This is a genomic window from Streptomyces sp. NPDC030222, from assembly GCF_055573115.1.
The window spans coordinates 174,481-231,310 of the sequence record NZ_JBVICA010000002.1 but is presented as its reverse complement, the minus strand read 5'-3'; the positions used below and the strand labels follow the sequence as shown (position 1 = coordinate 231,310).

51 protein-coding genes, 1 tRNA gene and 4 pseudogenes (1 of these 56 cut by a window edge) are annotated in these 56,830 nt (G+C 69.7%); 38 read left to right on the top strand and 18 right to left on the bottom strand.

Translation table 11 applies throughout. The features are described from left to right. The 9 genes from hemA to ACZ4Z5_RS03580 form a co-directional block, all read left to right on the top strand. Window positions 1–674, top strand: the 3' portion of a protein-coding gene (gene hemA, locus ACZ4Z5_RS03620; protein ID WP_468256079.1) for a 5-aminolevulinate synthase. The gene continues 541 nt to the left of window position 1, outside the view; 674 of the gene's 1,215 nt are visible here — the last part of the coding sequence; its start codon lies off the left edge, out of view; it ends in the stop codon at window positions 672–674. A 30-nt stretch (window positions 675–704) separates the two neighbouring features. Further along, window positions 705–1,559: a TauD/TfdA dioxygenase family protein gene (locus ACZ4Z5_RS03615; protein ID WP_468256076.1), complete on the top strand. Its 855-nt coding sequence runs from the start codon at window positions 705–707 to the stop codon at window positions 1,557–1,559. Next, entirely contained in the window at window positions 1,547–2,506 is a 960-nt protein-coding gene (locus tag ACZ4Z5_RS03610; RefSeq protein WP_468256073.1) for a 3-oxoacyl-ACP synthase III family protein, read from the top strand. Before ACZ4Z5_RS03615 ends, ACZ4Z5_RS03610 begins: the two co-directional genes overlap by 13 nt. Further along, window positions 2,503–3,708, top strand: a complete 1,206-nt coding sequence (locus ACZ4Z5_RS03605) for an ATP-grasp domain-containing protein (RefSeq protein WP_468256069.1) — start codon at window positions 2,503–2,505, stop codon at window positions 3,706–3,708. Before ACZ4Z5_RS03610 ends, ACZ4Z5_RS03605 begins: the two co-directional genes overlap by 4 nt. Then, the gene (locus ACZ4Z5_RS03600; protein ID WP_468256066.1) at window positions 3,705–4,703 is read left to right on the top strand and encodes an NADP-dependent oxidoreductase; all 999 of its coding nucleotides are present in this window, start codon (window positions 3,705–3,707) and stop codon (window positions 4,701–4,703) included. The genes ACZ4Z5_RS03605 and ACZ4Z5_RS03600 overlap by 4 nt, the downstream gene beginning before the upstream one ends. Window positions 4,704–4,731: 28 nt before the next feature. Next, complete coding sequence (locus ACZ4Z5_RS03595) at window positions 4,732–5,283, top strand: hypothetical protein (protein ID WP_468256063.1); 552 nt, start codon at window positions 4,732–4,734, stop codon at window positions 5,281–5,283. Window positions 5,284–5,292: 9 nt separating this feature from the next. Continuing rightward, window positions 5,293–6,528, top strand: a complete 1,236-nt coding sequence (locus ACZ4Z5_RS03590; protein ID WP_468256060.1) for an aminotransferase-like domain-containing protein — start codon at window positions 5,293–5,295, stop codon at window positions 6,526–6,528. A gap of 198 nt (window positions 6,529–6,726) precedes the next feature. Beyond that, on the top strand, window positions 6,727–8,544 hold the full coding sequence (locus ACZ4Z5_RS03585) for a phenylacetate--CoA ligase family protein (protein ID WP_468256057.1): 1,818 nt from the start codon (window positions 6,727–6,729) through the stop codon (window positions 8,542–8,544). Further along, window positions 8,544–9,845 carry an MFS transporter gene (locus ACZ4Z5_RS03580; protein ID WP_468256054.1) on the top strand — a complete coding sequence of 434 codons (1,302 nt, stop codon included), beginning with the start codon at window positions 8,544–8,546 and terminating at the stop codon, window positions 9,843–9,845. The genes ACZ4Z5_RS03585 and ACZ4Z5_RS03580 overlap by 1 nt, the downstream gene beginning before the upstream one ends. A gap of 275 nt (window positions 9,846–10,120) precedes the next feature. Here ACZ4Z5_RS03580 and ACZ4Z5_RS03575 read toward each other — a convergent pair whose 3' ends face one another. Then, window positions 10,121–10,795 carry a DUF5324 family protein gene (locus tag ACZ4Z5_RS03575; protein ID WP_468256052.1) on the bottom strand — a complete coding sequence of 225 codons (675 nt, stop codon included), beginning with the start codon at window positions 10,793–10,795 and terminating at the stop codon, window positions 10,121–10,123. A 185-nt stretch (window positions 10,796–10,980) separates the two neighbouring features. Here ACZ4Z5_RS03575 and ACZ4Z5_RS03570 point away from each other — a divergent pair, with 185 nt between their 5' ends. Next, window positions 10,981–11,508, top strand: a complete 528-nt coding sequence (locus ACZ4Z5_RS03570) for a peptidylprolyl isomerase (RefSeq protein ID WP_468256049.1) — start codon at window positions 10,981–10,983, stop codon at window positions 11,506–11,508. Window positions 11,509–11,833: 325 nt separating this feature from the next. Further along, the gene (locus tag ACZ4Z5_RS03565) at window positions 11,834–12,742 is read left to right on the top strand and encodes a rhomboid family intramembrane serine protease (protein ID WP_468256046.1); all 909 of its coding nucleotides are present in this window, start codon (window positions 11,834–11,836) and stop codon (window positions 12,740–12,742) included. A 273-nt stretch (window positions 12,743–13,015) separates the two neighbouring features. Here the strand turns inward: ACZ4Z5_RS03565 and crgA are convergent, their stop codons facing one another. Beyond that, window positions 13,016–13,270, bottom strand: coding sequence for a cell division protein CrgA (gene crgA, locus ACZ4Z5_RS03560; RefSeq protein ID WP_468256043.1), 255 nt, complete (start codon window positions 13,268–13,270; stop codon window positions 13,016–13,018). Window positions 13,271–13,410: 140 nt separating this feature from the next. On the opposite strand from crgA, the gene ACZ4Z5_RS03555 reads away from it, so the two are divergent. From ACZ4Z5_RS03555 to ACZ4Z5_RS03530, 6 genes are all read left to right on the top strand, one after another. Then, window positions 13,411–14,178: a DUF881 domain-containing protein gene (locus ACZ4Z5_RS03555; protein ID WP_468256041.1), complete on the top strand. Its 768-nt coding sequence runs from the start codon at window positions 13,411–13,413 to the stop codon at window positions 14,176–14,178. Window positions 14,179–14,215: 37 nt separating this feature from the next. Next, entirely contained in the window at window positions 14,216–15,052 is an 837-nt protein-coding gene (locus ACZ4Z5_RS03550) for a class E sortase (protein ID WP_468256038.1), read from the top strand. A gap of 61 nt (window positions 15,053–15,113) precedes the next feature. Further along, a complete protein-coding gene (locus ACZ4Z5_RS03545; RefSeq protein ID WP_468256035.1) occupies window positions 15,114–15,290 on the top strand; it encodes a hypothetical protein in 177 nt (58 codons plus the stop codon). Then, window positions 15,287–15,925 carry an aminodeoxychorismate/anthranilate synthase component II gene (locus ACZ4Z5_RS03540; RefSeq protein WP_468256032.1) on the top strand — a complete coding sequence of 213 codons (639 nt, stop codon included), beginning with the start codon at window positions 15,287–15,289 and terminating at the stop codon, window positions 15,923–15,925. The genes ACZ4Z5_RS03545 and ACZ4Z5_RS03540 overlap by 4 nt, the downstream gene beginning before the upstream one ends. Further along, window positions 15,922–17,469, top strand: coding sequence for a class E sortase (locus tag ACZ4Z5_RS03535; protein ID WP_468256029.1), 1,548 nt, complete (start codon window positions 15,922–15,924; stop codon window positions 17,467–17,469). The genes ACZ4Z5_RS03540 and ACZ4Z5_RS03535 overlap by 4 nt, the downstream gene beginning before the upstream one ends. A gap of 16 nt (window positions 17,470–17,485) precedes the next feature. Then, window positions 17,486–18,163, top strand: coding sequence for a class E sortase (locus ACZ4Z5_RS03530; RefSeq protein WP_468256026.1), 678 nt, complete (start codon window positions 17,486–17,488; stop codon window positions 18,161–18,163). A 156-nt stretch (window positions 18,164–18,319) separates the two neighbouring features. On the opposite strand, the gene pknB is transcribed toward ACZ4Z5_RS03530, so the two are convergent. From pknB to ACZ4Z5_RS03500, 6 genes are all read right to left on the bottom strand, one after another. Further along, the gene (gene pknB, locus ACZ4Z5_RS03525) at window positions 18,320–20,302 is read right to left on the bottom strand and encodes a Stk1 family PASTA domain-containing Ser/Thr kinase (RefSeq protein ID WP_468256023.1); all 1,983 of its coding nucleotides are present in this window, start codon (window positions 20,300–20,302) and stop codon (window positions 18,320–18,322) included. Between the two features lie 168 nt (window positions 20,303–20,470). Beyond that, window positions 20,471–21,925, bottom strand: a complete 1,455-nt coding sequence (locus tag ACZ4Z5_RS03520; RefSeq protein ID WP_468256020.1) for a penicillin-binding transpeptidase domain-containing protein — start codon at window positions 21,923–21,925, stop codon at window positions 20,471–20,473. After that, window positions 21,922–23,322 carry an FtsW/RodA/SpoVE family cell cycle protein gene (locus ACZ4Z5_RS03515; protein ID WP_468256017.1) on the bottom strand — a complete coding sequence of 467 codons (1,401 nt, stop codon included), beginning with the start codon at window positions 23,320–23,322 and terminating at the stop codon, window positions 21,922–21,924. Before ACZ4Z5_RS03515 ends, ACZ4Z5_RS03520 begins: the two co-directional genes overlap by 4 nt. Before the next feature lie 27 nt (window positions 23,323–23,349). Continuing rightward, window positions 23,350–24,876: a PP2C family protein-serine/threonine phosphatase gene (locus ACZ4Z5_RS03510; protein WP_468256014.1), complete on the bottom strand. Its 1,527-nt coding sequence runs from the start codon at window positions 24,874–24,876 to the stop codon at window positions 23,350–23,352. A gap of 84 nt (window positions 24,877–24,960) precedes the next feature. After that, window positions 24,961–25,458 (bottom strand): FHA domain-containing protein FhaB/FipA, encoded by a 498-nt coding sequence (locus ACZ4Z5_RS03505; RefSeq protein WP_468256012.1) that lies wholly within the window; start codon window positions 25,456–25,458, stop codon window positions 24,961–24,963. A gap of 10 nt (window positions 25,459–25,468) precedes the next feature. After that, complete coding sequence (locus ACZ4Z5_RS03500; RefSeq protein WP_468256009.1) at window positions 25,469–26,263, bottom strand: FhaA domain-containing protein; 795 nt, start codon at window positions 26,261–26,263, stop codon at window positions 25,469–25,471. Between the two features lie 308 nt (window positions 26,264–26,571). On the opposite strand from ACZ4Z5_RS03500, the gene ACZ4Z5_RS03495 reads away from it, so the two are divergent. Then, window positions 26,572–26,658: transfer RNA gene (locus tag ACZ4Z5_RS03495), tRNA-Leu, on the top strand. A 211-nt stretch (window positions 26,659–26,869) separates the two neighbouring features. On the opposite strand, the gene ACZ4Z5_RS03490 is transcribed toward ACZ4Z5_RS03495, so the two are convergent. Together ACZ4Z5_RS03490 and ACZ4Z5_RS03485 are read right to left on the bottom strand one after the other, a co-directional pair. Continuing rightward, window positions 26,870–27,100, bottom strand: coding sequence for a hypothetical protein (locus ACZ4Z5_RS03490; protein ID WP_468256006.1), 231 nt, complete (start codon window positions 27,098–27,100; stop codon window positions 26,870–26,872). Window positions 27,101–27,107: 7 nt separating this feature from the next. Beyond that, window positions 27,108–27,500 (bottom strand): hypothetical protein, encoded by a 393-nt coding sequence (locus ACZ4Z5_RS03485; RefSeq protein WP_468256003.1) that lies wholly within the window; start codon window positions 27,498–27,500, stop codon window positions 27,108–27,110. A 536-nt stretch (window positions 27,501–28,036) separates the two neighbouring features. Here ACZ4Z5_RS03485 and ACZ4Z5_RS03480 point away from each other — a divergent pair. Then, window positions 28,037–28,243: pseudogene (locus ACZ4Z5_RS03480) on the top strand (NF041680 family putative transposase); the annotation flags it as partial. A gap of 265 nt (window positions 28,244–28,508) precedes the next feature. Here ACZ4Z5_RS03480 and ACZ4Z5_RS03475 read toward each other — a convergent pair. Continuing rightward, on the bottom strand, window positions 28,509–28,997 hold the full coding sequence (locus ACZ4Z5_RS03475; protein WP_468256609.1) for a transposase: 489 nt from the start codon (window positions 28,995–28,997) through the stop codon (window positions 28,509–28,511). Window positions 28,998–29,937: 940 nt separating this feature from the next. Between ACZ4Z5_RS03475 and ACZ4Z5_RS03470 the strand changes: the two genes are divergently transcribed. The 13 genes and pseudogenes from ACZ4Z5_RS03470 (at window position 29,938) to ACZ4Z5_RS03410 (ending at window position 44,314) form a co-directional block, all read left to right on the top strand. Beyond that, window positions 29,938–30,930: an ABC transporter ATP-binding protein gene (locus ACZ4Z5_RS03470; protein WP_468256000.1), complete on the top strand. Its 993-nt coding sequence runs from the start codon at window positions 29,938–29,940 to the stop codon at window positions 30,928–30,930. Then, window positions 30,927–31,967: an ABC transporter permease gene (locus ACZ4Z5_RS03465; protein ID WP_468255996.1), complete on the top strand. Its 1,041-nt coding sequence runs from the start codon at window positions 30,927–30,929 to the stop codon at window positions 31,965–31,967. Before ACZ4Z5_RS03470 ends, ACZ4Z5_RS03465 begins: the two co-directional genes overlap by 4 nt. Then, complete coding sequence (locus ACZ4Z5_RS03460; protein WP_468255993.1) at window positions 31,964–33,298, top strand: YcaO-like family protein; 1,335 nt, start codon at window positions 31,964–31,966, stop codon at window positions 33,296–33,298. The genes ACZ4Z5_RS03465 and ACZ4Z5_RS03460 overlap by 4 nt, the downstream gene beginning before the upstream one ends. A gap of 25 nt (window positions 33,299–33,323) precedes the next feature. After that, the gene (locus tag ACZ4Z5_RS03455) at window positions 33,324–34,052 is read left to right on the top strand and encodes a TOMM precursor leader peptide-binding protein (protein ID WP_468255990.1); all 729 of its coding nucleotides are present in this window, start codon (window positions 33,324–33,326) and stop codon (window positions 34,050–34,052) included. 9 nt (window positions 34,053–34,061) lie between these two features. Beyond that, on the top strand, window positions 34,062–35,738 hold the full coding sequence (locus ACZ4Z5_RS03450) for a nitroreductase family protein (RefSeq protein ID WP_468255987.1): 1,677 nt from the start codon (window positions 34,062–34,064) through the stop codon (window positions 35,736–35,738). 11 nt (window positions 35,739–35,749) lie between these two features. Further along, window positions 35,750–36,490, top strand: coding sequence for a nitroreductase family protein (locus ACZ4Z5_RS03445; protein ID WP_468255984.1), 741 nt, complete (start codon window positions 35,750–35,752; stop codon window positions 36,488–36,490). A 117-nt stretch (window positions 36,491–36,607) separates the two neighbouring features. After that, window positions 36,608–36,781, top strand: coding sequence for a thiocillin family RiPP (locus ACZ4Z5_RS03440; RefSeq protein WP_468255981.1), 174 nt, complete (start codon window positions 36,608–36,610; stop codon window positions 36,779–36,781). A gap of 38 nt (window positions 36,782–36,819) precedes the next feature. Then, window positions 36,820–36,996: a thiocillin family RiPP gene (locus tag ACZ4Z5_RS03435; protein ID WP_468255978.1), complete on the top strand. Its 177-nt coding sequence runs from the start codon at window positions 36,820–36,822 to the stop codon at window positions 36,994–36,996. A 61-nt stretch (window positions 36,997–37,057) separates the two neighbouring features. Then, window positions 37,058–37,237, top strand: coding sequence for a thiocillin family RiPP (locus tag ACZ4Z5_RS03430; RefSeq protein ID WP_461706388.1), 180 nt, complete (start codon window positions 37,058–37,060; stop codon window positions 37,235–37,237). Between the two features lie 105 nt (window positions 37,238–37,342). Continuing rightward, a complete protein-coding gene (locus ACZ4Z5_RS03425) occupies window positions 37,343–38,521 on the top strand; it encodes a PqqD family peptide modification chaperone (RefSeq protein ID WP_468255975.1) in 1,179 nt (392 codons plus the stop codon). Between the two features lie 89 nt (window positions 38,522–38,610). After that, window positions 38,611–41,100, top strand: a complete 2,490-nt coding sequence (locus ACZ4Z5_RS03420; protein ID WP_468255972.1) for a hypothetical protein — start codon at window positions 38,611–38,613, stop codon at window positions 41,098–41,100. Beyond that, window positions 41,097–41,966, top strand: a complete 870-nt coding sequence (locus ACZ4Z5_RS03415) for a lantibiotic dehydratase C-terminal domain-containing protein (protein WP_468255969.1) — start codon at window positions 41,097–41,099, stop codon at window positions 41,964–41,966. The genes ACZ4Z5_RS03420 and ACZ4Z5_RS03415 overlap by 4 nt, the downstream gene beginning before the upstream one ends. A 1,321-nt stretch (window positions 41,967–43,287) precedes the next feature. Beyond that, a pseudogene (locus ACZ4Z5_RS03410) lies at window positions 43,288–44,314 on the top strand (IS110 family RNA-guided transposase). Window positions 44,315–44,550: 236 nt separating this feature from the next. Here the strand turns inward: ACZ4Z5_RS03410 and ACZ4Z5_RS03405 are convergent. Continuing rightward, window positions 44,551–44,772 carry a hypothetical protein gene (locus ACZ4Z5_RS03405; protein ID WP_468255967.1) on the bottom strand — a complete coding sequence of 74 codons (222 nt, stop codon included), beginning with the start codon at window positions 44,770–44,772 and terminating at the stop codon, window positions 44,551–44,553. Window positions 44,773–45,168: 396 nt separating this feature from the next. Here ACZ4Z5_RS03405 and ACZ4Z5_RS03400 point away from each other — a divergent pair. Together ACZ4Z5_RS03400 and ACZ4Z5_RS03395 are read left to right on the top strand one after the other, a co-directional pair. Beyond that, window positions 45,169–45,734: pseudogene (locus tag ACZ4Z5_RS03400) on the top strand (IS256 family transposase); the annotation flags it as partial. A gap of 43 nt (window positions 45,735–45,777) precedes the next feature. Beyond that, window positions 45,778–46,994 (top strand): annotated as a pseudogene (locus ACZ4Z5_RS03395) (ISAzo13 family transposase); the annotation flags it as partial. A 700-nt stretch (window positions 46,995–47,694) separates the two neighbouring features. Here ACZ4Z5_RS03395 and ACZ4Z5_RS03390 read toward each other — a convergent pair. The 4 genes from ACZ4Z5_RS03390 to ACZ4Z5_RS03375 all read right to left on the bottom strand — a co-directional run bounded on the left by ACZ4Z5_RS03390 (window position 47,695) and on the right by ACZ4Z5_RS03375 (window position 50,118). Then, window positions 47,695–48,297: a DUF4396 domain-containing protein gene (locus ACZ4Z5_RS03390; protein WP_468255964.1), complete on the bottom strand. Its 603-nt coding sequence runs from the start codon at window positions 48,295–48,297 to the stop codon at window positions 47,695–47,697. 211 nt (window positions 48,298–48,508) lie between these two features. Continuing rightward, the gene (locus tag ACZ4Z5_RS03385) at window positions 48,509–49,135 is read right to left on the bottom strand and encodes a DUF305 domain-containing protein (protein ID WP_468255961.1); all 627 of its coding nucleotides are present in this window, start codon (window positions 49,133–49,135) and stop codon (window positions 48,509–48,511) included. A gap of 123 nt (window positions 49,136–49,258) precedes the next feature. Beyond that, on the bottom strand, window positions 49,259–49,675 hold the full coding sequence (locus ACZ4Z5_RS03380) for a DUF6153 family protein (RefSeq protein ID WP_468255959.1): 417 nt from the start codon (window positions 49,673–49,675) through the stop codon (window positions 49,259–49,261). Window positions 49,676–49,860: 185 nt separating this feature from the next. Beyond that, window positions 49,861–50,118, bottom strand: coding sequence for a hypothetical protein (locus ACZ4Z5_RS03375; protein WP_468255956.1), 258 nt, complete (start codon window positions 50,116–50,118; stop codon window positions 49,861–49,863). A gap of 54 nt (window positions 50,119–50,172) precedes the next feature. Here ACZ4Z5_RS03375 and ACZ4Z5_RS03370 point away from each other — a divergent pair, with 54 nt between their 5' ends. Then, entirely contained in the window at window positions 50,173–50,610 is a 438-nt protein-coding gene (locus ACZ4Z5_RS03370; RefSeq protein ID WP_468255953.1) for a hypothetical protein, read from the top strand. Here the strand turns inward: ACZ4Z5_RS03370 and ACZ4Z5_RS03365 are convergent. Next, a complete protein-coding gene (locus ACZ4Z5_RS03365; RefSeq protein WP_468255951.1) occupies window positions 50,549–52,414 on the bottom strand; it encodes a cytochrome P450 in 1,866 nt (621 codons plus the stop codon). The genes ACZ4Z5_RS03370 and ACZ4Z5_RS03365 overlap by 62 nt on opposite strands. Window positions 52,415–52,587: 173 nt before the next feature. On the opposite strand from ACZ4Z5_RS03365, the gene ACZ4Z5_RS03360 reads away from it, so the two are divergent. The 3 genes from ACZ4Z5_RS03360 (at window position 52,588) to ACZ4Z5_RS03350 (ending at window position 55,970) form a co-directional block, all read left to right on the top strand. Then, window positions 52,588–53,262: a TetR/AcrR family transcriptional regulator gene (locus ACZ4Z5_RS03360; protein WP_468255948.1), complete on the top strand. Its 675-nt coding sequence runs from the start codon at window positions 52,588–52,590 to the stop codon at window positions 53,260–53,262. Window positions 53,263–53,500: 238 nt separating this feature from the next. Continuing rightward, entirely contained in the window at window positions 53,501–55,234 is a 1,734-nt protein-coding gene (locus ACZ4Z5_RS03355) for a sensor histidine kinase (RefSeq protein WP_468256607.1), read from the top strand. A 52-nt stretch (window positions 55,235–55,286) separates the two neighbouring features. Beyond that, a complete protein-coding gene (locus tag ACZ4Z5_RS03350; RefSeq protein WP_468255946.1) occupies window positions 55,287–55,970 on the top strand; it encodes a response regulator transcription factor in 684 nt (227 codons plus the stop codon). A 237-nt stretch (window positions 55,971–56,207) separates the two neighbouring features. Here ACZ4Z5_RS03350 and ACZ4Z5_RS03345 read toward each other — a convergent pair whose 3' ends face one another. Then, window positions 56,208–56,822: an FMN-dependent NADH-azoreductase gene (locus tag ACZ4Z5_RS03345; RefSeq protein ID WP_468255943.1), complete on the bottom strand. Its 615-nt coding sequence runs from the start codon at window positions 56,820–56,822 to the stop codon at window positions 56,208–56,210. Window positions 56,823–56,830 lie beyond the last annotated feature (8 nt).

Here is a 56,830-nt window from a genome sequence, read left to right as displayed (position 1 = left end):
ACGACCGTCCCAAGCTCATCGTGTTCGAGTCCGTCTACTCGATGGACGGCGACATCGCGCCGATCGGCGCCATCTGCGATCTGGCCGAGCGGCACAACGCGATGACCTACCTGGACGAGACGCACGCGATCGGCGTGAACGGACCCACCGGTGCCGGTGTCTGCGAGGAGACGGGGGAGCACCGCCCGACCTTCGTCCAGGGAGTCTTCGGCAAGGCGATCGGCACGACCGGCGGCTATGTGGCCGGTCCCGACGACGCGCTCGACTACGTGCGCTCGCACGCGCCCGGCTTCATCTTCACCACGACCATCCCACGCTCCAGCCTGGACGCGACGCGGGCCAGCCTCGACGTCATCCAGGGCGAGGAAGGCGCCGGGCTGCGGCGGAAGCTGCGCGAGAACGCCGGGCTCATGCGCGACGCCCTGCGCGCGGCCGGAATCGATTTCATCGACGCGGAAAGCCATCTGGTGCCTGTCCTGGTGCCCGGCGGAGAACGCGTGAAACGCGTCTCCCGTCGCCTTGTCGACGAATTCGGAATCTACGTCCAGCCGATCAATTTCCCGTCAGTCGCCAAGGGCGGGGAAAGATTCCGGGTGACCGTCGCTCCTTTCCGCACGCCACAGCAGATCGAGGAATTCGTGCGCGCTCTGCGCATCTGCCTGAACGAAGCCTGACCAACAATTTCCGAACAAGGAGACCAAGTCGTGCAGATCAAGGAGATCACCCCGTTCATCGGCTCCGAGATGACCGGTGTCGGATACGAGGACCTCAGGCGCCCCGAGGTGTTCCGGCAGCTGGTCGACCTCGTCCACCACCGGGAGCTGGCGGTCGTCCGCGGCCTGGACATCACCCCCGAACAGCAGATCGAGCTGGCATCGATGATGGGGCGTCCCGTGCCCTTCCTGATGGCGAAGTACCGCCACCCCGATCACCCGGAGATCATGATCTCCTCGAACGCCATGAGGGCGAGCCGACCCGTCGGCGTGGCCCGGGTCGGGAACTTCTGGCACCAGGACTCCTCGTACATGAAGGATCCGGCGCCCTTCACGATGCTCCACGGCGTCCAGGTACCGAGCACCAGCGGGCACACCCTCTACGCCAGCGCCTGCGACGTGTACGACCGGCTGCCCCAGGAGTGGAAGGACAGGATCGCCGGCCGCACGGCTCTGCACACCGTGAGCAAGCGGCAGCGCATATCGGCCGAGCACGTGGGCCTGTCCATCGCCGAACTCAAGGCACTGGTCGAGCTGGAGCACCCGATGACCGAGCACCCGCTGGTCAGGGAGGACCCGGTGACGGGCCGCTCCTACCTCTACGGCGCGCCCGAGTACATGGACTCGGTGGTCGGCTTCGACGCCAATGAGAACGCGGAGTTCTTCGCGCTCATCGACCGTCTCATCCAGGACCCGGAGCACGTCTACACCCACCGCTGGACCACCAACGACCTGGTGGTGTGGAAGACCGCGACCACGTACCACGCGGCGACCGCCATCGAGGAGGGCGTCTACCGGACCGTGCACCGGGTGAGCATCGAAGAGGGCGGGCAGTGGGCGGCATAGTCGATTTCGACGTGTGCTTCCCGTCCGCGAGGGCCGACATCCACGCCATGCAGGCCGCCTCCGGGGTGGCCCTCGCGGACATCGCCCGCATCACGCACTGCGAGAGCTTCCCGGTGCTCGCCGAAGGGGAGCGGGCCTGGGAGCTCGCGCTCACCGCGGCCAGGACCGTCCTCGACCGGACCGGTGTGCCGGCCTCCCGCATCCGGCAGGTCGTCCACGCCGGTTCCGGTGAATGGGACCGGCCCTTCTGGTCGCCGGCCGCGAAGGTGGCGCACGAGCTCGGCATCGAGGACGCCCATTGCTTCGAGGTGGCGAATTTCTGCAATGCCGGAATGACCGCCCTCCGCCTGCTCACCGTGGAGGGGGCACTGGCCGAGGACGAGTACGCACTCGTCCTCGTGGGGGACCGACTCAGCCGGATGGTGGACTACCGTGACCCGGATTCCAAGGCCCTGTTCAATTTCGGTGATGCGGCTGCGGCGGTACTGCTGGCACGCGGTGAGGGCCGTTTCGCCGTACTCCACAGCACCATGCGCACCGACGGCAGCTGGGCCGACTACTACGGCGGCGAGTTGAAGGACGACCGGGTCGTCATCCGGCGGGGGGCCCACCGCAGCGGTCTCGCCGACGCCTACGTACGGAACTTCACCCTGCTGGTGGACGAGACGCTGACAGTGCTCGGACGGAAGCCGGGGGACGTCGCCCACTTCCTCATCAATCACGGTGACAGGGGCATGCACGAGCGGTTGCTGGACGTGCTCGGCATCCCCCCGGAACGCAGCGTCTTCAACTACGACCGGCTGGCCCACATGGGCGGAGCGGACACCCTCATCGCCCTCGGCGACCTGGAACGGGCGGGCCGGCTGCGGCGCGGAGACCTGATCATGCTCGCCACCAGCGCGATGGGATTCAGCTGGGGCATCACGACCTTGGAGTATCAGGGATGAAGATCCTCGTCATTCACCAGGTGCCGTACCGGAAGATCGCGTACCACCTGGGCATCGACCACGAGAAGCATCGGGTGACGTACATCGGGCACCCGCACCGGATGCCCGACATCCCCGAGGACCTGCCGTGCGAGCGCATCACCCTCGACGCCGGCGAGGACCTCGTCGAAGGGATCCGCGCCCGCACCTCACCGGACGACGGCTACGAGAAAGTGCTCGCGCTCTCCGAATTCGGGATCCTCGAAGCCTGCCGGGTGCGGCAGCACCTGGGGATCGACGGGCCCGACCCCGCCCTCGTCGAGCAGGTCCGCGACAAGGTGCGGATGAAGGAGGCGCTGGCCGCGTCCGGTCTGCGGTACCCGCGGTTCGTGGCCGCGCCGCCCACCTGCCGTCCGCTGCCCTGGACGGGCCGTACGGTCCTCAAGCCGCGGCAGGGGGCCTCCAGCGAGGACGTCACGATCCACGAGACCGCCCGGGAGGCGCTGGTCGCGTACCAGAAGCTCCCGAACGCCGCGGAGTTCCAGCTCGAGGAGTACATCGACGGGGACATCCTCCACGCCGACGGGCTGGTGCAGGACGGCAGGATCGTGGACCTGTCCGTCAGCCGGTACGTCAACAAGCCGGTCGACTATGCGAGCGGGGTCCCCCTCGGTTCGCACCAGGTGGAGGTGTCGGCGGAGCACCGCGCGTTCGCCGACCGGGTGGTTTCCGTCCTCGGGATCGACGAGGGCTGTCTCCACCTGGAGTTCTTCGAGACCACCGGGGGAGAAACGGTCTTCCTGGAGGTCGCCAACCGGGTCGGTGGGGCGTCCGTCGCCTCGATGCACCATCAGCACACCGGCGTTCACCTGCCCTCGCACGAGATCGCCGTCCGGCTGGGCGTGCCGCGGCCTCCAGCCGACCCGCCCAGCGGCCGGTACCACGGCTGGCTGGCCTTCCCCGGTCACCACCTGGAGGCCGGCGCCGCGCTGCACATCGAGGTGCCCGAACGACTGCGCGAGCACCCGTGCGCCGACCGGGTGCACGTCCTCGCCCCCGGACAGGAGACGCCCCGGCACATCACCTACCAGGAGTGGGAGGTGCCCGTCTTCGTCGAGGCCTCCCACAGCGACGCCGCCGAGCTCCGCGCGTTCCTGGAGGAGTGCGCCCGGGCGGTGACCGTCGGCACGCGACCCGCCGTACAGGAAGGGAGGGCGGCATGACCGTCACGGCCAGGGCAGTGCAGCAAGTACGGCGTCCCCAGGGGATGCCGGTGCCCGAGGACTTCGCCGAGGCGGACCTCGCGCTGCCGCCGCTCGGACCCGGAACCGCCCTGGTGGAGAACCTGTGGCTCTCGGTGGACCCGTACATGCGCGAATGCATGGACGGGGACTGGGACCTCGGAGCGCCGCTCGAAGGGCGGTCCATCGGCCGGGTCCTCGAATCCCGCAGCCCGGAGCTCGCCGTGGGTGACCTGGTGTTCCACCGGGACGGCTGGCGCACCCACGCGGTCCTGACCCCTCATGAGGCGCGGGTGCTGCCCCATCACGAAGGGGTCGCCACCGAATCGTTCCTGGGGCTGCTCGGAGGAACCGGGCTGACCGCCTACGTGGCCCTGACCCGTATCGCCCGGCTGCGGGAGGGCGAGACGGTGTACGTCTCGGCCGCGGCCGGCGGGGTCGGCACCGCCACGGGCCGGCTGGCCCGGCTGATGGGCGCCGGCCGGATCGTCGGCAGCGCCGGATCCTCGGCCAAGGTGCGACGGCTCACCGAGGAACTGGGATACGACGCGGCCTTCGACCACCGGGCCGGTCCCATCGCCGAACAGCTCTCCCGGGTCGCACCGGACGGCATCGACGTCTACGTCGACAACGTCGGCGGCGAGCACCTCGAAGCGGCCATCGGAGCCATGCGCGAGTTCGGCCGCATCGCCTGGTGCGGAGCCATCTCGCAGTACAACACCGGAACCGCCCCGGCCGCCCCCCGCAACCTCTTCGACATGGTGGCCAGGAGCATCCGCCTGGAAGGGTTCCTCGTCGCCAACCACCGCGGGGTGCAGCAGGAACTGGAGCAGTTCCTCGTCCCCCATCTGCGCAGCGGCCGGATCACCGACCACCTCCATGTGACCGACGGGTTCGACCGGACGGTGGACGCCTTCCTCGGCATGCTGCGCGGCGAGAACACGGGGAAGGCCGTCGTGCGGCTCGATCCCCGCTGAGCCGGGGCAGACCGAAAGCTGGCCACCCATGCCACCTCGCCACGTGGGCCTCCACATCAGCACCGTCTCCCTCGGCCGGACCCACCGGGTCGTCGCCATCTGGCGGGTGAGCGGTCACCCCGGCCCCGACCGCCCCTGCGCGTACCCCCACGCTCTGCTGCTGCCCCGCCGCGGAGCCGAGCAGGACTGGGCCGTCGAGACCGCACTGACCGCCCTGCTCGACCTCGGCCGGACGGAGGGGCCCGCCTGCGTCGACCTCGCCACGGCCGCCGACGGCATCCGGGCCACCTCGATCAGAACCGGCCCGTGCGACGCCGACCTGCGGGAACTGGCCCGCACCGCCATCGGCGACGGGCCCGGCGAGTGGGCGGCGCTGGCCCGCGACGAACCGGACGCCTTCCACGCCCGTGCCGACGGCGCGTACCGGCTGCGCTGCCACGGCGCCGTTCTGACGGCCGGTTCCCCGGGCCGCCCCTTACGCCGCGTCCACGTACTGGACGAGCGGGAGCAGACCGTGCTCCGCGCCTACACCACCGCCCTCCTCCGGGAAGCCGGCGACCCATCCACCCGTCCCACCTAGGAGACCGTCATGCGCCCGACCGCAGAGCCCCGGCCGGCACCCGTACCCGCCTTCTGGGAGCAGCGTTTCTCCCGGAGCGCCCGGCGCATGGTGCCGTCCGAGGTCCGGTCGCTGTTCTCCGTCGCCGCCCGCCCGGAGGTCGTCTCGCTGGCCGGCGGAATGCCGGACGTCGGCTCCCTCCCCATGGACGTGATGGCCTCGGTCCTCACGGCCGTGGTGCAGGAGCAGGGCGCAACGGCACTCCAGTACGGAGGGGCACAGGGCGATCCGGGCCTGCGGGAGCGGATCTGCGAGGTCATGGCAGTCGAGGGCATCGCCGCGCGGCCGGACGACGTCCTCGTCACCGTCGGCTCCCAGCAGGCGCTCGACCTGGTGGCCCGGGTCCTCCTCGACCCCGACGACACCGTCGTCACCGAGGGGCCCACCTATGTCACGGCACTCGGCACCTTCGCGGCCGCCCGGGCCCGCGTCGTCCACGTCGGCATGGACCGGGCCGGCGTCATCCCGGAGGAACTGGCCGAGACCTTCGCCCGGCAGGCCGCGGAGGGGCGGCCGGCCAAGCTCTTCTACACCGTTCCCAATTTTCAGAACCCGACCGGCGTCACCCTGGCGGCCGGCCGCCGGCGGCAGATCCTCGACATCTGCCGCGAGGCCGGTGTGCTGGTCGTCGAGGACAACCCGTACGGCCTGCTCCACTACGGCGGCGCGCCCGCCGAAGCGCTGTGCGCCACCGACCCCGACCATGTCGTCTACCTGGGTTCCTTCTCCAAGACCCTGGCGCCGGGGCTCCGCGTGGGCTGGGTACGCGCACCCGCCGAACTGCACCGCAAACTGGTGCTCGCCGCCGAGAGCGCCATGCTCTCCCACTCCGCGCTCACCCAGCTGACCGTGGACCGCTATCTGCGGACCGAACCGTGGCAGGAGCGCCTCGCCGAGTTCCGCACCGGGTACCGCGAGCGGCGCGACGCCATGCTGCGCGCCCTGGCCCGCTGCATGCCGCCGGGCATCTCCTGGACCATCCCGGACGGCGGGTTCTTCGTCTGGCTGACGCTCCCGGACGCCCTCGACGCGAGGGAACTGCTGCCCCGCGCGCTGGCCGCCGGCGTCGCCTTCGTCCCCGGGACCGGCTTCTACGCGGACGGCCGGGGACGGCACAACGCCCGGCTCTCGTTCTCGTATCCCTCAGCGGACCGGATCGACGACGGGGTGCGGCGTCTGGCCGACGTGATCAACGGGCCGCGGTGACTCCGGGCCACCGTGATCCGAACAGCGTTGATCGCCAAGCGGCCGTGATCGCCAAGCGGTCTTGATCACCGGCCGTGGTGATCCCAGCGCGCAGCGACCCCGAACAGCAGCGATCCCGACCAGCTGTGTCCCCCGATCAGCAGGGACCGACCCATTCCGCCCCATCCCGGGCGACGACCCATGAGGAACGAACCATCCATGAGGACCTACCCCACCGATCTGCTGCTGGCGGTCGAGCACGTCGAACACCGCGTCAGGGCGGGTGGACTCGCCCGGATGACCGAGCAGTTGCGCGGAGCCGGCGTCACCGACCCGCTGGACCGATTCGCCGGCGAGCAGCTGTCGGAGGGCCTCGACCGCCTCCTCGGCGGTGTCTGCCAGTACCCCTGGCAGCCGCTGACCGACAGCAACGACGTCCTGGAGGTCCGGCCCGTGGGCGCCGTCGTCCTCGACGACGAGCACGCCGAGGCGACGCTGCGCGGACTGCTGCTCGCCTGGGCGCTCGGCAACCGGGTCACCGTGCGCTCGGCGCGGCCGGCCCTGTGGACCGCGGTCATGGACGCCCTGGGCGACGCCGGGGTGCCGCTCCCCGCCGGGCGGGTGACGGAACCCGGCGCCGATGCGGACGGAACCGTGGTGCACGTGCCCGGTCTGCCTCAGGGTGCCGCGCTGTCCCTGGACTGCGGGGCGTCGTGGGTGCACCGCCTGGTCGAGCGCCGGCACCTGCCCGGCGTATCCCTGGCCCGGGCGCGCAGCGAGGACTCCGCGGAACGGGACGGCCGACTGGCGGCCCGGCTCCGCCACCTCGTCGCCCGGGCACGGCGGACTCCTTACTACGCCGGACTGCCGGCCGTCACGGACATCGCCGACATCTCCCGGCTGCCCGTCCTGGAGAAGGCCGCACTCGAGGCGCACTCCCTTCCGGTGAGCCGCGACCTGTGCAGCGGCGCCCGGCCGACCGGTGAAGTGCTGCGCTCCGGGGCGACCAGCGGCAGCCCGCGCTACATCGTCTACTCCCGTGAGGACTGGGAGAACATGGTCCGCGAGGCGGTGCCCGTGTTCTACGAGCTCGGCGTGGAGCCCGGCGACCGCGTCATCAACACGCTCTTCGGCGGCGGCATGTACGGCGGTCTCACCACGTCCTTCAGCGAGCTCTCCCGCATGCCGGTGGAGTGCTACTCGACCGGCCAGTTCGTGACCGTCGACGACCTGCTGATGCTCACCGGGAGCTTCTCCGCCAACGTGATCCTCGGTATGCCCGCGCTCATCCTCCCGCTGCTGCGGGACGCCAAGGCGCGGTGCCCGGAACTCCGTGTCGAGAAGGTGATCTACGGCGGCACCCCCATGACGGAGACCGACAAGACCTGGCTCCGCCAGGAACTGGGCGCCCGCGTGGTGTCCAGCATCCTCGCCGCCAACGACGGAGCCCAGCTCGGCTACCAGTGCGGTTTCCTGGGAGGCTCGCTGCACCACGTCAGCGACGACTACAACCTGATCGAAGTGGTCGACGAGCACGACGCCGCGGTTCCGGAGGGCACCCCCGGCGAGCTGCTCGTCACGGCGATGCAGAAGTTCGAGGGCCCCCTCGTGCGCTACCGCATCGGCGACACCGGCCGCATCTTCGACCACGCCTGCTCCTGCGGGGTCTCCGGGAAGGTCCTGGAGTACCTCGGCCGTTCCGACGGCCTGATCCGCTTCAAGGGCGAGACCGTCCTCTACGGGGAGGTCCTGGACCTGCTCGCCGACCTCGGGGTCTCCCAGCTGCAGATCGAGATCCTCACGGAAGGCAGCAAGGAGGTCCTGGTGATCCGCACCGAGGCTCCCGCCCCTCTGGACGCCGGCCGGCTCCGGGACCACCTCGTCGGGAAGATCCCCGTCCTGGGCGACCTGCAGGACTTCGACGCCGCCCTCGACGTCTACGAACTCAGGATCGAATGCCTGGACGAGGGGCAGCTCCCCCGCAACACGGTCAGCGGCAAGGTCAGGCCCGTCATCGACCGCAGGCTGGAGGTCTGATGCTCCGCCACGACCGCACGGCCCGCACCATGCTCGGCGCGATCACCCTCTCCAGCGTCGGCATCGGTATCCACACCCTCGCCCTCGGGCAGCTCCTCTACGGCAGGACCGGCAGCCCGGCGGCCTTCGCGCTCGTCCTGACACTGCAGGGTGTCGCGGCCTTCTGCGTGCTGCCCTTCTGCGGTCCGCTGGTGGACGCAGTCAACTCCAAGTGGGTGTACGTCATGTGCGGCCTGGGCAGGGCCGCCGTGGTGCTGCTGATCACCGGCGTCGCCGCCGTCCCCGGTGGGGGAGCCGTGCCGTACATCGTCGCCGCGGCGGTCCTGCTCGCGGTGTTCGACAACGTCGAGCGGTCCGCCCTCTTCAAGTTCACCGCGCACCACGTCGACGACCGTCACGTCACCCGCTTCAACAGCATGATCGGTGTGGCCTTCCAGGCGGGGGCGCTCACCGGGATGGCGCTCCTCGGTCTGATCCTGACCTGGGGAACGGCCCGGCAGGCACTGCTCGTGGACGTCGTGATGTCGCTGTGCTGCGCGCTCGCAGTGAGCCGTGTCCGGCTCGTCAGGAAGGAGAGCAATCCCGTCCTGTCCGCACGGGTGCTGGGATCGGCGGTGGCGGGCACGGTCGGCGAGTGGCGGCGGATGCTCGCCGGCTACCGCGGCGACAAGGTGGTCTTCGCCACGATCGCGCTGTGCGCCGCGGACTTCGTCTTCGCCCAGGGGCTGAGCACCCTCGTGGTGCCCCTGGTGGGTGACGTCCATGGCGGCCAGGGGTGGTACATCGCCGCTCTGGAGGCCACCTTCGCGGTCGGCATGATCAGTGCCTCGTTCTTCACCCGGCGTCTGGTGACACAGCGGCTGCTGCCGCTGTGGCTGCTCTGCCAGGCCGGCGCCGCCGTCCTGCTGGCGCTCGACGAGTCGGCCGCGGTGCACTTCGTCGCCTTCCTTCTGGCCGGCTTCGCCAACCTGAACAGTCTGACCTGGCTGCTGACATCGCTCCAGCAGCGGGCCGACGAGGGCGACAAGGCCAAGATGGCCTCCCTGCGGCTCCTGTCCATCGGGCTGGGTACGGCGGCGCTGATGCCTCTGGTCGGACGGTCGGCGGCATCGTCCCTCCCGCTGGGGTTCTGGACCCTGGCCGTCGTCATGGCGGCCTTCGCCCTCTGCGGCGTGTGGGTGGCGCGGGCATACCGGCCGGGGCCGACGCCCGCCCCGCACGAGGCGGACGCGACGGTCCCGGGCTCCGGCGAGCCGGGTGCCGATGCGGCGGCGCGGACGGAGGCCGCGACACCTGTGTGAGCCGTACGACCGTCGGCCCGGGGCTGCGGGCAGCAGCGCATCGCGCAGGGGCGGCGGGGCGGAGGCGGACGGAGGCAGGGGCGGGCGCCACGATCTCTCGTGGCGCCCGCCCCTTGGTTCGGCCGGACCTCGGCCCGGCCGGGCTGGTGCGCTCGGGCCGCGACAGGTCAGGGCGCTCGGTCGGGCCGGCTCCGGTCGCCTCGTCGATCCCGCGGTCGTCGATCCTGCGGGCCGTCACGGGGCCGGTCGCCACCGGCCGCGCAGACCCCTTCGACTCAGCCGCGGTCGTCGCGGTCCGCGTCCCCGCTCTCGTCCTGCTTGGCCTGCACCTCGGCGTCGAGGTCGACCGGATTGCCGCTGCCGTCCACGGAGGTCAGCGGGTCGACCTCGGTGGCCGGCGGGGGTTCGACGAGCCAGTCCGGGTTCGCCTGCCGGTCCCACCACCTCCAGGCGGCGCAGGCGGCGGCCGCCACCACACCGAACACCACGACACCCTTCAGGACGCCCTTGGCGTGGCTCCGGCGGCGGTTCCTGCGGGCCAGTTTCTCGATCTGCTGCGCGGTGACCTGGCCGCGCAGCGCCGCCAGCGCGGCACCACCGCGGACCGCCGCCTCCTCGGCGACCGGCTTGCTCACCGCCACGGCGTGCTCGACGCGGGGGACGGTGAAGTCGGCCGCCTGGCGCGCCGTCCTGCGGGCGAGGTCGGTCGCCTCACGTGCCGCCGCGTCCACCTTCGGCGGTACGTGCGGCGCGATGTTCTTGTCGTACGAGCAGCGGGCCTGGTGCGCGGCGTGCGAGACCTTGGGCGCGAGCCTGACGCGGGCTTCCTGCGCGTAGTGCACGGCCTGGCCCTTGGCCGTCTCGGCGTAGGGCGCCACCACTTCCGCGGCGTGCAGCACGCTTTCCTTCGCCGTTCCGGTCGCGGCGCGCACGCTGTCCATGCGGGTCACGGGATCCTCCTCCTCGGTGGCGGTCGGTAAGTCGCCTTTCCACCCATTCCGAAATCATGCCTTCCGGGCGGCCGCGCGGCATGCGGGACAGGCATACGGGTCATGGAGGACGCCGGCGTTTCCTCGGAGCGGGGCCGTCCGTGCAAGGATCGGAAGAGTCACTGAAGACCGAAGGAAGGCAGATCGTGGCCGAGCAGCTTTACGCCACCCTGAAGACGAACCACGGCGACATCGAGATCCGGCTCCTGCCGAACCACGCCCCGAAGACGGTTGCGAACTTCGTCGAGCTCGCCACGGGCCAGCGCGAGTGGACCCACCCGGCCACCGGCAAGAAGTCCACGGACAAGCTGTACGACGGCACGGTCTTCCACCGCGTCATCAGCGGCTTCATGATCCAGGGCGGTGACCCGCTGGGCAACGGCACCGGCGGCCCGGGTTACGAGTTCGCGGACGAGTTCCACCCCGATCTCGCCTTCGACAAGCCCTACCTGCTGGCCATGGCCAACGCCGGCCCGGGCACCAACGGCTCGCAGTTCTTCATCACCGTCGCCCCGACCGCGTGGCTGACCCGCAAGCACACCATCTTCGGCGAGGTCACCGACGAGGCGAGCAAGAAGGTCGTGGACGAGATCGCCGCCACACGGACGAACCCGCGCACGGACCGCCCGGTCGAGGACGTGGTGATCGAGTCGGTCGTCGTCGAGTCCCACTGACGCCTTCCCGAGTCGCGCGCCCCGGTCCGCTCCGGTCCAGTGCCCCGGTTGCGTGTGCCGGGGCCCGGTCGTGTTCTGGGGCCGGGTCGCCGCCCTGGGAACCATTCGGCCCTGCCCGTCCGTAGTGCATACGGGTCGTAGTGCATACGGTTCGTGGTGCATACGGTTCGTGGTGCATACGGGTCGTGGTGCTTGCAGGCCGAACGGCCGGGCGTGTCTTCGCCGCTGCCCTCGTCGGCCCGCAGCACGGACCCGCCCGCAGTGAGGACCGGCCCCGCAACGAGGGCCGGGTGTCGAAGCCCTGGACCGAGGACCGAGGTGACCGATGGACCAGCAGCCGCCAGGAGGCCGGGGAAGCCAGGACCGCCCCGTCCCCGCCAACGGAGTGCCGTGCTGCTATCTGCACCCCGACCGTGAGACCGGGGTCCGGTGCACGCGCTGCGAGCGTCCGATCTGCCCGGAGTGCATGGTCAGCGCCTCGGTGGGCTTCCAGTGCCCGCAGTGCGTGCGCACCGGATCCGGTACCGGCCATGCCCCGTCCGCGAACCAGCCGCGCACCGTCGCGGGCGGCACGGTGGCCGCGGACCCGCGGCTGGTCACCAAGATCCTGCTGGGGATCAACCTCGCCCTGTTCCTCGCCGTGCAGGCGGTCGGCGAGCGGCTGGTGGACCAGCTGGACCTGATCGGCATCGCCATCAGCCCACGGCTCGGCCAGGTGGTCGGTGTCGCCGACGGCGAGTGGTACCGCCTGCTCACGTCGGTGTTCCTGCACCAGGAGATCTGGCACGTCACGTTCAACATGCTCGGCCTGTGGATGCTCGGCGGCCCGCTCGAGGCGGCTCTCGGCCGGGCCCGGTTCCTGGCTCTCTATCTGCTCTCCGGGCTGGGCGGCAGCGCCCTCGTCTATCTCCTCGCGGCGCCGAACCAGCCGTCGCTGGGCGCCTCCGGCGCGATCTACGGGCTGATGGGCGCCATGGCGGTGATGATGCGCCGGCTCCACTACGACATGCGGCCGCTCATCGCCCTGCTGGTGATCAACCTGATCATCACCTTCGGGTTCAGCGGGATCGCCTGGGAGGCCCACATCGGCGGGCTGGTCGTGGGAGCAGCCGTCGGCCTGGGGATGGTGCACGCCCCGCGGTCACACCGGACGCTGGTGCAGACCGGCACCTGTGTACTCACCGGGCTGGTCATCGTGGCGGCCGTCCTCCTGAGGAGCGTCACGCTCACCTGAGCGCCCAGCCGTCGGTTGTCCACAGTGTTCCACAGCCCGTGGCGGTGCCTGCGCGGCCTGTGGGGAACAACCGTGCCCCCTGTCACCGACATGGGGTTGACCAGCGGAGACAGGGGGCAAGTCGGCAGGTGGGAGGCCGGTCGACGGTGTGGAGACTGTCAGACCGGCGTCAACATCCAGGGGGTTATCCACAGATCGTCTGACCTTTTCCCCAGTGTGGATAGCGCTGTGGATAACTTCAGGGCAGAGCTTGACGCGGGCCCCCGGCAGGGCCTACTTCCACTGCGTGGAGACACCGAAGCCGGCGGCGATGAAGCCGAAGCCGACCACGATGTTGCCGTTGCCGAACGACTTGATCGGCAGCTCGCCGTCCGTCACATAGAAGACGACGATCCAGGCGAGACCGATGAGGAAGAGGGCCAGCATCACAGGAGCAACCCAGCTGCGGCTGGTCAGCTTGATGTTGGTCGCCTGCTTCGTGGGCGGGGGTGTGAAGTCGGCCTTCTTGCGGATACGTGACTTCGGCACGAGGAACTCTCCTGTCGATGCGCTGCGTGACCGCGCAGGGATGTGGCGGGCGCCGGGGACGGGGGCGACGGGGGAGCCTTGCCTTCCCCCGGGCGTCCGTTAGCGTAGTGCTTCCCTGGCGCCTACGAGATAAGGGTACGTTGAGCAATTCTGCCGACTCCCCCGCGGAGCCGCGCCGACGCAGAGCACTGCGCCCGGCACGGCTGCTCACGGCCGCCGTTTTCGCGCTGGCCGGTCTGATCTTCGTCACCAGCTTCAACACGGCCCGGGGCACCAACATCCGCACGGACGACTCCCTGCTGAAGCTGTCCGACCTCATCCGCGCGCGCAGCCAGAAGAACGCGGAGCTCGACAGGACCACCGCGGCCGTCCGGGGCGACGTCGACGCCCTCGCCCGCCGTGACGACGGCAGCAGCCGCGCGGAGGACGAGAACCTCGAACGCCTCGCGGCGTCCGCCGGCACCCGCAAGCTCTCCGGCAGCGCCCTCACCGTCACGCTCAACGACGCGCCGCCGAACGCGACCGCCGCACCCGGCTACCCCGAGCCGCAGGCCAACGACCTGGTCATCCACCAGCAGGACCTCCAGGCCGTGGTGAACGCCCTCTGGCAGGGCGGCGCCACCGGAATCCAGGTCATGGACCAGAGACTGATCTCCACCAGCGCCGTGCGCTGCGTCGGCAACACGCTCATCCTCCAGGGGCGCGTCTACTCCCCGCCTTACCGGATCACCGCCGTGGGGGACACGGGCAGGCTCCGCAAGGCGCTGAAGGACTCCCCGGCGATCGAGAACTACCAGCTGTACGTCAAGGCGTACGGCCTCGGCTGGAAAGTCGACGAGCACAAGTCGGTGACTCTTCCCGGCTACTCGGGCACAGTGGATCTGCACTACGCCAAGCCTGTGGAGTAACGCCTTCGGCCTGTGGAGCGACCTGGGGGGATGCCACGTGCGGGTCCGTGCCGTGCACGTCCCCACCGCCCGGGTGCGCGCCGCGCGGCTCGTCGTCCGAATCCTCAGCGAGACGTGCATCACGGCGGGCACCGTCATCGTGCTCTTCGTGGCCTATCTGATGTTCTGGACCGGCCTCCGGGCGGACGACGACTCGGCAGGCCAGATCGAGGCGCTCCAGGACGCATGGGCGCGGGGAACCGTCGTCACCGCCCCGGACACCGGAGGGACGCCGCCGACCGGGCAGGGGCCGGGAACCGGGCGGACCCCCGCATCCGGAGGGACGACCGCCGCGACCCCCGCGCCGCCTGCGTCCGTGCCGGATCCCGCGCCGTCGCCCACCGCAGCCCCGGAGCCCGCCTACCGGCCCGGAAAGCCCTTCGCCGTCATGTACATCCCCCGCTTCGGCGGCGACTGGGACTGGCCCGTCCTGGAAGGCACCGAGGCCCGCACCCTCCAGAAGGGCCTCGGTCACTATCCCCGGACGGCCCGGCTCGGGCAGACCGGGAACTTCGCGGTCGCCGGCCACCGGCGCACCTACGGCGATCCGTTCAAGGACTTCCCGGACCTGCGCCGCGGCGACGCGGTACTCCTCACGGACGGTACCTCCTGGTTCACCTACCGGGTGGACGCCCCGCCCCACCGCACGGTACCCGGGGACATCGGCGTCGTCGCGCCCGTGCCGGACCGGGGCCCCTACCGCGGACCGGGCCGCTATCTCACCCTCACGACCTGCGACCCGGAATGGGGCAGCAGCCATCGGCTGATCGTGTGGGCACACCTCGAGGAGACCCGTCCTGTGACCGACGGCAAGCCACGAGGTTTCCACAGCTGACCCACAGGCCCCCTTCGGCCCTTAATCTGGTGCCGAACCGATCGGAAGGAACGCGGACGGCATGTACGGCTGGATCTGGCAGCATCTGCCGGGGAACGCATGGGTGAAGAGCCTGATTTCACTCGTGCTGGTCCTCGTGGTCGTCTACGTGCTCTTCCAGTTCGTCTTCCCCTGGGCGGAGCCGCTGCTCCCGTTCGGTGACGTGACGGTCGACGAGAGCATGGGGTCCGTAAGGTGAGCGCACGCATTCTGGTCGTCGACAACTACGACAGCTTCGTCTTCAACCTCGTCCAGTACCTCTACCAACTCGGCGCGGAGTGCGAGGTGGTGAGGAACGACGAGGTGTCCACGGCACACGCGCAGGACGGTTTCGACGGCGTCCTGCTGTCGCCCGGACCCGGCGCGCCCGAACAGGCCGGTGTCTGCATCGAGATGGTCCGTCACTGTGCCGCCACCGGCGTACCCGTCTTCGGGGTGTGCCTCGGCATGCAGTCCATGGCGGTGGCCTACGGCGGTGTGGTCGACCGGGCCCCCGAGCTGCTGCACGGCAAGACGTCCCTGGTGACGCACGAGGGCACCGGTGTCTTCACCGGACTGCCGTCGCCGTTCACCGCCACCCGCTACCACTCGCTGGCAGCCGAACCGGACACGCTGCCGGCCGAGCTGGAGATCACCGCGAGGACGGCCGACGGCATCGTGATGGGCCTGCGCCACCGTGAACTGCCGGTCGAAGGCGTGCAGTTCCACCCGGAGTCGGTGCTCACCGAGCACGGCCACCGGATGCTCGCCAACTGGCTCGTGCAATGCGGCGACACCGGCGCGGTCCAGCGTTCGGCAGGACTGGCGCCGGTGGTGGGCAAGGCCGCGGCGTGACCACGGCGCGCCCCGGGCCGGACCCGGGGTACGGGGGGGACACCCCGGCCTGGGCCCGTTCGGGGAGCGCCGCCGGGGCGGCCCAGCCCGGCCTCCAGTGGCCCGAGGACCAGCCCCAGGCACAGCCTCAGCCCCAGGCCCAGTGGTACGGCCAGGGTGACGCTCGGAGCGCGGCGGGCGGCGGTCAGGGGCAGCCGGGCGCCCCGTACGGCCAAGCGGGCCCGTATGGACAGGCAGGCACGTACGGACCGGCGGGCCCGTACGGACCGGCGGGCCCGTACGACCGGGCGACGCCGAACGGTCAGGCACCGCCGTACGGTCAGGCACCGCCGTACGGCTCGGAACACTGGTACGCCCGGCAGGATCCGTACGCCGCCCAGCAGGCGACCTCTCCGCAGACGACGGCCGCGCAGACGACAGCCGCGTACGGCGGCGGGACGCAGACCTACGGCGGGCCGCAGACGGCGCCGCACGGGACCGGCTACGCGAACCCCTACGCGCCAGAACACGGCTTCGGGATCCCCGGCGGCCGTCCGGCGCCCGAGGGCTCCTACGAGGCCGCGTTCACCATCCCCCAGGAACCCGCCGGCACCCGTGAGCCCTCCTACCCCGGCGATCCGGCGACCGTCCGGCGGACAGCCCCGGTGGCCGGCGCCCGCCAGGAGTTCCACGACGCCGAGACGATGGCGCTGCTGACCGCCGTACCGACCCAGGCGGCGCCTCCTCATGCCACGCCGCCGGCCGGCGGCCGCGCCGAGCGGCGCAGGGCCACCAGGGGCCGCGGCCGGCGCGGCGCCCCTCCCCCGTCCACCGGCACTGCCCCCACCGCGCCGCTCTCACGCGTCGAGGCACGCCGGGCGGCCCGTGCCCGCAGGGAACCCGTTGCGGTCGTCGCCAGCCGCTTCCTGGGCGAGGCGTTCATCACGCTCGGCGTGGTGATGCTGCTGTTCGTCACCTACCAGCTGTGGTGGACCAACGTCCGTGCCCAGCAACAGGCGAACGGCACCGCGAGCAGGATCCAGGACGACTGGGCGAAGGGCCGCCAGGTCGGTGCCTTCGAACCAGGCCAGGGCTTCGCCATCATGTACATACCGAAGCTGGACGTCGAGGTCCCGATCGCCGAGGGCATCGACAAGCAGAGCGTCCTGGACCGCGGCATGGTCGGACACTACGCCGAGGGCGCCCTCAAGACGGCGATGCCCGCCGACCCGGCGGGCAACTTCGCCGTGGCCGGCCACCGCAACACCCACGGCGAACCGTTCCGGTACATCAACACGCTGCAGCCGGGCGACCCGATCGTCGTCGAGACCCAGGACGCCTTCTACACGTACGAGATGACCAGCATCCTGCCCCAGACGCGTCCGTCGAACGTGGACGTCATCCAGCCCGTGCCGAAGGAGTCCGGCTTCACCGGACCCGGTCGCTACATCACCCTCACGACGTGCACGCCGGAGTTCACGAGTACCTACCGCATGATCGTGTGGGGCAAGATGGTCGACGAACGACCGCGGAGCAAGGGCAAACCGGACGCGCTCGTGGGCTGAGAAGGGAACAGGTGCAGTGGCACGTGCGCGCAACCGGATCGCCGGTGTCGTCAGTGTTGTCGGCGAACTCCTGATCACCGGAGGCCTCGTCCTCGGACTCTTCGTCGTCTACTCCCTGTGGTGGACGAACGTCCTGGCCGACCGCGAGGCGTCCAAGCAGGGAGACGGGGTCCGCGACATCTGGGCCGCCAGCGGCCCTGGGGCGCTCGACACCAAGGACGGCATCGGCTTCCTGCACGTCCCGGCCATGAAGAACGGCGAAGTGCTCGTCAAGCGGGGCACCGACGCCAAGACCCTCAACGACGGCGTCGCCGGGTACTACACCGACCCCGTCGAGTCGGCCCTCCCCTGGGACAAGAGGGGCAACTTCACGCTCGCCGCGCACCGCGACGGCCACGGCGCCAAGTTCCACAACATCGACAAGCTGCGCAAGGGCGACGCGGTGGTCTTCGAGACGAAGGACACCTGGTACATCTACAAGGTCTTCGCGGATCTCGCCGAGACGTCGAAGTTCGACGTCGGCGTCATCCAGCCCGTCCCCAAGGAATCCGGCCGCAACCGTCCCGGCCGGTACATCACCCTGACGACCTGTACTCCGGTCTACACGTCGAAGTACCGCTACATCGTGTGGGGCGAGCTGGAGCGCACGGAGAAGGTCGACAAGGACCGCACCAAGCCCGCGGAACTCCGCTGAGCAGCGGCGACGCGGCCCGGCGGGGGAAGGAACGGCGGGACGCCCCCGAACGGCGGTGAACGACGGCACGAGGCCCCGGCACCCGAGAAGGGCGCCGGGGCCTCGTGCGGTGAGTGCCGCGCGTCGTGGGCGTCGCGGTACTTCCGCGTGCCGGCGTCAGCCGAAGGCCCCTCCGAAGAAGCCGTCGTTGCCGTCGTTGCTCCCGCCCACGGTGGACAGGGTGATCACGGCAGTCGCCGGGTCCGCCGGGGTGTTCGCCGGCGGGTTCTGGCCCGTCACACGGGCCTTGTCCCCGTTCGGGCTGCCCGGGAGCAGCTGCACCTGGTTGAAGCCGGACTGCTGCAGGGTCCTGCGGGCATCCTCCAGGGTCTGGCCGACCACGTTGGGCACCGGCACCTGCTGGGGCTGCTGGCTTCCCTTGGAGACCGTGAGCGTCACCGTGGTGCTCTTGGGCTGCTGGGTGTTGCCCTCCGGGTTCTGTCCGACCACCGTGCCCGCGGGCTGGGTACTCTCGACGTCCTGGCCGCGCTGGACCGTGAAGCCCAAGAGTTCGAGCTGCCGCTTCGCCTCGTCGAACTGCCGGCCGACCACCGGAGGCAGGTTGATCTTGGACTCCCTGGAGACCTCGATGGTCACCAGGGTGCCTTCCTCCGCCTTGGTGCCCGCAGTCGGGTCCTGCTTGAGTACCCGGCCGGGCTCCTGGTCGGACTCGACCTCGACGACCTTCACCTTGAAGCCGCGGTCGGTCAGGGTGTTCTTGGCGCTGCCGACGGTCTTCTCGACGACGTCAGGGACTTCCTTCTTCTGGACGCCCGTGGAGACGACAACGGAGATCTCCGTGCCCTTGTCGACCTTCCCCGTGGCGGGGGACTGGCTGCAGATGTGGTCCTTGGGCTGCTCGCACTCCTTGCGCTCGGTCTCCTTGACCTTGAGCTCGATGGTCGCCGCCTGCCGTTGCGCGTTCGCCAGCGACTCCCCGACCAGCTGCGGCACGGCCACCTGTTCGCTCTGGCCCCCGGTCTCGCCGAAGACCGAGCGGCCGATCAGGATCGCGCCGACCAGCACCAGGATGCCCGCGATGACCAGCAGGACGGTTGAGGTGTTGGACTTCTTCTGCCGGCGCCGGTCCGGTCGGTCGTCGTAGCCGAAACCGCCGTCGTCCTGGTTCATGGGGGGCAGCATCGAAGTCTGTCCCGCTGAGCCGGGAGTCATCGGACGCATGGCCGTGGTCGGCTGCTCGTCCATCCCGTAACCGCCGCCGTAGCCGACCGTACCCATGGAGGCCGTGGCGGCCACGGGCTGCCCGTCGAGGCACGCCTCGATGTCGGCGCGCATCTCGTCGGCCGACTGGTAGCGGTAGTCCGGGTCCTTGACCAGGGCCTTGAGGACGATGGCGTCCATCTCCGGCGTGATCTCGGGGTCGAACACGCTCGGAGGCTGCGGTTCCTCGCGCACATGCTGGTAGGCGACCGCGACCGGCGAGTCACCGATGAACGGCGGCCGGACGGTCAGTAGCTCGTAAAGGAGGCAGCCGGTCGAGTAGAGGTCGGACCGGGCGTCCACCGTCTCGCCCTTGGCCTGCTCAGGGGAGAGGTACTGGGCGGTGCCGATGACCGCGGCGGTCTGGGTCATGGTCATGCCCGAGTCGCCCATGGCGCGGGCGATGCCGAAGTCCATGACCTTGACCTGGCCGGTGCGCGTCAGCATGACGTTGGCCGGCTTGATGTCACGGTGCACGATGCCGTTGCGGTGGGAGTACTCGAGCGCCTGGAGGATGCCGATGGTCATCTCCAGGGTGCGCTCCGGCAGCAGTTTCCGGCCGGAGTGCAGCAGCTCACGCAGCGTGGAACCGTCGACGTACTCCATCACGATGTACGGGATGGACACGCCGTCGACGTAGTCCTCGCCGGTGTCGTAGACAGCCACGATCGCCGGATGGTTGAGCGAGGCGGCGGACTGGGCCTCTCGGCGGAACCGGGCCTGGAAGGACGGATCGCGGGCGAGGTCCACCCGCAGCGTCTTCACGGCGACGGTGCGGCCGAGCCGGGTGTCGTGCGCGAGGTAGACCTCGGCCATGCCACCACGGCCGAGCACCGAGCCCAGCTCGTACCGGCCGCCGAGGCGACGCGGCTCTTCCATAACTGTTCCAGCCCTCTCCGTCAGTCCCGACCGCACCTGTGTGTGGTCCGGCGGTGTGCTGTTCGCGCATACGCTACCGGCCACGCCGTATCCGATCCGCCCATGGTCGTTACCTGATACAGGACCGGTACCCCACCGTGTGCGAATACGGCCAGGACGTGATCGGCATCACTTCTTGCTGTCGAGTACCGCCTTCATCACGGCCTTGGCGATCGGGGCGGCCAGGCCACCACCGCTGATGTCCTCGCGGTTCGCGTTGCTGTCCTCGACGACCACGGCGACGGCGACCGGCGAGCCCTGGTCGGTCTTGGCGTACGAGATGAACCACGCGTACGGCTTCTTGCTGTTGTTCAGGCCGTGCTGCGCGGTACCGGTCTTGCCGCCGACCTTCACGCCGCCGATCCGGGCCTTCGAGCCCGTGCCGTTCTCGACGACGTTCTCCATCATCTGCTGGAGCAGCTGCGCGGTCTCCTGGGAGATCGGGTTGCCCATCTCCTCGGGCTCGTGCCGCTCGACGACGTCCAGATTGGGCGAGGTCAGCTGGTCGACCATGTACGGCTGCATCATCTTGCCGTCGTTGGCGATCGCGGCGGTGACCATGGCCATCTGGAGCGGGGTGGTGCGGTTCGACGCCTGGCCGATGCCCGCCATGGCGTTCTGGGAGCGGATGTCCTCGGGGAAGACGCTCGCGTCGGCACGGACCGGAGTGAAGACCTCCTTGTTGAATCCGTACTTCTCCGCGTGCTCCTTCATGCCCTTGTTGCCGACCTCGTCGCTCAGCTTCGCGAAGACCGAGTTGCAGGAGATTTCGAGGGCCTTGTTCAGGCTGGCGTTCTTGCAACCCTTCGCGTGGTTGTCCATCCGCGTACGGGTGTCCGGCAGGATGTACGGCTCCGGGGTGTCCGTCGGTGCGTTGATGTCCTTGACCTTGCCCGCCTCCAGCGCCGCGGTGGCCGTGACGACCTTGAACGTCGAGCCGGGCGGGTAGGTCTCGCGCAGCGCCCGGTTCAGCATCGGCTTGTCCTTGTTGGCCAGGAGCTTCTGCCGGTTGGACGCGTCCTTGAGGGAGTTGCCCGCGAAGACCGACGGGTCGTACGACGGCGTGGAGACGAGGGCGAGGATGGCTCCGGTCCGTGGGTCGATCGCGGCGACCGCGCCCTTCTTGCTGCCGAGCTTGTCGAAGGCGGCCTTCTGCGCGGCGGCGTTCAGCGTGGTGACGACGTTGCCGCCCTGCTTCTTGTCGCCGGTGAACATGCCGAGGGTGCGGTCGAAGAACAGGCGGTCGTCGTTGCCTGTGAGTATGCCGTCCTCGATCTTCTCCAGCTGGGAGGCGTCGAAGGCCTGTGAGGCGAAGCCGGTGACCGGGGACCACATCGGTCCGTCGGAGTACGTCCGCTTGTACTTGAAGTCGCTCCCGTTCGTCGCGGCGGAGCCGGTGACCGGCTTTCCTTCGACGATGATGTTGCCGCGCTCGATGCTGTACCGGGCGATGGAGACGCGGCGGTTGTCCTTGTGGTTCTGGATCTCGTCACCCTTGACGAACTGGACCCAGTTGGCCCGGATCATCAGGGCGACGATCAGCAGACAGCAGAAGATTGCGACGTGGCGGAGCGGCTTGTTCACGGTCGGACCACCTGGGTCATTTCGGCGTCGGGGGACTGGACGGGCGCCGGGGCCGGTCGGCGAGCGGTGTCGCTGATGCGTAGCAGGATGGCGACGAGCGCCCAGTTGGCGATGACGGAGGAACCGCCCTGTGCCAGGAAGGGCAGGGTCATACCGGTCAGCGGGATGAGTCCGGTGACGCCGCCGGCGACGACGAACACCTGCAGCGCGAACGCGCCCGACAGGCCCACGGCCAGCAGCTTGCCGAAGGGGTCGCGGGCGGCCAGGGCGGTGCGGATGCCGCGCTCGACGAGCAGGCCGTAGAGCATCAGGATGGCCATGACGCCGGTCAGGCCCAGTTCCTCGCCGATGGTCGAGAGGATGTAGTCGCTCTTGGGAGCGATGCCGCCGATGAGGCGGGAGTAGCCCTGGCCGAGGCCGGAGCCGAAGAGTCCGCCCGAGCCGAAGGCGAACATCGCCTGGGCGGTTTCGGTGACGCCGTCGTTGGCGGCACGGGCCAGCGGGTCCAGCCAGTTCTGGACGCGGCTCTGGACGTGCGAGGCGAAGGAGGCGACGCCGACCGCGCCGGCGGCGCTGAGGGTGAGGCCGAAGACCACCCAGCTCGTCCGCTCGGTGGCGACGTACAGCATGATCACGAAGAGGCCGAAGAAGAGCAGCGAGGTGCCCAGGTCGGTTTCGAAGATCAGGATGAGCAGGCTGAGTGCCCAGATGGCCAGGATCGGGCCGAGGTCACGGCCGCGCGGCAGGTACAGGCCCATGAAGCGGCGACTCGCCAGGGCGAGGGCGTCCCGCTTGACCATGAGGTACCCCGCGAAGAACACCGCGATGATGATCTTCGCGAACTCTCCCGGTTGCAGCGAGCCGACGCCGGGGATCGTGATCCAGATCTTGGCGCCGTTCACGCCGGGGAAGAACATCGGGAGGATCAGCAGGACCAGCGCGATGGCCATCGAGATGTAGGTGTAGCGCTGGAGAACCCGGTGGTCCTTCAGCAGGTAGAGCACACCGAGGAAGAGCACCACGCCGAGCGCCGACCACATCAGCTGCTTGGGGGCCATCTCACCGCCGAGCTGCGGCGTCGTGATGGACGGCTCCAGGTCCAGGCGCCAGATCAGCACCAGTCCCAGTCCGTTGAGCAGCGTAGCGATGGGCAGCATCAGCGGGTCCGCGTACTTCGCGAACTTGCGCATCATCAGATGCGCAACGCCGGCGATGGCCGAGAGGCCGATGCCGTACCCCAACATGCCGGCCGGCAGGCTGCCGCTCTTGGCGAGGCCCACATTGGCGTAGGCGAACGTCGGGATGACGACGGCGAACGCCAGCAGCACCGCCTCGGTGTTGCGTCGGCTCGGCGCCTCGATGGCGCCGATGGTGGTCGTATTGGTGACAACGCTCATGGTGTGCAAAGGCTCCCTACAGCCGGCTCACTGCTTACCGCACTGCGGGACCAGCTTCTGCTCTTCCTCGGAGAGGCTGGGGCCGGGTGTGGGAGTCGCTGTGGGCTTGGTCGTCTGCGTGCTCTGTGCGGGCGGCGCGGACGGGGTCTTGGTTCCGTTCGCCGCCTCGGCCTTGCGCCGTTCCTCGTCCTTCTTGCACGCAGTGGCCTGCTTGGCGAGTTCGTCGATCTTGCGCCGGGCGTCGGAGAGGCTCGCCTCCGAGATCGTGGCCTCGATCTTCTTCCGCTGGAACGGCGGAAGGTACTTGAGTTCGATCTCGGGGTGGTCCTTCTCCACGTCGGAGAGGCTGATCCAGGCGAGCTTCTGGCTGATGCCGCGGTAGAGCGCGACGTGCTCCTGGTTGGCGCCGACGTAGTACTGGTTCTGGGTCCAGCGCCAGCCGCCGTACCCGCCGCCGCCGAGCACCGCGAGGGCGAGCACCAGGTAGAAAGAACGCTTCAGCCAGCGGCGGCCCTTGCGCGGCTTTTCGAAGTCCTCGTCCGCGTACGCGCCGAAGCTTCCCGCGGGGCCGTAGCCGTCACCGCTTCCGGGGGGCCCGAACGCCCCGCCCTGCGGGGGCGGGGCGGCGGATCCGGGCTGCGGGGGCACGGCGTGCCGGCCGAGACCGGAGGCGCGGCCCGCCGGGGTCTGCATGGCGCCGCCGTCGTTCAGCTGGAGCTGGTTCTCGGCGACCGCGCCGACGACGACCGGGGTGTCGCTGAGCTGTCCCGCCAGGGTGTCGCCGCTGTCGACGTCGAGGACGTCGGCGACGATGACGGTGATGTTGTCGGGTCCGCCGCCGCGCAGGGCCAGCTGGATGAGCTCCTGGACGGTCTCCTGGGGGCCCTGGTAGCTGGCGAGCGTCTCCTCCATCGTCTGGTGGCTGACGACCCCGGACAGACCGTCCGAACAGATCAGGTAGCGGTCACCGGCCCGGACCTCCCGGATGGAGAGGTCGGGTTCGACGTGGCTCGCACCCACCAGTGCGCGCATCAGCAGGGAGCGCTGCGGGTGGGTGGTGGCCTCCTCCTCGGTGATACGGCCCTCGTCGACGAGGCGCTGCACCCAGGTGTGGTCCTGGGTGATCTGCGTCAGCACGCCGTCGCGCAGCAGATAGGCACGGGAGTCGCCGACGTGCACCAGACCCAGGCGCTGGCCGGTCCACAGCAGCGCGGTGAGGGTGGTCCCCATGCCCTCGAGGTGGGGATCCTCCTCGATCATCACGCGGATCTGGTCGTTGGCGCGCTGAACGGCGCTGCCGAGCGAGGTGAGGATGTCCGAGCCGGGGATGTCGTCGTCCAGCTGGACGATCGTCGAGATGACCTCCGACGAGGCGACCTCGCCGGCGGCCTGGCCGCCCATGCCGTCGGCGATGGCGAGGAGACGGGGACCCGCGTAACCGGAGTCCTCGTTGCCCTCCCGGATCATGCCCTTGTGCGACCCGGCGGCGAACCGCAGTGACAGACTCATGCGCACCTCGCCCGTCGGATCCGGGTACAACCGGTCTCGAGCCACGCTGCCCACCCTCCGGTCGGGAGCCGGCGCGGACCCGATGCGGGATCCGCGGCGGCTCGCTCGCTCCGCTCGCTCATTGTCGTACTACTTCCGCAGCTCGATGACGGTCTTGCCGATGCGGATCGGCGCGCCCAGCGGAATCGGGGTCGGGGTGGTGAGCCGGGTCCGGTCGAGATACGTGCCGTTGGTGGACCCGAGATCCTCGACGATCCAATTGCCGTCCCGGTCCGGGTAGATCCTGGCGTGCCTGCTCGACGCGTAGTCGTCGTCGAGGACGATCGTCGAGTCGTGCGCCCGGCCCAGCGTGATGGTCTGGCCCTGGAGCGTGACCGTGGTGCCGGTGAGGGTGCCCTCGGAGACGACCAGCTTGCTCGGGGCTCCGCGGCGCTGGCGCTGCTGCGGGGGCGCCGCGGCACGCCCGCTCTGCTGCGGCCGGGCGTCGGCCGCGGAGCGGCGCGAGCCGCGCTGCGTGACGCGCGTGCCGAACAGGTCGCTCCTGATGACCTGGACGGCCACGATGACGAACAGCCACAGAACGGCCAGGAAACCCAGCCGCATGACCGTCAGGGTCAGCTCTGACATTGCCCCCGCTTCACCCTTCGGCTTGCCGGTAAACGATGGTTGTGCTGCCCACGACGATCCGCGAGCCGTCGCGGAGCGTAGCGCGGGTGGTGTGCTGCCCGTCCACCACGATGCCGTTGGTGGACCCGAGATCCTGGATCGTCGAGGGCGTTCCGGTCCGGATCTCGCAGTGCCGGCGGGATACGCCGGGGTCGTCGATCCGCACGTCGGCGTCGGTGCTGCGGCCCAGCACCATGGTCGGGCGGGAGATCTGGTGGCGGGTGCCGTTGATCTCGATCCAGCGCCGGACCTGTCCGCCCGGCGCCGGGCCGGGGCCGGCGCCCGGAGGCGGTCCGGCGGGCATGGGCGGAGCCCCCGCCGGAGGGTATCCGTATCCCCCCTGGGGCGCCCGCTGCGCGTTCTGGCCGCCGCCCGGGGGCGCCTGCGACGTGCTGGACGCCAGCGTGCGGCTGCGCACCCGGTACAGGCCGGTGTCGAGGTCGTCCGCCTTCTGCAGATTGACCTTGATCGGACCCATGAAGGTGTACCGCTGCTGCTTGGCGTAGTCGCGGACCAGGCCGGCGAGCTCGTCGCCGAGCTGCCCCGAGTACGGGCTGAGGCGCTCGTAGTCGGGGGCGCTGAGCTCGACGATGAAGTCGTTGGGGACGACGGTCCGCTCGCGGTTCCAGATCGTGGCGTTGTTGTCGCACTCGCGCTGGAGGGCGCCGGCGATCTCGACGGGCTGGACCTCGGACTTGAAGACCTTCGCGAAGGTGCCGTTGACCAGACCTTCGAGACGCTGCTCGAAACGCTTCAGAACTCCCATGGGGCACCTCCTCCGTCGATGTCGTCCTGATACTGCTTACTGATCGTATCCACGCGTCGGGAAATCGGCTGGTTCCCCTTCTCTGCCCTGTGGACGGGTGTCACCTCTCACACGGATCGTAGAGGTGGCCTGTGGACAGTGTCCCGCACACCGGCAGCACTCTGGAGGAGTGGGTGAACCGCCGCACTCGTTCCCTCTCGGACGGCCGGGAAACAAGGGATGTGAGGGCACCCCTCGTGACGTGCTAATGTTCTGGATGTCGGAAGGCGCCGCGCCGAAGAGGTGAGGGGCCGGAGGACACACCCAATGCGCGGGTGGCGGAATAGGCAGACGCGCTGGATTCAGGTTCCAGTGCCCGCAAGGGCGTGGGGGTTCAACTCCCCCCTCGCGCACCATGAGAAACCGACGAAACGGGTTCTCGCCAGAGACGAAAGTCCTGGTGAGGGCCCGTTTGTCGTTGTCCGGCGGGGCTCGGTCGCCATATCGATCTTGTACTTAACGACCACTGTGGGCTGTATTACGTGAAAGAGCCCACATCATGGCTCTTGTCACGATGTGGGCCCCGATCTTCTGTTGATCTTCAAAGAGTGCGACTCGCGCCGGTCGCTAGCCGGTCGGTGCGAGGTAGCCGGTGGGGGTCCACCTGCCCAGTGGCTTGGTCCTGCGCCGGTGGTGGGCGCGCTTGCACGGGCGATGGCCGCCCAGGGCGAGGGGCTCCGCCCATTTCTTGATCTTCCGGCGGTTGGTGTGCGCCAGCTGCAGGAACCCCTGCCGGTAAGGGACGCCGCGACGGTCCTTGAGGTAGGGGTCCAGGGCCTGGACGGCGGAGATGGTCAACTCCGTCTCACGGCCCCCGGATGGGTAGGCATTCGGCACGCGGGACCCCGATGTCGGCGAAGGCTCCTTCGAGCCTGTTGAGTAGTTCGGCCCAGGGCAGACGTTGGCCCGGGGGCCGGTACGGGGTGCCGCGCTGCGGGTTCTCGATGGTGAGGTCATCGCCGTAGAGGGTGAATTCCCACCGGGTCCCAGGACGCTGCGGAGGATGCCGGGTATGTTCGCGCTCAGCGAGGGCCTCGAAGTGGCGCCTCGGGTCGAAGCGGCGCAGCCCGACGGCCTGCACCTCGGCGTGGTCGACCTCTTCGGCGTCGAGGATGGCGTCTGCGAGCGCCCGGGCGGCGGTCTCGTCATCGACGGCCCGCCACGGCGCCGCTGCGGTCGCACAAGGCAGCTTGAGCACAGGTTCCCTCGCGCCAGGAAAGGCAGGCCACGGGAGTGCCGGCGCGCAGGGACTCTCCGAAGACGGCCGCGCCCGCCTCCACGTAGTGGCGGGCGTACGCGTACACGAAGACCCGAGGCCTCACCGAATGCAGCGCTCTTGTCGCGTCCTCCGAGCTCCCCCACCCATTCGACGTGGTCGGCCGCGAAGATCCGGGAGCGCCTGCTGACGTGGGCGTTTGAGAAGACCGGCCCGACGATGCGGATCCGACGCCCGAGGATCTGCGCCACCCGGACGGCGATGTGAGGCGCCTTGTCTCCGTCGACGCGGTCGAGCCAGACAAGGTCCCGGCCCGGCCGTGAAAGCGGCTCGTTCTCGCCGAAGCCACGGTGGACGGCGAGCTCGGGCATGGGCCTGTGCGCGGCGTACTGCTCCACCATCTCGGCTCGCAGGTCACCCGACCTGCTGATCTGCGGTTCTTCCCGTGACAGCAGAGGCGGCCGTTCTCCACGCTTCGAGATGTCGAGTAACGAAGCACGAGAGAACGGCCGCTGCCTATGAGTCTCCCCGTCGACGCCCTCGCAGGCGAGGCATTGGGCCTGTGGTCCCGCTTTCGGGTCGAGTTCTACGAATGCCTCTACGCCCCCCAGGACGCACTCTTCGAGCTCACGGACGCCGTGCTGTGCACGGATGGACCGGTGAAGACGCTGGTCGAGCTTTCGCTGGCGGTTGAGCACCAGCGCGGGCACGGCGCGCTGTACGCCGTGTGGTGCTCGGCCACCGGTGCCACCGGCACGGATATCGACCGCTGGTGGCAGTCCTTCCTCGCCGCTTCGACCTGGAGCACACGTTCCGTCCACCTGCGGGGCAGTACCTGGAAGCCTTTCACGTCGGCGTTGCGCGGCACCGCGACGATCTCCACGTTCTCCGTCTCCGCGGCCCAGTCGACCAGCCGGGAATCGACGACGTTGACGTAGCCACCGTCCACCCAGACCAGTCCCACCTGCGGAAACAGCGTCCGTATCCTGTTCAGGACGCGCTTGGCTCTGGCCCGGTCCTGGACGGATGCGGAGGAGGACCAGGCCGCAGGTGTCCACCAGCAGGTGGCGCTTGCGGCCCCGCACCCGCTTGCCCGCGTCGTATCCGACGGCTTCCCCGCCTTCGCTGGTCTTTGCGGACTGGGTCCAGCACCGCGGCGGACGGCTGCGGGTCCCGTCCGTCAGCCCGGCGGACCTGATCACGCAGCGCGTCGTGGACACGGCCCCAGGTGCCGTCCGCGCTCCACGCGTGAAACCACCGGTAGGCGGCGTCCCACGGGGCCAGGTCGTGCGGAACCAGCCGCCAGGCGCAGCCGCTGCCCAGGACATACAGCATCGTGTCGATGATGAGCCGACGCGGGAACTTCAACGGCCGACCGCCCCGGCGAGGGTCCCGCTGCGGCAGCAGCGGCCCGATCAGCGCCCACTGGCCATCCGTCAACAACGTGTCATAGGCGGGCTTGAACGTGCAGACACACATGTCGGTGATCTTCGCGGACTCTGAAGCCATGAAGAACACCGACCAGAAGCTGGTCAGTTACCCAACACTTTCTCAGTCGCACCTCCGCACCGGCGGGCAGGCCCTCGCCGTCGCAGAAGAGCGCCAACTGCGCAAGCGCCGCCAGCAGTTCGCGCGCCTTGTACGTCGTGAGCGGGTCCGCCGGCAGCACCCCGAAGCGCGCTGGTGGTCATCCCGGGATCTCCGGTGCGGCGAGGGGCTTGTCGCCCCCCGCCCAGTTGCTCGATCTCGTGGACGGCTACTGGGAAGGCTGGTTGCCGGACGGGGATGTGTCGCTTGTCTGAGGAGTCCGGGTGGGTGTTGCGTACATCGACAGCCGCTCTTGCGGTGGTGTTGACAACTCTTTCGCCGAGATGGATGACCGCTTGAGCGCTGTGAGTGCGTTCTGGACACGGCGACCGAAAGTTTCTGTTAAGGCGGCGAAAAGATCGCTTGCGCATGATCACCTTCGCGTGCAAGATGTATGCAGGAGCGCGAAGACCAACGGGCTCCTGAGTGGGCCTGCAGGTCCACCGACCGCAACACGGGGGAATTTCAACAGTGGACTACCACTATGGCGTGCGCCCTGCTGCGCACATTGCACTACGTGTATTCACCGCGCGTCCTGTCGTGACGGAATCTCACACAGAATAGGCGTCGCCGCTGAAGCGATGGGCGAGAAGTGCCGCGCCGTGCATCGTCCAGCCTTTCATTCCTGAGCCCAATAGTCAGCGCTATGCGCGTTGACGTGTGCTGTTCACCTCATTTCCGGTCACGGCTTGTCTGGCCACGTCCTCGCCCGGCTAATGCTGTTTCACGCATTGGGTGAGGCCCAGAAAATGGGGTGCGTGGTCCCATGGCGCACGCTGAGATTGGCATGCCTGCGGGATGTTGACGCGCAGTAATAAGCAGGATCCGTCTCTTGTCGAAGATCAGAGAGCATATGGAATCCGTAATTGGCGACGACAAGGTCGCAGTCCTTGATGAACTCTCCAAGCATTACGGAAGTCGAAGAGCGCTGGATTCGGTGAGCTTCGACGTGCGTAATGGGGAAGTGTTTGGACTGCTCGGGCCGAATGGAGCGGGTAAAACCACCCTCTTGGAGTGCCTGACCGGTCTACGTCGCCCGACCGCGGGCTCGGTGGAAGTTCTGGGACACGCACCCTCAGCGCCCGAACTGCGGCGCATCATGGCGGTGCAGCCCCAGGAGGCGGCACTGTTCCCGCAGCTGACGGTCCGGGAGACGGTCACCCTTTGGGCCTCCTTCTATGGGGAACATGACAACATCGACGATGTCCTGGAACGAGTGGGCCTCCTGAGCGAGGCGTACCAGCGCGTCAAGGCGCTGTCAGGGGGCCAGGCTCGCAGGCTGCTCCTAGCCGTCACGGTGATCGGCCGGCCGCGTTTCCTCGTACTGGACGAGCCTGCCGCCGGACTCGATCCGCAGGCCAAGGAACACCTGTGGGACGTCATCCGGAAGCAGCGCGAGGCCGGCGGCACGGTCCTGCTCACCACCCACGACATGAACGAGGCCACAGAGCTGTGCGATCGCGTCGCGGTGCTCGTGGGCGGCCGCATCGCCGCCTGCGACACACCCGCGCGGCTGGTGTCGGCCCTGGCCTCCTCCAGCACCGTGACCTTCACGACCCCGGCACGGACAGACCTCGGAGCACTTCGCTCCCTGCCGGGAGTGACAGCGGTCGACGTCGGTCCGGTGGCCGACGGCCACCGGACCGTCCAGCTGCAGACGTCCGACCCGGATGTGACGCTGCGCCGCGTGGCGGCAGACGAGCAGTTGGCCGCCGCCGGTCTCGACATCAGCAGGGGCGGGCTCGAAGCAGTGTTCCGGAGCCTCGCATCGGAGAACTCCCGCCCCGAAGAGGCGGCCGGCACAAGGAAGGAGGGAAACGGATGAGCGGGTCGTCCTCGGTGTTCCGCGAGATGGTCAAGACCAACTCGCGGGAACTGTTCCGCGACGGCAAGACCGCCTTCTTCACCGTGCTCTTCCCGGTGCTCTTCCTCGCCATGTTCCTGGGACTGGGCGTGCTGACCGCCGGCGGGTCCTACCAGATCGCCGTAGCGCCCTCGCCGGACCAGAAGGCGGCTGTCGCAACGCTGGGGAAGGTCGACGGATTCCACGCGGAACCGTGGAAGAAGGCGGAGCCGCCCGCGGCCGGTGACCTGGCCGGTTACGACGCGATCGTGCGAGTCGAGGGACAGGAGGCCACGGTCGTCATCGAGCCGTCCAGGTTCGGTGTGCTGAGCGGGATCCGTTCCGCCCTCGCCGACAACGGTGTCGACGAAGCGCGCATGGACTTCCGCACACCTGACGGCGGAGCTCCTTTCGATCCGCTCAAGGCGGCACTGCCCACGGGCCTGCTCATGTCGCTGATGTCCACGGCCTTCTTCGGCACCGCCACGCCGTTGATCGCGCTGAGGACGCGCGGAACGCTCCGGCTACTCGGGACCACTCCGCTGAGCCGGCTGACGTTCGTGCTCGCCCAGGCACCGGTCCGGCTCGCCCTCGTCGTCGTCCAGCTCGTGGCCCTGGGGACGGTGGCCGTTGCCATGGACTTCGTGCCGCTCGCAGACACGGTGCGGTTGATGACAACGGGCATGCTCGGCGCCCTCATGCTCTTCGCGTTCGGCTACCTGATCGCGGCCCGGCTGCGTAACGCAGAGGTGGCCAACGGCCTCCTCGGCCTCCTGATGCCGGTAGTCCTCTTCTTGAGCGGGCTGTTCCTGCCCCTGAGCATGCTGCCGTCCGCACTCACGACCGTCTCCGAGACGCTGCCCACGACCTACCTGGTGGACGCGCTCAACCACGACCTCAACGAGGCCGCCGCCGTGCACAGCCTCACCGTCGACTGGTTGGTCCTCGTGGCCGCGACGGCAGTACTCGGCGGGCTCGCCGCCCGCCTGTTCCGATGGGACCAGGGAGAAGACCGATGAACGCACCCGCGTTGCAGGCCGGCCTCGGCAAGCTCACCGACCTCGACGAGCTGGTGGGCCCCTACGGTCTGGTGGAGCGGACGCATCGCCTGCCCAACCACGCCGGGGATCCCCGATTCCCGATCTTCTCCGCTTCGCTGGGCGACCTCGCCCAAGTCAGTGACAACATTGCCGAGTCGACTCGTGGCCGCAGCGCCCGCGGCGAGATGGACGGTGCCGGAGGCGCGGTCGATCCCGAGCGGGCAGCCAGGCTCAGCGTGGCCGAGGCACTGGAGCGCTACGCCACCTCCGTGGTTCAGCCGGAGAACGTGATCTGGGCGACGGCGGAGGAGCTCGGCGACGACGCCATGGACCTGACCACGCTGCCCCGATGCTCCCCGGCGGAGCTGGCCCACCCCAAGGCCCTGACAGTCGACGTCGACACCAAAGCGCCGATGCGCTGGGTACGCGGCTGGTCCCTCACCCGTCGAACGCCCCAGTGGGTGCCCGCGGTGGGAGTGTGGATGCACGTTCCTCCGCTGTCGAGGGGAGAGCGCTACACGAACCCGATCTCGACGGGATGCGCCACGCACACCGATCTCGCGCAGGCTCTGGTGAATGCGGTGTGCGAGGTGGTGGAGCGGGATGCCATCGCTCTGACGTGGTACCAGCGCCTTGCCCTGCCGCGGATCGACTTCGACGTGGTGCCGGAGAACCTGGCGCCTTTCCTTCAGAAGTCGCGCAACAGTCTTGTGGAGACCGTCTTCTTCGACGCCACCACAGACCTCGGCATTCCGACGGTGTACTCGGTCGACCTCTCGCCGCACAACGAGGTGCTGGGCCAGATGGTCATGTGCAACACCAGCCTGGACCCCGTCGATAGCGTCGCCAAGATCATTCGAGAGTCGGCGTCGTCGCGAATCGCCATGCAGGTGCCCCGCGAGATTCCCTCGTCGGTGGACGACTTCCTGCACGTCTTTCACGGCGCCGCGTACATGGGCCGCCCGGAGCGGCGTGCGGACTTCGCCTTCCTTCTGGAAGGCGACGCCCGCCGTCCCTTCAGCGAGCTGGCAACCCTCACCACGGGCGACAGCGGCCGCGATCTGACCCTGCTGGTGCAACGGCTGAAGGACGCCGGCTGCGACGTGATTGCCGTGGAATGTACGACGGACGAGGCGCGTGACGTCGGATTCCGTGTCGTGCGCGTCATCATCCCGCAGTTGATGCCTCTGTCGTTCACTCACCGCGCCCGCTATCTGGCGCACCCGCGGCTGTACGAAGCTCCGGCCCGCATGGGCCACCCCGTGCGCGACGAGGCGGAGATCAACCCGCACCCCCAGCCCTTCGCCTGATGAGCCACTGAACCTGGCCATGTTCATGAATGGGAAGTCAATGACCAAGGTCCACGTACTCGCCGTCGGTGAGTTCGGTACGGCCATCGCCGACCGGCTGCGTCGTGAACACAGCGACCTCGCGATCTCCTCGTACCGGACCAGCTCGCTGGAGGTCTCCGCAGGCTGGCCCGACGCGGACCTGCGCATCCTTGCCTCCTGGCGGGAGACACCGAAGCTGGCCGAAACACTTGACGCCCGGTCCGCCGACTGGGGCACCCCGTGGTTCCCCGTCGTCGCCGAGCATCCCCGGCTGCGCGTGGGACCGCTGATCGTGCCCGGTGCCGGAGCCTGCTACCGCTGCTTCCTCAAGCGGAGGGCCCAGCACGAACGGGACGCGGCGCACACCGCGGCGCTGCACGCGCACTACGACGCCGCTCCCGACTCGGGCCCGGTGGGCTTCCTGCCCCACCACGTGGACATGGCCGCCGGTATGGCCCTGGACCTGCTGCGGCGCGTCGAGTCCGGGGACGGCGAGCGCTTCGCCGGAACCGTTCGCCACTGGCAGGTGCTGGAACAGCACCTTTCCGGCGGGCGCGTCGTCGGTGTCCACGCGTGCGACCGGTGCCGCCGCTCCCCGGCCGAGCAGGCCGATTCCACCTGGGCGGGCCTCGCCCGGGATCTGACACCCCTGCTGATCCCCCTCGACGACGGGGCGGCGCCCACCCCCCAGGGCGGGCCGCAGGCCGTGCCGTCGACGTCCGCTCGCCAGTGAGGTAGTGCCTTGGCCGACAGCAAGCTCATATCCGCTGAAGAGATGCGCCGCGCAGTGGCGCAGGACCCTCAGTTCAACGCCCCGGTCCGCCCGGCCCTGTGCCGCGGCCTGGTGGTCGTGCCCTTCGCCGACGGGATCCTCCTCGAAGGCGGTCCCACCCGGCAGATCCTGAGGGGTGCCGCGACCCGCGAGCTGATCCCGCGGGTGCTGCCCCTTCTCGACGGCACGAGGGACGTGCCGGGGGTGGCGGAGCAGGCGAACGTGCCCGTTCAGCACGTGGAACAGGTCGTCGCCCTGCTCTACACCTGCGGGCTTCTGGAGGAGGGCGCCGCCCCCGTCGACGAGAGCGCGGCAGACGGCCCCTCGGCGGTGTTCTGGTCGCGCAGCCTGGACTCCACCCGCGTCAACCGCAGCGCAGCCGAGGCGATGCGACGGCTGAGCAGCACGCACGTCGTCATCGTGGCCGGCGGCGACGTCGGCGCCGGGCTCCGGGACAGTCTGCTGCACAACGGATTCGCTCAGGTCGAACTGGTGCCAGGTGTGGCCGAAGGCACTCCGGACCTCGTCGTCGCCATCGACGAGGACGGCCGGACCGACCTGGGGGAGCCAGCCCGGTGGTGTGCCACCCGTGGCGTCCCGCTGCTTCCCGTGCACCTCGACGGCGGAACTCTGGACATCGGCCCTTACATCGACCCCGAGTTCACCGTCTCTTTCGACGACGCCGACCGTCAGCGCAGCGCGCAAAGTCCGGCAACGAGCCGGGATTCCGAGGCCGATGACACTGCCGTGCGCAGCATGGCCACAGCCCTGGTCGCCGCGCAGGTGACGGCTATCGCAAGCCGGGTCGGGTCGGTGTCCGTGCTGCGCGGCATGGTGCGGACCGACCTGGACTCATGGCGCCAGGACATGTACGTCACGGCGCCCGTGCCGGAACGTACGGACGCCCGGTCCACGCTTACCGCCGCTGATGTGCCGCTCGCTCTCGCCTTCGAGACGTCGGTCGCCTTCCCGCCGAGGAAGCTGCTCAATCCGCGCGACCATCAGATGCACTACAAGCCCGGCAACATCGCCCTCCAGCACGAGAGCAAGCGGTGGCCCAGCGCCCGTACGATCGAACTGCCCCGGACGGGGGTCCACCCACAGGCGCCCCTGGAGCCGATGGGGGACCCGGCCCGCGGAAGTGTCGGTCTCTCGGAGCTGGCATCCCTTCTTCTGCTTGCCGCCGGGCGGCGTGAGGACCCGAGGCCGGGGCCCAGCGTCCCCCGGTGGGCGCCCACCGGAGGCAACCTGGGCTCCGTCACCGCGCACGTCGTGGTCAGGGACGTCGAGGGAGTACCCGCGGGCGTCTGGGGCTACGACTCGGCTGCCCACCGGCTGGCGCGCCTGCCCGACGCCGTGGACCTCGCGCGGCTGCAAGGCAACGACGCGGCGGTGACGCTCGTCCTCACCGGCTCCCTGGCTCGTGTGGCGTCGAAGTACTCCACCTTCGCGTGGCGCATCGTGCACCTTGATGCCGGTGTGGCCGTCGCACAGCTCGCTCACGTGTCCCGCTCCTTCGGCCTGCGGGCCAGGCCGCTGGACCGGTGGGACGACACGACCCTGGCCACCGCCTTCGACCTCGACCTGGACGCAGAACCCGTCACCGGCGTGCTGGAACTGCGTCCCTCCACCAGAGACGAGGACTGACCTTGCAGACGATGTCACCGCTCCCTGCGCTGCTCGACCACAACGGCCTCATGCGGCAGCTGCAGCTGCGCTCGCGGCTCGACGCGGAGGCTCTGCGTACAGCCCTCGACGAACCGGCCCCGGAACTGGGCGGGCTGCTCCGTGCGGCGGCCGACGAGCGTCACGACCGGGTCGCCGCCGAAGGTGCACCCGCGAGCGAAGAGCCCTTGGAATCCCTGCTGCGGCGTCGCGCGTCCACCCGCACCTACGCTCCGACGCCCATTGCCGTCGAGGAGCTGGCCGCGGTTGTCGAGCGCGCTGCCTCCTTCGACCGGGATGCCTGGCCCGACCATGACGCGGGGGCCGAGCTCGAATTCCTCGTCGCCGCACGGGACGTGACCGGACTGCCCGTGGGGATCTACCTGTACTCGTCGGCCCGCAGCGAATTCGTCCGGCTGGCCGACCTTCCCGCCGGCGACGCGGCCGAGGAACTGGTGCTCCAGCTGGAATTCGCGCACGCACCCGCAATCGTCATGGTGTGTGGGCCCCTGGCGGCCTCCCTGGACCGCCACGGCGAACACGGCCACCGGCTGTTGCTCACCCGCGCCGGGGCTGCGGCCCACACCGCCTGGCTCACCGCCCTGGACCGCGGACTCGTGGGAAGCATCTTCGCGGGCTTCCTCTCGTCCGCCCTCAAACCGCTTGTCCCGGTCGACGGATACCGCAGCGCCCAGCTCCTCGCATTCGCCTGCGGCCACCCGGTCGGCGAGTGACGCCCGGCACCACGAGGCGCACGACACCAGACTCCGCGCCCCCACCAGGGTGCGGTCATGCGATGGCTCCCGCCCGGGCGGCCACCGCTCAACCACCACACATGAATGGAGGGCGTCATGCCCAACGAGACCGAGCTCATCATCGACCTTTTCGCCGAGGACACCACGTCCCTGACGGTCGACGCGCTGCCCACCGACTCCTCGCTGGCGTCGGTCGCCACCGTCGGCACCTTCGGCTGCCTGCTCGGTTCCACCGTCGCCACCAGCGGGACGGCCAGCTCCCAGGGCTGACCCGTCGTCCCAGACACCCCTTTACGAAAGGACATCCCGTGGGAGAGACCACGAACCTCGACCTGTTCGCCGAGGACATCACCAGCGAGCTGACCGCCGAGGTCCTCGACAACGCTGCCCTGCTCGGAACGTGGGGCTCGATTGGCACGTTCGGCAGCGCCACCTGCCCGGGCTCCACCGCCTCGACCGGCGGCAGCGCCTCCTCGTCGGGTTGATCAAAACCACGGCCTCATCGGCGATGCGGCCGGCATCCATCAGATGAAAGGGACAACCATCATGAACGCGACCGAACTCCAGGACGCGATGATCATCGACCTGTCCGTCGAGGACATGACGGTCGAGACGCTCGGCGACAGCTCCCTGCTGGGCACCGCCGCCTCTTTCGGCACCGCGGCTTCGGCCAGCTGCCCGGCGGCCTGCTTCGGCACCGCCAGCTCCGCCTCCTCGGCCGGCTGATCACCGATCCGCTGATTCCAGGATGAAAACGCGCTGCCCGGCCGGCACTGGCTCAGAGTGCCGGCCGGGCAGCGGCCCCAGCATTATCCCGTCAGGAGGCCCCGCATGCGATCACCTGCCGAGGCCGAGCCCCAGCAGGGAGCCTCGCCCCGAAGCAGCGAACCGGTGACCGGGGAGGTGAGCGGGCGGGACACCGCGTGGCTCGACACCGAGCCGCTGACTCTCAGGGACACCATCGAACTCACGGACGGCCTGGACGGGCGTCCTCTGCTCTTCGACTCCGATACCGGCAAGTACGTCGCCGTGTCCAAGGCCGGCACGGTCATTCTGTCCCTCGTCGACGGCAAGTCCACCGCCCGGGACGTCGTCCGGCGAGTGGCAGCCTCGTCGTCCGCCGATCCGGAGCGCGTCGAGACCGCCGTCGTGCGATTCCTGACCGAGATTCGACAAGCCGGGGTGCTCACCCTCGACCCGCAGGGAGAGACACGCCGGGAACGGGTCTTGAAGTACTCGCTGCGGCAGAAGATGCCGCGCAAGGCGCTGACCCGTTCCGTACACGTACTGCTCGAACCTGTCACCAAGGTGCTCCAGAAGCTGCCCGTGCCCGTGGTAGTGGGTTTGTGGATCCTGCTCACATGTGCGGGACTGGCCACGGCCGGATATGCCCTGGCCACCCGCAGCCTGCCCGACTACACGGCATGGTCGGGCCTCGCGGCACTCCTGCTCATCCTGCAGATCGCCGTCCACGAGCTGGCCCACGCCCTGGTGTGCCAGTCCCTGCGGGTCCCGGTCCGGGAAGCCGGCATCACCCTCATGCTCTACGTCATGCCCGTGGCGTACGTGGACCGCACGGACGCCTATCGGGTCAAGGGCAGGGCACCCCGGGCCCTCATCGCCCTCGCCGGTCCCATGAGCGACGCCATTTGGGCGGGAATCACCGGCCTGGTCCTGCTCAACACCACCGGACCCGTGCATGACGTGGCCGGCGCCCTCCTGCAGCTGCAGGTGCTGCTCATGATTGTGAACCTCAACCCGCTGCTCCCCTCGGACGGGTACCACGCCCTGGAGTCCGCCATGGGCTCCGTCAACCTCCGTGGCCGGTCCTTCGCATTCCTCGTCCACCTGATCACCAGGGCGCCCCTGCCGAGCCACCTGCTCGTGAGCAGCAAGCCCAAGCGAGTCGGCTACTGCGCTTTCGGCATCCTGTGCGCGCTCTACGGAGTGTTCATGGCCGGGGTGATCCTGACGTGGTGGTGGCACCTCATCGGAGGGCTGATCGGATGACTCTGCCGCCGCCCGCGCCGCGGACACTCACCCCACACGCCAGTCCATCCCCAGCTCTTACCGGCCCGAGCCCTGTCATCTCACCCTGCATGGTGCACCGCATCAACCAGCTCCCTGTGGAAGCACTGGACCTCGCCCTCCTCCGCACCACGGAATCCCTGCGCCGGGAGAGTGCATGCGCTCAGCGGCTCGCTGGACTGGCCGGACCCGTGAGCGATGCCCTGCACGCTGCCGTTCCCGCGCTCGAGCACGCCCCTCGCCTGCGCCGTGCCGCCCTCGACCTGCGTCGCCGCGTGCACAACGGCCGACCGGTACAGCTGCCGCAAGACGTCGTCCGCAGCCTGTGCGAACGACTGGACGACACAGCAAGCCGTGCGCTGGCCCAGTGGCTCGACGGCATGAACGAACTCACCACGCTGAGGGCACGGACCGACGCCCTCTACGAGGAGGAGACCGCCAAGGCCACCGAGCGCCTTCGGGACGTCCTGTCCGAGCGCGTCTTCACTCAGGGCCTCGCCCAGGCCAGCCCCCAGTTGCTGAACCATCTGACGTCCAAGCCGCTGGAACCGCACAGCAAGGCGGCCCGGTCGGTGCTCGGCTACGTCTCCCGCGCAGCGGTGAAGACCAGCCCCTTCTCCCGGCTGACGGCCCTCGCCCTGGGAGGCCGGGACGCGGACGGAACGGGCCACAGCTATGTCGACCAGCGGCATGTCCATGCCTGGCTGGACGCGCTGGCGCGGGACGAGCGTTTCGCCGATGCCCTCCAGGTGGAACCCAACCGGTCGACGCGCCATGTGGACGGCCGCCCTTACCTGCTGACGCCCGCCTACGGAGGACCCGGCGACGCCGCTTGGCGCACTGACTTCCTCGTCGACGCCACCTGTTACCGTCGGCTGATCGGCGAGCTCGCCACGTGGCCCCGCATGACGATCGCCGAGGTCCTTGCGCGCATCGGCGGCGACGCGTTCGGTGGCTTCCTGAGGCTGCTCGACACCGGCCTGCTTCGCCTCGTCCTGCCCTGGTCCCCGACGGAGCAACGCCCTCTGCGCGCCCTCGCCCAAAACCTCGGGGGCCTTGTCGACCCGGTCGCCCATCGCACCGGCGCGCTGCTGGATCGGCTGGATAAAGGGGCGGCTGGCCTGCACCTGCTGTCCGGCAACGAGCGTGCCCGTACCGTGGACGCGCTGGCAGCCCAGATCCGCTCTTTCCCGGACGGCGACCCGCGGCCCTCCGTGCGCTACGCCGTGTATGAGGACGCCGTGTCCGACGTCCCGCTGAACCTGCCGACCGGGCCGATCCGGGAAGACCTGGCCGAACTGGGCCGGATCATCCGCCCCTACGTCTTCCGTTCGCACCTCTATGACTGGCTGCGGGACGAGTTCGTGGCCCGGTACGGCCCCGGAGGGCACTGCCCGGACATGTTGGCGTTCCTATGGGCGGTCGCTTCGGCCCCGGGCTTCGACGGCAACCTCTACCGTGCCCTGCAGAAAGACCACGCCGAATCAGGACGTCCCACCGATCGGGCATGGCTCCCCGTGTCCGTCAGCAGCGCGCCTCCCACGACTGCGGTCCTGTACCAGATTGCGGCGGGCACCACTGAGGACATCCGCCGGGGCGACCACCTGCTCGTGGTGAACCAGTACAACTCTGGGATCGGTGGGCTGCTCGCACGATTCCGCCACGGACTGGACCGCCTGGCGCCCGAACAGGCCGGACTCACGCACCAGCTACGGGCATGGATCGCCGACCTGTTCCCGCATGCGGCGCCGCACCAGGTCACACTGTCCGGCGACGTAAACGGGATGCACCACGCGGCCGACGGTGTCCTCCCGCCGATCCACTGGCCGGCCGAGCCGTCCCACGCGAACGAAGCCCCCCGCGGGGAAGCGGTCACAGCCATGAGGCACTGCCCTGTCACGGACACGCTGGAGTTCACAGACCCGTCGGGCATGGCCCTCGCCCCCGTCTACCTGGGGGTCGTACCGCAGCATCTGGTCCCCGGCGTCGCACGCCTCCTGCTGTGCCTCGCGGACCCCTGGGTCAACGGATCACGCCTGTGCTGCACGACGAACCCCGTCGATACTCCTCCGCCACCCGCCGGCGAGGACATCGAAGTGATCCCACGCAAGACCCACCAGCGCCTGGTACTCGGACGTCGTACGTGGCGGTTCGCCCCGGACGTGCTGCCTGCGCCCGCCAAGGGTGAGCCGCCGTCGGGGTTCTTCCGGCGTGTGCACGAGTGGCGAGTCGGTCACGGGCTGCCGGACGAAGTATTCCTGTCCGTCGAGGCGTCCTCGTGGCCGCCAGTGGCGGTCTCCTCCCAAGGGAAGCCCCTCTGGCTCTCCTTCCGCAGCCCGCATGCGGTCTGGGCGGCGGCACACCACGTCGGGAGGGCCAAGGGCGCGAAAGCCGTCCGGCTCTCCGAAGCGTGCCCCGACCGCACCGCCTACTGGCTGCGTGACAGCGGCGGCCGGCACAGGGCGGCCGAGCACGTCTCGCTCTTCCGCTGGGAACGTCCCGCACCGGAAGCCTGCCGCAGTGGCGAGGCGGAGGCCCAGAGTACGAAGGCAGGACCGTGAACAATCCTTTCCTCGAACCCGACTGGTGGTACGTGCGCCTCTACCCCGGTGGGCTCGATCATCTGGATCCGGCGGTCACCCGGTGCCTGCCACCGCTCGTAGAGCTGGCGGCGGACCACGGCGTCGACCGGTGGTTCTTCATCCAGTACACCGACTGGAAAGGCCCCCACCTCCGACTGCGGGTCCGCGGGCCACGGGACACCGTGGACCGGCTCCACCGGAGCCTTCCCCAGCTCGACCGCAAACTCACCATGCTCGCCCGCGAGCCCGCCCCACGCAGAGAGTCCCTGGTGCCGCTCGAACTTCGGCCATTCAGCGGACGCCATTCCGGAGCCGAAGTCTCGCTCTACGAAGCGGAGGAGAACAAGTATGGCGGCCCAGTCGGCGTCGAGCTCGCCGAAGAGGTCTTCCAACACTCCAGCGAAATCGCCTTGTGGGCCGGTCACCTTCCCCGCCACCCGGACCGAGCCGCCTTTGGTGTACTACTCCTGCGCGCCTCCGCCGCCGCGTTGAACGCGCACGACGAGAGCGTCGACACCGCCCAGTTCTGGGAACGGCACCTCGCCTGGTGGACGCATGACGCCGGCCGCCAGGCGGAAACACTCCGTGGCCACCTGCGGGCCGCCGCCGAGGCGGATGGCAGGGGAATCAACGCCAGGGCCGCCGAGATGGACCTCGACCCAGGCATACGAGCCCGCGCAGAGAGGTGGACGCAGATCCTGGCCAGGTACCTGGAGAAGGCTTCAACCAGACAGGTGCAATACAGCGCCGGTCACCTGATATTTCATCAGACACACATGATGTGCAACCGGCTCGGGATACTTCCACGGGAAGAAGCCCTGCTCGGGGTCATGGCCACTGTGTGAAAAACCGTCAAAGGGACTGTGTGGCTGCTGCACCTATCGGATAGCTGCGGCATTGAGGAGGGGGGCCAGTTAGATGGCCCATGCGTCGATGGCGAACCGGGGCGGCCGTGCGTACCTCCTGCTAACGGCACGACCCAGCGCCACCCGCAGGCCCATGCACAGCCAGACCCGCCGTCCTCCCTCCGGAGACTCGCTCACCGAGCCGGACGGAAGACGACTTGGGTGAGGACATCCAGCGGATCACCGGCATTGAACGAGCAGAAGGTCTCGGACCGGTCCGCTGTCCGCTACTGCCGAGGGCCGCCGGTCTCGCCTCTTCCGTCAGTGGCAGAGCGAGGCAGCTGGCAATCGGTCAAGAACCACCATTGCACTTTGACAGCGGAACTGCACGCCCGAGGAACGCCTCGGCGTCGCCCATGAAGGGAATCCATATGAACCGTTCAGTTCAGAAAACAGCAGTCGGCACGATCCTTGCCGTCATTCTTGCCGTTGGCGCTTCGCCGGCATTCGCCGCGTCGGGCAGCACCAACAGCGGATCTGCACAGCGGCCCCTAGCCGATTCCACGAGTCTCTGGACACCCCCCGCGGGCTTCACTCGAGAGGGCTTCTTCGGTCCGGCCGCGACCTGCGAGTCGGTGGGCAGGAGCGGTGTCGAGGAGGGTAAGTGGACTGCATACCTCTGCCACCGAGATCTCCCCTTCACGCCTTTCATGCACCTTTATGTGAAGAGGTAGGGCGGGTCCACCTGGGATCCTAGGTGTAAGAGGCCGTCTTGACTCGGCAACGGGCCGCATGCCCTTCTGTGCGGCCCGTCGTCGTGACGGGTAGCCAAACCTGCGGCGGTGATGGGCTGTGGCGCCTAACCCAAGGACCGTCCGGTCAACGAGCCATGCACATCGTCCTCTGACAGTGATCACGTGACTGGTGGTTCTGCTGATGAGCCTGACTCGCCCTCTGACTGACGTCCTGGACTGTCCTGTTTCGGATTTGTCGGCTCGTCGGCGCGGCCACCACGCACGCCGCCGGATGGGCGTTTGTGACCTCATGGTCACCGTGTCACCTTCATGCCTCTGTCGAGCCACACCGCGCGGGTGTCGGCCGGCGGCGGCACGCTATCAGTGAGCCAGCCCGAAGGCGGCAAGGAGCACTGCGGGCCCGTGCCGACCGACACCCTGGACGCTACGGCTGCAGACCGGGCGCCTGGGGTCGATTCAACAAGTCAGGAGCTTGGTCCAGAAGCCCCGTCACTGTCTTGTCCACCCGCCCGACCGGCGCGTGCCACCCTCGGCTCGGACAAGCGGCAAGGACGGACATGATCAGCATGACGCACGACGGCCCGGAGATCACCGGCGGAGTCGACACCCAGGGCCTCACGCACCACGCGGCCGTGATCGACCCGCTCGGCCGGCATGTGGCAGACCGGGAGTTCCCGGCCACCATCCGTGGCTACCGGGAGCTGCGGGACTGGATGCGCTCACGCGGCACACTCGTGGCGGTCGGGGTCGAGGGCACCGGCGCCTACGGGGCCGAACTCGCCCGGGTCCTGACTGCGGCCGGGGTGACAGTCATCGATGTCGACCGACCAGACCGCAAGACCCGCCGGATGAAAGGCAAGTCCGACCCGATCGACGCCTACGCCGCCGCGACGGCGGTGGCCTCTGGGCGGGCCACTGGCGTCCCCCACGAGCCGGGACGGTGTGGCCGAAGCCGTGCGGGTGCTGCGGGTTGCCCGCTGCAGCGCCGTCAAGGCCCGTACGCAGGCGATGAATCAGATCCGCAACCTGCTGGTGTCCGCCGCCCCGGCGATGCTGCGTGAACAGGTCGCCGGCCTGGACCGGGCCGCCCTGATACGCACGCTCGCCCGGCTGCGGCCCGGCGATGACCTGTCCCGCCCGCTGGCCGCGATCCGTGCGTCGCTGCGGCGACTGGCCCGCCGCCACCAGGCCATGAACACCGAGATCGCCGAACTCGACGCCGAGATCGGCCCCCTGGTCAAGCGGGCCGCCCCCGCGCTGCTGAAGCTGTTCGGTGTCGGGCCGGAGACCGCAGGCCAGCTGCTGGCCTCGGCCGGGGACAACCCCGAGCGCATGCGCTCGGAGGGGGCGTTCGCGCATCTGGCCGGGGTCGCGCCGATCCCGGCCTCCTCCGGCCGCACCCACCGCCACCGCCTCAACCGCGGCGGCGACCGGGCAGCGAACAACGCCCTGCACACCATTGTGCTGGTCCGTATGCGCTACGACGGACGCACCCGCGCCTACGTCGAACGCCGCACCAAGGAAGGGCTGAACAAGAAGGACATCATGCGCTGCCTCAAGCGATTCGTCGCCCGCGAGACTACCGGGCCCTGACCAGCACACCTACCGAACGAAGCACGACCAGCCGAAGCCGTATCCTCGCCCCCTCATCCGCCCGCGCAGGACGAATTCAGCCGGCCTTCGGCCTCTCGCCAGTGGACAGGCCGCGCGGCCAGAATGACGCAGACCTCCTCCGTAAGCTGGCGTCGCGCTCCGCGGACCGACTCCTTCTTGCTTGCACCCCGGACAGCTAGCTACCCACTCGCGGCTGCCGATCTCGGCCGACGAGGTCAGGAGGTCCCTGACGAAGGCACGCGACGAGACCGGCGCGCCGTGGCGGTACCGATACCGACGCCGATGGCGCTGCCGATACCGATGCCCAGGCCCATGCCCAAGCCGACGTTGTCGAGAACGTAGAGACCGAGCAGCAGTCCGATGATCACCCCGAGCGACATACCTGTCGCCAGGCCGATGCCTATGGGCCGGGTTCCTGATACCTCATCATGTGCCATACACGCATTGTGCCAGAACCACGCTGTATATCCGGAGCCCTGCAACCGCTTCATTCGCCGACTTGCACATTTGGTCACAATGCTAAGCGGATTCAAGCGCCTCCAGGCCGCGACGCCGCCGGTGCGAGGCAGCACCGGTGTTCGAGATCCTCGGCGATGAAGCACCGCGTCTTCTGAGGAAGGGGGTGGAACGCATGGCGTGGGCGCGCTCGAAGGTCCGGCACTCCGTGGCAGGTGGCCGAGTTCAGAGCCACCTTTGCCTTGCACGATGCCTTCGGCAGGCGGCGTAAGGGCCGAGACGGATGGCGTCCCGCCGAGTGGTGTAGCAGCGATCTCCGCATAACCCCTGGTCATGAGGAGGCCATCGCGCAACTCTCCGGGTAGCGGTGCTAGGTCGGGGATCTGGACCTGGCGATCCCCAAGGTACGCACCGGCCGCTTCTTCCCCAGCCTGCTGGAACGCCGTCGCCGCATCGACCGGGCCCTCTACGCCGTCATCGTCGAGGCGTACGTCCATGGGGTGTCCACCCGCAGCGTGGACGACCTGGTCAGGGTCCTGGGAGCGGACACCGGGATCTCCAGAGCGAGGTCTCCCGGCATTGCGCTGGGCTGGACACGGAACTCACTGCCTTCCGCACCCGGCCGCTGGACCACACCCGCTTCCCCTGCATCTTCCTGGACGCGACGTACTGCAAGGCTCGGGTGAACCACCAGATCATCTCCCGGACCGTGGTCATCGCCACCGGCATCACCGAGGACGGCGGACGCGAAGTACTGGGACTGATGGTCGGCGACAGCGAGACCGAGGCGTTCTGGAGCGAATTCCTGCGCTCCCTGCGCGAAACGGGTCTGAACGGGGGCCGCCTGGTCATCGCCGACCACCACTCGGGTCTGGTCAAGGCCGTGCGTAAGGTCATGCTCGGCGCCGGCTACCAGAGGTGTCGCGTTCACTGGAGCCGTCACGAATCAACCTGTTGCTTCGTGGTCAGTGGCTCGTTGGCCTGGTATGGCGATCACGGAGGCGATGCTGTCTCAACTCGGCCGCCGTTTCGTGGTGTTGCTGCCTTATCTGAACGAGCGGCAGCGGCGTCTGGCGGTGGCGGCCGAGGCGAGGCTACTCGGCCACGGCGGGGTACGTGCCGCCGCCCGGGCAGCGGCCGTCAGCGAGACCACCGTGCGTCGGGGGATCACGGAACTGGAAGCCGGTGCCGGGCCGCTGCCCGGAGAGCGCATCCGCACCGCAGGCGGAGGCCGTGAACCGGCCGAGGAAATCGACCCGGCCTGGTGAACGCGCTGATGGCCCTGGTCGAGCCCGATGAGCGTGGCGATTCGGAATCCCCGCTGCGCTGGACGACGAAGTCACTACGCCACCTGGCCGAGGAACTGACTTGGCAAGGCCACCCGGTCTCCGCGCCGACGGTGGGCCGGCTGCTGGAACAGGCAGGCTTCAGCCTGCAGGCCAACGCCAAGACCTTCGAAGGAGCCCAGCATCCCGACCGCGACACCCAGTTCCGCTACCTCAATGAGCAGGTCAAGCAGCACCAGGCGGCAGGTGAGCCGGTGATCAGCGTTGACACCAAGAAGCACGAGCAGGTCGGGCGCCTGCCCATGTCCGGGCGCGAGTGGCGGCCCAAGGGCGAGCCGGTGCGGGTCGAGGACCACCACTTCTTCTTCAGCGGACCCGACGTCGAGCAGGCCATCCCGTACGGGATCGGACATCGCCCGCAACACCGGCTGGGTCAACGTCGGCGTCGACCACGACACCTCCACCTTCGCTGTCGAGTCGATCCGCCGCTGGTGGACCGCCCGCGGCCACAGCGACTATCCCAAGGCCGCCCGGCTGCTGATCACCTCGGACGCCGGCGGTTCCAACGGCTACCGCTACCGGGTCTGGAAGAGCGAACTCGCCGCGTTGTCCGCCGAAATCGGCCTGGCGATCACCGTCTGTCACTTTCCTCCGGGCACTTCGAAGTGGAACAAGATCGAGCACCGGCTGTTCTCCCACATCACCCACAACGGCGCGGACGCCCCTTGACCAGCCATGACGTCGTCATCGAGACGATCGCCGCCACCCGCACCCGGGGCGGGCTGCGCGTCGAGGCTCACATGGACCGCGGCGACTACGCCACCGGCATCGCGATCAGCAAAGACCGCTTCGCCGCCCTGCCTCTGGTCAAGCACGAGACCCACGGCCAGTGGAACCACACCCTGCTACCCAAAGCCGCCACGGCGCAGGCTCGCCCCGCCATCGGCGAGGCGCATGGCGTCGCCGACCGGCGCCGTGTGCTCCTGGCCTGCCTGGCCGACCCACGGCTGACCGGGCTGCACAGCGCGCAACTCGCCGACATGTGCGCAGAGTTGGCCCCACTCCAGGCCGCCCGGGCCCAGGAACGCTACGGCGAGCAACGCGGTGGACGCGCTCGGCGTGCCACCGGCAATCAGCAGGCCAAGCCGCAATTCGACGACGCGGCCAGGGTGATGCTCACCCTCCTCTGCCAGCGGAGATGCACGACGAATGGATCACCTTCCCCGCCGCTACCTCCCCGAAGGCAGCATGGACCGGATCTATCCAGCTGAAGATCAGCCCGGCACGGCTACACCACTTACAGGGGACATGCCCAAGAACGAGGCGTACGCGACTATGGACCGCTTGGCAAAGGGCTGGATTGAAGGACCATGAGACGATCAGACAGGTCTCTGCCAGAGACGAAAGTCCTGGTGAGGGCCCGTTTCGCGTTGTTCGGCTAACCGTCAGCCCATGCTCGGACGCGAGGGGCGTTTCCTCGTGAAAGGGCCCACACCGTGGCACTCGTCACGATGTGGACCCTGATCTTCGGCTGCTCCTCGGGTATGAGGCGGCACGCCTTGCGGGCTTCGGCGGCCCGGTGACCGCCGAGGGGGCTTCGCCGGAGGCGGTTGCGTCTCAGTGGTAGGCGTGGACCACGGCGTGCCCCCTGCCGCGGCCGATCATCCCCTTGTTCACCGGCGTCGTGATCACGAAGGCCACGGCGAACCCGCCCAGCAGCGCCGACCAGAACAGTGCCTCGTTCAGGTGGGCGTCCATGGCGCCCGGGACGAGGGCGATGATTCCGTTGTCGACGAGTTCCATCACGGCGATCGAGACGGTGTCGGCGGCGAGCGCCACCTTGACGGCGGACTTGAAGTCCAGACCGGCCCGGCGCACGGCGAACAGTGTGAACGAGTAGCCGAAGAGGAACGCCAGCGCGATGGCGAGGGCCATCGTCTCCACGTTGCCCCAGGCGAGGGCGGTGCCGATGACCATGCCGAGGATCTCGCCCATGGCGCAGCCGGTCAGGCAGTGCAGCGTCGCCTTGGCGGCGGTGGCCCAGGACGCGCCGCCGTGCCCGTGCTCCCCGTGACCGTGATGCGCGTGCCCGTGCTCTCCGTGCCCGTGATGCCCGTGTCCGTGGTCCCCGTGACCGTGGTCCCCGTGACCGTGGTCCCCGTGCCCGTGGTGCGCCGCCTGGTCGTGCGTGGCGCTGGTGTGGTGAGCGGTGCGGTCCATGGTGCGTCTCCCATTCCCGTCCGATGCTGTCCGGCTTGCCCGGCTCCACATTGGGAACCATGTACCCCCGGGGGGTATTCCGCACTCATGATGCGATCCACTGCTCGAATCCCACGCACGCACGCACGCACCCGCCCGTCGGCGACGAGCCCGATGGGGGCGGGCGGGAGGCGCGCACGCCCCCTTCCCGCCCCCATCCGCTGTGTCGTGCTCAGCTCCGGCCGAGCAGCTTCTTCATCTGCGTGATCTCGGCGGTCTGGGAGGTGATGATGTTCCCGGCCATCTTCTTGGCGGGCTCATGGGCCCCGTCCGCCTGCTCGGTCCTGGCCATGGCGACGGCGCCCTCATGGTGCTTGATCATCAATTCCATGAAAGCCGTGTCGAACGCCTTGCCGGAGGACCTCTCCAGCTTCGCCATCTCCTCGGCCGTCATCATGCCGCCCGAGCCGTGCATGGAGTGATCCATGGCGCCCTCCGCAGGCACTTCCTCGCCCCAGGAGGTCAGCCAGCCCGACAGGGTCCGGATCTCCGGGTCCTGGGCCTTCTTGATGTCCTCGGCGAGCTTCTTCACCTCGGGCGACTCCGCCCGGGAGGCGGCGAGGTCCGCCATCTCCACGGCCTGGCGGTGGTGCGGGATCATGCCCTTGGCGAAGACGGCGTCGGCGGCGGCGTGCTGTCCCTGCGGTGCGGAGGCCGATGCGGCCGGGGAGCCGGAGGTGCGGGCCTCGGGGCTCGTGGAGCCCTCGTCGTTCGAGCCACAGGCGGCGAGGACGAGTGCCGCCGCGCCTGCGACGGCCACGGCGGCGGTGCGACGGATGAGCGAACGGTGCTTGGTCATGGTGGTGCGACTCCTTGAAGCGCAGCCCTGTGAGGGCATGCGTCGGTACGGAAGAAGGGCGTGTGACGGAGCGCGGCACCGTCCCCGGTCGACGCCGGGGCAGTGGGTGCCGTGCGGGTGCCTCTAGATCCGCAGGAGTTGCAGTTCGGCCAGATCGGGCGGGGCGCGGCCGGAGGCGGTGTCCGCACCGGCCCGGCTGGGCGGTTCCAGGACTGCGTCGGACACGCCGGGCGCAGGAACCGGCTGCGGGGGCGCGTACGGACTGCTGATGCCGCCGGCCGCGCAGGTCGCGTCGGCGTGGCTCATGTGACCGGCAGCCCCGCCGTCGGCGGTATGTGCGCAGTCCTGCGCTTCCTCGTGGGCGGCAGCCCCGTGGTCCGCGACAGCGCCATGCCGGACCTGCGAGTCGGCATGCGCCACGGTCATGGAGCCCGGCGCCAGACCGTGCATCGCCAGAACACCGGCCAGAACCGTCAGTACCAACAACAGCAAGCCGCGCCCGGCGGGGCGGCGGCTCGTCGTCTCGGTGGCACTGGCCATGGACTCATCGTACGGGTGCGGTGTCCGTCGTCGTACGGTGTGCCCGTACGGGCACCGGGCCCGGCCGTCCCCCGGTCAGGGGAGGAGCCGGCGTACCAGGTCGTCCGCGGCCCACTGCTCCCAGCGGGCGGGAGTCCATCCGCGGCGGGTGACGAGCAGGCCGTACGTTTCCGGGCCGAGGACCGTCAGCGCGATGTCGGCTGCCGAATCGCCGTCGTGGCCGTGGTGCAGGGACCCGTGGGTCCGGACTGACCGACCTCCTTGCGCGCCGCGCCCACGAGGCCGTCGGCGGCGCGGAGCGCATCGACCTCACGGTCCTGCTGGGTGCCGGCGAGCGGCACGGCATCGACGCGGTGCGCTGGACGGTCCAGGGCCTGGCCGAACCACCGGCCGGCGGCCCGCCCCGGACCTAGCTGCCCGGATACGGCACGCGTACCGCGCACCCGTTTCCCTTCTCCGACCAGCACACGCTGCCGCGTACGCTCGGCGCCGGGCAGGTGACCACCCGTCTGTGCCTGGACTCGGGGCCGCTGACCTCCGCACTGTTCGGGCTGCGCCGGGCTGCCCGGTGGCCGGTGGTGCGGCGGGCCCTGACCGGCGTCTTCCGGCGGGTCCACATCGGTGGCGACGGCTTCGCCGTACGGGCCGACGCCCGACGCGGGGACCACCACGTGGCGTATGCCGTCGCCGGACGCGCACAGAGCCGCGTCGCCGGGCTGGTCGCGGCGTACGTCAACCGGGAACTGCTGACCGGCACCCGGCCGGCAGGAGTCCACCACATCGAGCAACTGCCCGCCCTGGCTTCGCTCCCGGTGCGGTGCCCCGGTTCGCCCGCGGCCGGGTCCCTCCCCCGCGGTGTGCGGGGGAGGCCGTTCATCCCGAGCCCGTCGCCTCGTGTTCCGCCGGCTGCCGCGGGGACTCCAGATGGTGCTTGAGTGCTGCCAGCGTGCTGCGCATGGAGCGTTCGTTGTGGTCGGCACGGGGGCCCGTGCGCAGGGCGCTCTCGCTCACGCGGATCGCGAGGCCGCCGAACGGGCCGGTGCGCAGATCGTGCCAGGTCTGGGTGACGAGCGTGCCCTTCTCGGTCGCGGCGAAGGTGAAGCTCCACCGGGCGATGGGCAGGCCGAGCGAGACGTCCCAGGCGAGCGCGCGGCCCGGTTCGGCTCGGGTGATGGTGCACCGGGTGGTCCAGCGGACACGGTCCTTGCGGTTGGTGCCCGTGAAGCGGACGCCCACGGCGGCGTGCGTGGCGCCGTCGAGCCAGCTGCCGCCGGTGCACTCGGGGCTCCACTCGCCCATCCTCGTCACGTCGGCGACCGAGGCCCAGACGTCCTCGGGCGTCACCCCGAGGATCTCCTCCTGTACGGTCACGGTCCGCCGCCGCTTCCCCGACACGGCCGCGCCCCGTGCCATGACCCGGGTGCCGTGCCTCGGCACCAGCGTGACGTGCCGCATGCGCGGCGGCTCCGGAGCGGCGTCGGGCACGGTCAGATCGATGCGGCCCAGCACCTCACGGATGATCACCTTCATCTCCAGCAGGGCGAGTTGCGCGCCCACGCAGTAGCGTCGCCCGCCACCGAACGGCATCCACGCCTTCTGGGCCCGGCCGGCGTCCTCGCCCAGGAACCGCTCGGGGCGGAACTCGTCGGGCCGGGGGAAGGCCTCGGGGTCGCGGTGGATGAGGGAGATCATCGGTGCGGCGTACCAGCCCGCCGGGACTTCGTACGCGCCCAGTTCCAGGGGTGCGTCCAGCAGGCGCGGGGCGTCGTAGACCACGGGCCGGGAGCGCAGGGCCTCTTTGACCACGGCTTCCAGGTAGCGCTCGCCGCTGCCGGCCTCCAGTTCGGCGCGCAGCTCGGCGAGGACCCGGGGGGTGCGCAGCAGTCGCTCGAAAGCCCAGGCGAGCCCGGTGGCGGTGGTCTCGTGACCGGCTTCGAGCAGGGTGATCAGCTCGTCGCGCAGCTCCTGGTCGCTGAGGGGCCGGCCCTCTTCGTCGCGGGCTTCGAGGAGCCGGGACAGCACGTCGGTGGCGCCAGGGAGGGGGTCGGCGCGGCGCCGTGCGATCTCGTCGTAAAGGATGGCGTCGACGGCCTCGCGTACCCGGAGGAACCGGGTGGTGGGCAGGAAACCCATGCGGCGCAGCAGGGGCGAGCTGTGCGTCCACGCGGTGATCCGTGGCGGCGTCATGATCAGGGCTGCCGAGCCGGCGACCTCCACCAGCTCGGGAACGAGCGAGCGGAGCCGGTCGAGGCGGGCGGCGTCACGGATGCCGAACACCAGGCGCAGGATGACCTCCAGCGTGATGTTCTGCATGCCGTCGCGCAGGGCGAAGGGGCGGTCCCGGGGCCAGCGCTCGATCTCGGCGGCCGCGATCTCCGCGATCTCCTCGCGGTAGCGGGCGATGGCCTTGCCGTGCAGGGGCGGGCCGAGCAGCCGGCGGTGCCGCCACCACGGGTCGCCGTCCAGGCTGAGCAGCGAATGCCTGCCGACCAGTGGCTCCAGGAACTGCCGCCGCACCTCTCCCGCGCGTCCGCCGCCGGAGTCGACCGCGTAGACCTGCTCGGCCAGCCGGGCGTTCGCCACGAGGACCTCGGGCGGGAAGCCGAGGAAGCGGACGCGGATCGCCGGTCCGTAGCGGCGCTGGGCGGCGCGGGTGGCCCGGCCGGGCGCGGCGAGGAACATCACGGTCTGCACCAGGGCGGGCAGCCGGGGACCGGGAGGCAATGGGGCTGGAGTCATCGGCGTGCTCCTCGTCGATGAGGTCGCGTGGACCCGGACTGTGCCTGACGTGCTGTGCCTGACGTTGCTGTGCCCGACGTGCTCCTGAAGGGCCCTCTGTACGGCGGCGCTGAACGTTCGTGCTGTACATCTGTACTGTACGTTCGTGCAGCACGGTTGTATAGCATGGGTACGTGCCGAAGCAGCCGTCATCGAAAAGCCACCGCGACAAGCTCCTCAGCGGGGCGCTGCTCTGCCTGCAGAAGAAGGGGTACGCCCGCACCACGGCCCGTGATGTGGCGGAGGCGTCCGGCGCCAGCCTCGGTTCGATCGGCTATCACTTCGGCGGGATGGACGGGCTGCTCGACGAGGCGCTGGGCCGGTGCTTCGCCGTCTGGACGGAGCGGGTGCGGGTGGCGGTGTCCGCGAGAGCCGGCGAGGGGGCGGGGGCGCAGCTGGAATCGGCGGTGGTCGCGCTGGTCGATTCGTTCGAGGAACTGCGCCCGCTGGTGGTGTCCTACGTGGAGGCGTTCGCGCCGGCCGTGCGGTCCGCGGCGCTCCGCGAACGGCTGGCCGCGGGCTACGCGGAGGCACGGCGCGCGGGCGACGCGATGGTCGCCGACGCCTGCGCGGAGCAGGGGGTCGAGCTTCCGGCCGGTTCCGAGGCCATCGCATCGGTGCTGATCGCCCTGTGCGACGGACTGATGCTCCAGTGGCTGGTCGATCCCGACGGTACGCCGGACGCGCGTGCGGTCCTGGACGCGCTCGCCCTGCTGGCGCCGCTGCTCGCGGCCGAGGGCGCAGCAGAGGACGCGGTCGAGGCCGCCGGGGCCGTTGAGGACGGGGCCGGGGAAGCTGCCGGGGAATGAGCAGTCGTGGCGGACGGTTGGGCGGCGAGGCGGGGCGCCGCCGGATGCACGGCCATTGCCTGGGGCGGGCGCCCGGAGTGCGGCCTTCGCCGGAGAAGACGCGGACGTGCGACCGCCGGAGACGCCGCACGCGACTTTCGGCGCGGACGACTGGAGACCTTCGTCGGGACAGCGGGCTACGAAAGTGGGCGGCCGACGGCGGGGGTCGCTGCATAGGCTCTGCGCCGTGGACGCTGTGATGAAGGTCCGAACGAGAATCCGAACCAAGGCTCGCGCGGGGTGGGAGTTGCTGGCGGCGCCGGGGCTGTGGTCCCGGCGGCGGCTCGCCGGCGAACTGGTGCTCGCCTTCATGGTGGCGCTGATAGCCGCCGGCATCGAGACACTGGTGCAGGAGTCGCCGCTGCGGGTCACCGTCGTCGCACTGCTCGTGGCCGTGCTGTCGCTGGTGCGGCGGAGCCTGCCCGCGACCGTGCTCGTGCTGTCCGGGTTCCTCGGCGGGGGCATCGAGGGGCTCGCACCGCTGCCGATCCTGGCAGGCTGGTCGGCGGGCCGCAGGATCGTGGGCGCGGGGCGGGCGCTCGGCGCGTTCACGGCGTCGTACATCGGATTCGCGGGCGTCAGCATCGCCGTGCAGTGGTCGGAGAGCAGGCCGCTGATCACCGCCCTGTTCAGCACCCTCTACTTCCTGGCGACGACCGTGGTGCCCGGCCTCGCCAGCCGCTACTGGACGCAACGCCGCTCGCTGCTGCACGCCCTGCAGGAGCGCAACTTCCAACTGCTGCGCGAGCGCGCCATGGTGGAGCAGGAGGCGCGGCTGCGGGAACGCCAGCGCATCGCCCAGGACATGCACGACAGCTTGGGGCACCAGCTGGCGCTGATCTCCGTGCACACCGGTGCGCTGGAGGTCGACCGGGGGCTGACGGACCGTCAGCGGGAGGCGGTCGGGGTCCTGCGGGACGCCTCGGTGGCCGCGATGCACGAACTGCGTGCCGTCGTCGGCATCCTGCGGGACGGGGTGGAGGCCCCGGCCGGCACGGACGACTCCCACCCGGTGGCGCGGGGGGCCGCCGGGATCGAGGGCCTCGTCGAGGCGTCCCGTACGGCCGGTACCGCGGTGGAGCTGCGGGTCGCCGGGGAGCCCCGGGTGCTTGCCGCGGCCGCCGACCACGCGGCGTACAGGATCGTGCAGGAGGCGCTCACCAACGCGTACAAGCACGCACCGGGCGCCGCGATCACCGTGGAACTGAGGTACGAGCCCGACTCGCTCGTCGTCGAGATCGCCAACGGCCCGGGCGAGGCACCCGCGGCGGACGTGGTCAGCGGTGGGCAGGGCCTCACCGGCCTGCGGGAACGGGCGCGTCTCGTGGGCGGCATGGTGTACGCGGGCGCCGTCGAGGGCGGCGGCTTCCGGGTCGCCGGCGTACTGCCGTACGGGCCGCAGGGGTCGCCCTGGGGCCGGGGCGGGCCGGGCGGCGGGCCGCGGTTCGCGCCGATCGTCGATATGGCCGACGACTTCCGGCAGCAGTCGCCGGCGGTCCCTCTCCGCAAGGGTGGTCCGGAGTTCGACTGGACTGTCTGGGAGAGGGAGTTGGCGATGAGTGGTACGCAGCGGGGCACAGGGACCGGGATAGCGATCGGCTGCGGGATCGCCTTCGGCGTGTTGCTGCTGCTGGTGGTCGCGGGGGGCTTCGGCATGTTCTTCCTGTTCGGGGAGGCGAGCAAGGGCATGATCGACCGGACCGCGTACGACGGGATCACCGTGGGTGCGTCGGAGAAGTCGGTGCGGGCCGAGCTGCCGGAGGGCGCGCCCTGGCTGACCGCCGACGTGGACCGGGGGCCGACGCCTCCGAAGGGCTCCGAGTGCCTGGTGCTGCTGTCCACGGAGACGGGTTCCACCTGGGACGCCGAGCCGGTGTTCCGCTTCTGCTTCAAGGACGGCAAGCTGATCGAGAAGAAGGCCTACGAGGCATAGCGGCGACGGCGTCCGTCCGAACGGGCGCCGGGCAGCAGGTGTGGGAGTGCGTGTGACAGGTCCGACCGAGGCGGCGCAGCGGCGTATCAGAGTGGTGATCGCCGACGACGAGCCGCTGATCCGCGCGGGAATTCGCATGATCCTCACCTCCGACCCGGAGATCGAGGTGATCGCCGAGGGGGCGAACGGTCATGAGGCCGTCGACCTGGTGCGGTCGCACACGCCCGATGTCGTGCTGCTCGACATCCAGATGCCGGTGATGGACGGACTCACGGCCCTCGCGGAGATACGCAGGGCAGTTCCCGGCGCCCGGGTGCTGATCCTGACGACGTTCGGGGAGCGGGAGAACGTGCTGCGGGCGCTCCAGCACGGCGGCGTCGGCTTCCTGCTCAAGGACTCGGCGCCCGCTGAGCTGATCCGAGCGGTACGGGCCGCCGCGGCGGGGGACGCGTATCTGTCGCCCGGGGCGACCCGGCATGTGGCGGAGTCACTGGCGGCCGGGGCGGGCGCGGGGGCCGACCGCAGCGCACAGGCGCGGAGCCGGATCTCGGTGCTGTCGGAGCGCGAGCGCGAGGTCCTGGCCCTGCTGGGCGAGGGTCTGTCCAACGCGGACGCGGGCCGTCGCATCCATATGAGCGAGGCGACGGTGAAGACGTACGTCAGCCGCATCCTCGCCAAGCTGGACTGCGAGAACCGGGTGCAGGCGGCGCTGCTGGCACGGGACGCGGGACTCTGACGATGGTCTGACGCGGGGCCCGGTGCGTGGCTCCGGACGTGCGGCCTCCGGCGTGCGGCTTCGGACGTGCCGCTCCCGGCGTACGGCTTGGGAAGCGCCGTGGCGGGGGCGGCGGGGGCCCGGACAGCCCGGCGGGGCATCACGCGGATTGCGGTGATGCCCCGGTGGGCCTGGGTCGGCCCGTCTTGTGAGGCGCTCGACGCGTCGGCCCGGTGCCGGCCCGGGGCACGGCGGGGGTCAGGCCGCCAGACGGGCGGCGAGAGACCGGGCCTTCTCGTCCGCAGCCTCGAAGGCGCGGGTGCGCGAGGCGTCGGCGAGCGGAACGAGTTCGGCCATCGACGGCTCACGGTACGCCATGGTCAGCTCGGGAACGATGAAGTCGACCTCCGCGCCCAGCAGGCCCGTGAGGACCTTCTCCAGGTAGTTCTGCACGAACTCGAAGCCGTCGCGCGGGGTGCCCGGCGCGTACGAGCCGCCGCGGCTGGCGACGACGGTGACCGGGAGGCCCTTCACGGAGGCGCCGCCGTTGCCGCCGGTCCGGCCCATGATGATCACCTGGTCCAGCCATGCCTTGAGGCTGGACGGAATCGTCAGGTTGTACATGGGGGCGCCGATGACCACGGCGTCCGCCTTCTCCAGCTCGGTCGCCAGCTCGTCGCGCAGAGTGTCCTCGGCGCCTGCCACCACACCGTCGAAGGTCAGGTGCGGGACGGGGTCGGAGGCCAGGTCGCGGTAGACGACCGTGCCCTCCGGGTGCTCCTCCAACCATGCCTTCACAAAGGCGGCGGTGACGTCACGGGACGCGGATCCCTCGGGGGAGACCGCGGAATCGATGTGCAGCAGCGTGGCCATGGGGTTCT

Bases quoted from the DNA above. Each gene is read 5' to 3' on its own strand.
- ACZ4Z5_RS03605 (WP_468256069.1), top strand. From the start codon at position 2,503: ATGAAGATCCTCGTCATTCACCAGGTGCCGTACCGGAAGATCGCGTAC.
- ACZ4Z5_RS03600 (WP_468256066.1), top strand. From the start codon at position 3,705: ATGACCGTCACGGCCAGGGCAGTGCAGCAAGTACGGCGTCCCCAGGGG.
- ACZ4Z5_RS03595 (WP_468256063.1), top strand. From the start codon at position 4,732: ATGCCACCTCGCCACGTGGGCCTCCACATCAGCACCGTCTCCCTCGGC.
- ACZ4Z5_RS03590 (WP_468256060.1), top strand. From the start codon at position 5,293: ATGCGCCCGACCGCAGAGCCCCGGCCGGCACCCGTACCCGCCTTCTGG.
- ACZ4Z5_RS03585 (WP_468256057.1), top strand. From the start codon at position 6,727: ATGAGGACCTACCCCACCGATCTGCTGCTGGCGGTCGAGCACGTCGAA.
- ACZ4Z5_RS03580 (WP_468256054.1), top strand. From the start codon at position 8,544: ATGCTCCGCCACGACCGCACGGCCCGCACCATGCTCGGCGCGATCACC.
- ACZ4Z5_RS03565 (WP_468256046.1), top strand. From the start codon at position 11,834: ATGGACCAGCAGCCGCCAGGAGGCCGGGGAAGCCAGGACCGCCCCGTC.
- ACZ4Z5_RS03545 (WP_468256035.1), top strand. From the start codon at position 15,114: ATGTACGGCTGGATCTGGCAGCATCTGCCGGGGAACGCATGGGTGAAG.
- pknB (WP_468256023.1), bottom strand. From the start codon at position 20,302: ATGGAAGAGCCGCGTCGCCTCGGCGGCCGGTACGAGCTGGGCTCGGTG.
- ACZ4Z5_RS03515 (WP_468256017.1), bottom strand. From the start codon at position 23,322: ATGAGCGTTGTCACCAATACGACCACCATCGGCGCCATCGAGGCGCCG.
- ACZ4Z5_RS03505 (WP_468256012.1), bottom strand. From the start codon at position 25,458: ATGTCAGAGCTGACCCTGACGGTCATGCGGCTGGGTTTCCTGGCCGTT.
- ACZ4Z5_RS03500 (WP_468256009.1), bottom strand. From the start codon at position 26,263: ATGGGAGTTCTGAAGCGTTTCGAGCAGCGTCTCGAAGGTCTGGTCAAC.
- ACZ4Z5_RS03475 (WP_468256609.1), bottom strand. From the start codon at position 28,997: ATGTGTGTCTGCACGTTCAAGCCCGCCTATGACACGTTGTTGACGGAT.
- ACZ4Z5_RS03465 (WP_468255996.1), top strand. From the start codon at position 30,927: ATGAGCGGGTCGTCCTCGGTGTTCCGCGAGATGGTCAAGACCAACTCG.
- ACZ4Z5_RS03460 (WP_468255993.1), top strand. From the start codon at position 31,964: ATGAACGCACCCGCGTTGCAGGCCGGCCTCGGCAAGCTCACCGACCTC.
- ACZ4Z5_RS03455 (WP_468255990.1), top strand. From the start codon at position 33,324: ATGAATGGGAAGTCAATGACCAAGGTCCACGTACTCGCCGTCGGTGAG.
- ACZ4Z5_RS03445 (WP_468255984.1), top strand. From the start codon at position 35,750: ATGTCACCGCTCCCTGCGCTGCTCGACCACAACGGCCTCATGCGGCAG.
- ACZ4Z5_RS03440 (WP_468255981.1), top strand. From the start codon at position 36,608: ATGCCCAACGAGACCGAGCTCATCATCGACCTTTTCGCCGAGGACACC.
- ACZ4Z5_RS03430 (WP_461706388.1), top strand. From the start codon at position 37,058: ATGAACGCGACCGAACTCCAGGACGCGATGATCATCGACCTGTCCGTC.
- ACZ4Z5_RS03425 (WP_468255975.1), top strand. From the start codon at position 37,343: ATGCGATCACCTGCCGAGGCCGAGCCCCAGCAGGGAGCCTCGCCCCGA.
- ACZ4Z5_RS03420 (WP_468255972.1), top strand. From the start codon at position 38,611: ATGGTGCACCGCATCAACCAGCTCCCTGTGGAAGCACTGGACCTCGCC.
- ACZ4Z5_RS03405 (WP_468255967.1), bottom strand. From the start codon at position 44,772: ATGGCACATGATGAGGTATCAGGAACCCGGCCCATAGGCATCGGCCTG.
- ACZ4Z5_RS03390 (WP_468255964.1), bottom strand. From the start codon at position 48,297: ATGGACCGCACCGCTCACCACACCAGCGCCACGCACGACCAGGCGGCG.
- ACZ4Z5_RS03385 (WP_468255961.1), bottom strand. From the start codon at position 49,135: ATGACCAAGCACCGTTCGCTCATCCGTCGCACCGCCGCCGTGGCCGTC.
- ACZ4Z5_RS03380 (WP_468255959.1), bottom strand. From the start codon at position 49,675: ATGGCCAGTGCCACCGAGACGACGAGCCGCCGCCCCGCCGGGCGCGGC.
- ACZ4Z5_RS03365 (WP_468255951.1), bottom strand. From the start codon at position 52,414: ATGACTCCAGCCCCATTGCCTCCCGGTCCCCGGCTGCCCGCCCTGGTG.
- ACZ4Z5_RS03355 (WP_468256607.1), top strand. From the start codon at position 53,501: ATGAAGGTCCGAACGAGAATCCGAACCAAGGCTCGCGCGGGGTGGGAG.
- ACZ4Z5_RS03345 (WP_468255943.1), bottom strand. From the start codon at position 56,822: ATGGCCACGCTGCTGCACATCGATTCCGCGGTCTCCCCCGAGGGATCC.